The 57,671-nt window shown below is 42.4% G+C and carries 64 protein-coding genes and 1 rRNA gene (1 of these 65 running past the window's edge); 16 read left to right on the top strand and 49 right to left on the bottom strand.

The window, feature by feature from the left end:
- A protein-coding gene (gene secF, locus PJ15_RS07065; protein ID WP_047429292.1) for a protein translocase subunit SecF crosses the window boundary here: on the top strand, positions 1-68 show its 3' portion. The gene continues 901 nt to the left of window position 1, outside the view; the window shows 68 of its 969 coding nt (coding positions 902-969); its start codon lies beyond the left edge, outside the window; its stop codon occupies positions 66-68.
- Positions 69-151: 83 nt separating this feature from the next.
- Here the strand turns inward: secF and PJ15_RS07060 are convergent, their stop codons facing one another.
- From PJ15_RS07060 to PJ15_RS06885, 36 genes are all read right to left on the bottom strand, one after another.
- Positions 152-805: a 4'-phosphopantetheinyl transferase family protein gene (locus tag PJ15_RS07060; protein ID WP_047429290.1), complete on the bottom strand. Its 654-nt coding sequence runs from the start codon at positions 803-805 to the stop codon at positions 152-154.
- 25 nt (positions 806-830) lie between these two features.
- On the bottom strand, positions 831-1,265 hold the full coding sequence (locus tag PJ15_RS07055) for a hypothetical protein (protein WP_004775590.1): 435 nt from the start codon (positions 1,263-1,265) through the stop codon (positions 831-833).
- A 14-nt stretch (positions 1,266-1,279) separates the two neighbouring features.
- Positions 1,280-2,503 (bottom strand): beta-ketoacyl-ACP synthase, encoded by a 1,224-nt coding sequence (locus tag PJ15_RS07050; RefSeq protein WP_047429288.1) that lies wholly within the window; start codon positions 2,501-2,503, stop codon positions 1,280-1,282.
- Complete coding sequence (locus PJ15_RS07045; RefSeq protein WP_047429287.1) at positions 2,503-3,228, bottom strand: 3-ketoacyl-ACP reductase FabG2; 726 nt, start codon at positions 3,226-3,228, stop codon at positions 2,503-2,505. The genes PJ15_RS07050 and PJ15_RS07045 overlap by 1 nt, the downstream gene beginning before the upstream one ends.
- An 8-nt stretch (positions 3,229-3,236) precedes the next feature.
- Positions 3,237-3,674, bottom strand: coding sequence for a 3-hydroxylacyl-ACP dehydratase (locus tag PJ15_RS07040; protein ID WP_047429285.1), 438 nt, complete (start codon positions 3,672-3,674; stop codon positions 3,237-3,239).
- Positions 3,675-4,877, bottom strand: a complete 1,203-nt coding sequence (locus tag PJ15_RS07035; protein WP_047429284.1) for a beta-ketoacyl-[acyl-carrier-protein] synthase family protein — start codon at positions 4,875-4,877, stop codon at positions 3,675-3,677.
- Entirely contained in the window at positions 4,874-5,428 is a 555-nt protein-coding gene (locus PJ15_RS07030; RefSeq protein WP_047429282.1) for a DUF3261 domain-containing protein, read from the bottom strand. The genes PJ15_RS07035 and PJ15_RS07030 overlap by 4 nt, the downstream gene beginning before the upstream one ends.
- A gap of 1 nt (position 5,429) precedes the next feature.
- A complete protein-coding gene (locus PJ15_RS07025; protein ID WP_047429279.1) occupies positions 5,430-6,725 on the bottom strand; it encodes an NAD(P)/FAD-dependent oxidoreductase in 1,296 nt (431 codons plus the stop codon).
- Positions 6,726-6,749: 24 nt separating this feature from the next.
- Complete coding sequence (locus tag PJ15_RS07020; protein WP_047429278.1) at positions 6,750-9,062, bottom strand: MMPL family transporter; 2,313 nt, start codon at positions 9,060-9,062, stop codon at positions 6,750-6,752.
- The gene (locus PJ15_RS07015; RefSeq protein ID WP_047429276.1) at positions 9,037-9,708 is read right to left on the bottom strand and encodes a LolA family protein; all 672 of its coding nucleotides are present in this window, start codon (positions 9,706-9,708) and stop codon (positions 9,037-9,039) included. The genes PJ15_RS07020 and PJ15_RS07015 overlap by 26 nt, the downstream gene beginning before the upstream one ends.
- Positions 9,701-10,129: an acyl-CoA thioesterase gene (locus PJ15_RS07010; RefSeq protein ID WP_004775601.1), complete on the bottom strand. Its 429-nt coding sequence runs from the start codon at positions 10,127-10,129 to the stop codon at positions 9,701-9,703. The genes PJ15_RS07015 and PJ15_RS07010 overlap by 8 nt, the downstream gene beginning before the upstream one ends.
- Positions 10,130-10,138: 9 nt before the next feature.
- A complete protein-coding gene (locus tag PJ15_RS07005; protein ID WP_052138576.1) occupies positions 10,139-11,704 on the bottom strand; it encodes an HAL/PAL/TAL family ammonia-lyase in 1,566 nt (521 codons plus the stop codon).
- A gap of 1 nt (position 11,705) precedes the next feature.
- Positions 11,706-12,635 carry an acyltransferase gene (locus tag PJ15_RS07000; protein ID WP_047429274.1) on the bottom strand — a complete coding sequence of 310 codons (930 nt, stop codon included), beginning with the start codon at positions 12,633-12,635 and terminating at the stop codon, positions 11,706-11,708.
- A 4-nt stretch (positions 12,636-12,639) separates the two neighbouring features.
- Complete coding sequence (locus tag PJ15_RS06995; RefSeq protein WP_047429272.1) at positions 12,640-13,380, bottom strand: glycosyltransferase family 2 protein; 741 nt, start codon at positions 13,378-13,380, stop codon at positions 12,640-12,642.
- A 9-nt stretch (positions 13,381-13,389) separates the two neighbouring features.
- Positions 13,390-15,063, bottom strand: a complete 1,674-nt coding sequence (locus tag PJ15_RS06990; RefSeq protein ID WP_047429270.1) for an AMP-binding protein — start codon at positions 15,061-15,063, stop codon at positions 13,390-13,392.
- Between the two features lie 6 nt (positions 15,064-15,069).
- Positions 15,070-15,621: a septation protein IspZ gene (locus PJ15_RS06985; RefSeq protein ID WP_047429268.1), complete on the bottom strand. Its 552-nt coding sequence runs from the start codon at positions 15,619-15,621 to the stop codon at positions 15,070-15,072.
- Positions 15,618-15,866, bottom strand: a complete 249-nt coding sequence (locus PJ15_RS06980; RefSeq protein WP_005193178.1) for an acyl carrier protein — start codon at positions 15,864-15,866, stop codon at positions 15,618-15,620. The genes PJ15_RS06985 and PJ15_RS06980 overlap by 4 nt, the downstream gene beginning before the upstream one ends.
- An 11-nt stretch (positions 15,867-15,877) precedes the next feature.
- Positions 15,878-16,138, bottom strand: coding sequence for a phosphopantetheine-binding protein (locus PJ15_RS06975; RefSeq protein ID WP_004775609.1), 261 nt, complete (start codon positions 16,136-16,138; stop codon positions 15,878-15,880).
- Complete coding sequence (locus PJ15_RS06970; protein WP_155766452.1) at positions 16,122-16,943, bottom strand: lysophospholipid acyltransferase family protein; 822 nt, start codon at positions 16,941-16,943, stop codon at positions 16,122-16,124. The genes PJ15_RS06975 and PJ15_RS06970 overlap by 17 nt, the downstream gene beginning before the upstream one ends.
- Positions 16,928-17,542 (bottom strand): beta-ketoacyl synthase chain length factor, encoded by a 615-nt coding sequence (locus tag PJ15_RS06965; RefSeq protein ID WP_047429265.1) that lies wholly within the window; start codon positions 17,540-17,542, stop codon positions 16,928-16,930. The genes PJ15_RS06970 and PJ15_RS06965 overlap by 16 nt, the downstream gene beginning before the upstream one ends.
- A gap of 252 nt (positions 17,543-17,794) precedes the next feature.
- On the bottom strand, positions 17,795-19,204 hold the full coding sequence (gene der / locus PJ15_RS06960) for a ribosome biogenesis GTPase Der (RefSeq protein ID WP_004775614.1): 1,410 nt from the start codon (positions 19,202-19,204) through the stop codon (positions 17,795-17,797).
- 176 nt (positions 19,205-19,380) lie between these two features.
- Complete coding sequence (gene bamB, locus PJ15_RS06955; protein WP_047429262.1) at positions 19,381-20,523, bottom strand: outer membrane protein assembly factor BamB; 1,143 nt, start codon at positions 20,521-20,523, stop codon at positions 19,381-19,383.
- Positions 20,523-21,221, bottom strand: coding sequence for a YfgM family protein (locus PJ15_RS06950; protein ID WP_047429260.1), 699 nt, complete (start codon positions 21,219-21,221; stop codon positions 20,523-20,525). Before PJ15_RS06950 ends, bamB begins: the two co-directional genes overlap by 1 nt.
- Before the next feature lie 29 nt (positions 21,222-21,250).
- On the bottom strand, positions 21,251-22,543 hold the full coding sequence (gene hisS / locus PJ15_RS06945; protein WP_047429258.1) for a histidine--tRNA ligase: 1,293 nt from the start codon (positions 22,541-22,543) through the stop codon (positions 21,251-21,253).
- A complete protein-coding gene (gene ispG / locus PJ15_RS06940) occupies positions 22,540-23,655 on the bottom strand; it encodes a flavodoxin-dependent (E)-4-hydroxy-3-methylbut-2-enyl-diphosphate synthase (RefSeq protein ID WP_005259644.1) in 1,116 nt (371 codons plus the stop codon). Before ispG ends, hisS begins: the two co-directional genes overlap by 4 nt.
- Before the next feature lie 22 nt (positions 23,656-23,677).
- Positions 23,678-24,475, bottom strand: a complete 798-nt coding sequence (locus PJ15_RS06935) for a helix-turn-helix domain-containing protein (RefSeq protein WP_004775623.1) — start codon at positions 24,473-24,475, stop codon at positions 23,678-23,680.
- Positions 24,466-25,272 (bottom strand): type IV pilus biogenesis/stability protein PilW, encoded by an 807-nt coding sequence (gene pilW, locus PJ15_RS06930; RefSeq protein ID WP_004775625.1) that lies wholly within the window; start codon positions 25,270-25,272, stop codon positions 24,466-24,468. Before pilW ends, PJ15_RS06935 begins: the two co-directional genes overlap by 10 nt.
- Before the next feature lie 17 nt (positions 25,273-25,289).
- Complete coding sequence (gene rlmN / locus PJ15_RS06925) at positions 25,290-26,525, bottom strand: 23S rRNA (adenine(2503)-C(2))-methyltransferase RlmN (protein ID WP_047429256.1); 1,236 nt, start codon at positions 26,523-26,525, stop codon at positions 25,290-25,292.
- 121 nt (positions 26,526-26,646) lie between these two features.
- Entirely contained in the window at positions 26,647-27,078 is a 432-nt protein-coding gene (ndk, locus tag PJ15_RS06920) for a nucleoside-diphosphate kinase (RefSeq protein ID WP_004775629.1), read from the bottom strand.
- Between the two features lie 108 nt (positions 27,079-27,186).
- Positions 27,187-27,387, bottom strand: coding sequence for a Fe-S cluster assembly protein IscX (iscX, locus tag PJ15_RS06915; RefSeq protein WP_004775630.1), 201 nt, complete (start codon positions 27,385-27,387; stop codon positions 27,187-27,189).
- Positions 27,388-27,494: 107 nt separating this feature from the next.
- Positions 27,495-28,046 (bottom strand): phosphatase PAP2 family protein, encoded by a 552-nt coding sequence (locus PJ15_RS06910; protein ID WP_047429254.1) that lies wholly within the window; start codon positions 28,044-28,046, stop codon positions 27,495-27,497.
- Positions 28,047-28,078: 32 nt separating this feature from the next.
- Positions 28,079-29,350: a glycosyltransferase family 4 protein gene (locus tag PJ15_RS06905; protein ID WP_047429493.1), complete on the bottom strand. Its 1,272-nt coding sequence runs from the start codon at positions 29,348-29,350 to the stop codon at positions 28,079-28,081.
- A gap of 156 nt (positions 29,351-29,506) precedes the next feature.
- Complete coding sequence (locus PJ15_RS06900; RefSeq protein WP_047429252.1) at positions 29,507-30,346, bottom strand: symmetrical bis(5'-nucleosyl)-tetraphosphatase; 840 nt, start codon at positions 30,344-30,346, stop codon at positions 29,507-29,509.
- Positions 30,346-31,158, bottom strand: coding sequence for a 16S rRNA (adenine(1518)-N(6)/adenine(1519)-N(6))-dimethyltransferase RsmA (gene rsmA / locus PJ15_RS06895; RefSeq protein ID WP_004775636.1), 813 nt, complete (start codon positions 31,156-31,158; stop codon positions 30,346-30,348). Before rsmA ends, PJ15_RS06900 begins: the two co-directional genes overlap by 1 nt.
- Before the next feature lie 32 nt (positions 31,159-31,190).
- A complete protein-coding gene (pdxA, locus tag PJ15_RS06890) occupies positions 31,191-32,159 on the bottom strand; it encodes a 4-hydroxythreonine-4-phosphate dehydrogenase PdxA (RefSeq protein WP_047429249.1) in 969 nt (322 codons plus the stop codon).
- 81 nt (positions 32,160-32,240) lie between these two features.
- A complete protein-coding gene (locus tag PJ15_RS06885; RefSeq protein ID WP_047429248.1) occupies positions 32,241-32,876 on the bottom strand; it encodes a hypothetical protein in 636 nt (211 codons plus the stop codon).
- Positions 32,877-33,143: 267 nt separating this feature from the next.
- On the opposite strand from PJ15_RS06885, the gene rplM reads away from it, so the two are divergent.
- Positions 33,144-33,572 carry a 50S ribosomal protein L13 gene (gene rplM, locus PJ15_RS06880; protein ID WP_004775640.1) on the top strand — a complete coding sequence of 143 codons (429 nt, stop codon included), beginning with the start codon at positions 33,144-33,146 and terminating at the stop codon, positions 33,570-33,572.
- Between the two features lie 12 nt (positions 33,573-33,584).
- A complete protein-coding gene (gene rpsI, locus PJ15_RS06875) occupies positions 33,585-33,971 on the top strand; it encodes a 30S ribosomal protein S9 (protein WP_004775642.1) in 387 nt (128 codons plus the stop codon).
- Positions 33,972-34,034: 63 nt separating this feature from the next.
- Here rpsI and PJ15_RS06870 read toward each other — a convergent pair whose 3' ends face one another.
- The gene (locus tag PJ15_RS06870) at positions 34,035-34,433 is read right to left on the bottom strand and encodes a hypothetical protein (protein WP_047429244.1); all 399 of its coding nucleotides are present in this window, start codon (positions 34,431-34,433) and stop codon (positions 34,035-34,037) included.
- 126 nt (positions 34,434-34,559) lie between these two features.
- Here PJ15_RS06870 and PJ15_RS06865 point away from each other — a divergent pair, with 126 nt between their 5' ends.
- From PJ15_RS06865 to PJ15_RS06825, 9 genes are all read left to right on the top strand, one after another.
- The gene (locus PJ15_RS06865) at positions 34,560-35,219 is read left to right on the top strand and encodes a glutathione S-transferase N-terminal domain-containing protein (protein ID WP_004775645.1); all 660 of its coding nucleotides are present in this window, start codon (positions 34,560-34,562) and stop codon (positions 35,217-35,219) included.
- 14 nt (positions 35,220-35,233) lie between these two features.
- Positions 35,234-35,659, top strand: coding sequence for a ClpXP protease specificity-enhancing factor (locus tag PJ15_RS06860; protein ID WP_047429242.1), 426 nt, complete (start codon positions 35,234-35,236; stop codon positions 35,657-35,659).
- A 15-nt stretch (positions 35,660-35,674) separates the two neighbouring features.
- Positions 35,675-36,337, top strand: coding sequence for a hypothetical protein (locus PJ15_RS06855; RefSeq protein ID WP_004775650.1), 663 nt, complete (start codon positions 35,675-35,677; stop codon positions 36,335-36,337).
- Positions 36,338-36,723: 386 nt separating this feature from the next.
- Entirely contained in the window at positions 36,724-37,083 is a 360-nt protein-coding gene (locus PJ15_RS06850) for a hypothetical protein (RefSeq protein WP_004775651.1), read from the top strand.
- 161 nt (positions 37,084-37,244) lie between these two features.
- The gene (locus tag PJ15_RS06845) at positions 37,245-38,213 is read left to right on the top strand and encodes a hypothetical protein (protein ID WP_004775653.1); all 969 of its coding nucleotides are present in this window, start codon (positions 37,245-37,247) and stop codon (positions 38,211-38,213) included.
- A gap of 8 nt (positions 38,214-38,221) precedes the next feature.
- A complete protein-coding gene (locus PJ15_RS06840) occupies positions 38,222-38,764 on the top strand; it encodes a GTP-binding protein (protein WP_047429239.1) in 543 nt (180 codons plus the stop codon).
- A 23-nt stretch (positions 38,765-38,787) separates the two neighbouring features.
- On the top strand, positions 38,788-39,207 hold the full coding sequence (locus PJ15_RS06835; protein WP_004775657.1) for a roadblock/LC7 domain-containing protein: 420 nt from the start codon (positions 38,788-38,790) through the stop codon (positions 39,205-39,207).
- Positions 39,208-39,558: 351 nt separating this feature from the next.
- A complete protein-coding gene (locus PJ15_RS06830) occupies positions 39,559-40,902 on the top strand; it encodes a sphingomyelin phosphodiesterase (protein ID WP_047429237.1) in 1,344 nt (447 codons plus the stop codon).
- Between the two features lie 12 nt (positions 40,903-40,914).
- Entirely contained in the window at positions 40,915-41,841 is a 927-nt protein-coding gene (locus PJ15_RS06825; protein WP_047429234.1) for a lipase secretion chaperone, read from the top strand.
- A 53-nt stretch (positions 41,842-41,894) separates the two neighbouring features.
- Here the strand turns inward: PJ15_RS06825 and PJ15_RS06820 are convergent, their stop codons facing one another.
- The 5 genes from PJ15_RS06820 to PJ15_RS06800 form a co-directional block, all read right to left on the bottom strand.
- Entirely contained in the window at positions 41,895-43,853 is a 1,959-nt protein-coding gene (locus PJ15_RS06820; protein ID WP_047429232.1) for an acetyl/propionyl/methylcrotonyl-CoA carboxylase subunit alpha, read from the bottom strand.
- A 70-nt stretch (positions 43,854-43,923) separates the two neighbouring features.
- Positions 43,924-44,757, bottom strand: a complete 834-nt coding sequence (locus tag PJ15_RS06815) for an enoyl-CoA hydratase/isomerase family protein (RefSeq protein ID WP_047429230.1) — start codon at positions 44,755-44,757, stop codon at positions 43,924-43,926.
- Positions 44,758-44,767: 10 nt separating this feature from the next.
- The gene (locus PJ15_RS06810; RefSeq protein ID WP_047429228.1) at positions 44,768-45,928 is read right to left on the bottom strand and encodes an acyl-CoA dehydrogenase family protein; all 1,161 of its coding nucleotides are present in this window, start codon (positions 45,926-45,928) and stop codon (positions 44,768-44,770) included.
- 109 nt (positions 45,929-46,037) lie between these two features.
- A complete protein-coding gene (locus tag PJ15_RS06805) occupies positions 46,038-47,651 on the bottom strand; it encodes an acyl-CoA carboxylase subunit beta (protein WP_047429225.1) in 1,614 nt (537 codons plus the stop codon).
- Between the two features lie 2 nt (positions 47,652-47,653).
- Positions 47,654-48,535 carry an SDR family oxidoreductase gene (locus tag PJ15_RS06800; protein WP_047429223.1) on the bottom strand — a complete coding sequence of 294 codons (882 nt, stop codon included), beginning with the start codon at positions 48,533-48,535 and terminating at the stop codon, positions 47,654-47,656.
- 180 nt (positions 48,536-48,715) lie between these two features.
- Here PJ15_RS06800 and PJ15_RS06795 point away from each other — a divergent pair, with 180 nt between their 5' ends.
- Positions 48,716-50,683, top strand: coding sequence for a DUF2075 domain-containing protein (locus PJ15_RS06795; protein ID WP_047429221.1), 1,968 nt, complete (start codon positions 48,716-48,718; stop codon positions 50,681-50,683).
- A 63-nt stretch (positions 50,684-50,746) separates the two neighbouring features.
- Here the strand turns inward: PJ15_RS06795 and PJ15_RS06790 are convergent, their stop codons facing one another.
- Entirely contained in the window at positions 50,747-52,549 is a 1,803-nt protein-coding gene (locus tag PJ15_RS06790) for an acyclic terpene utilization AtuA family protein (RefSeq protein WP_047429219.1), read from the bottom strand.
- A gap of 195 nt (positions 52,550-52,744) precedes the next feature.
- On the opposite strand from PJ15_RS06790, the gene PJ15_RS06785 reads away from it, so the two are divergent.
- From PJ15_RS06785 to PJ15_RS06775, 3 genes are all read left to right on the top strand, one after another.
- Entirely contained in the window at positions 52,745-53,344 is a 600-nt protein-coding gene (locus PJ15_RS06785; RefSeq protein WP_005226741.1) for a TetR/AcrR family transcriptional regulator, read from the top strand.
- The gene (locus tag PJ15_RS06780) at positions 53,341-53,850 is read left to right on the top strand and encodes a GNAT family N-acetyltransferase (protein ID WP_047429216.1); all 510 of its coding nucleotides are present in this window, start codon (positions 53,341-53,343) and stop codon (positions 53,848-53,850) included. The genes PJ15_RS06785 and PJ15_RS06780 overlap by 4 nt, the downstream gene beginning before the upstream one ends.
- A gap of 63 nt (positions 53,851-53,913) precedes the next feature.
- Positions 53,914-54,318 carry a hypothetical protein gene (locus PJ15_RS06775; protein ID WP_047429490.1) on the top strand — a complete coding sequence of 135 codons (405 nt, stop codon included), beginning with the start codon at positions 53,914-53,916 and terminating at the stop codon, positions 54,316-54,318.
- 16 nt (positions 54,319-54,334) lie between these two features.
- Here PJ15_RS06775 and PJ15_RS06770 read toward each other — a convergent pair whose 3' ends face one another.
- From PJ15_RS06770 to rrf, 6 genes are all read right to left on the bottom strand, one after another.
- Positions 54,335-55,498 carry an acyl-CoA dehydrogenase family protein gene (locus PJ15_RS06770; protein ID WP_047429214.1) on the bottom strand — a complete coding sequence of 388 codons (1,164 nt, stop codon included), beginning with the start codon at positions 55,496-55,498 and terminating at the stop codon, positions 54,335-54,337.
- 133 nt (positions 55,499-55,631) lie between these two features.
- Positions 55,632-56,195 carry a DUF4256 domain-containing protein gene (locus tag PJ15_RS06765; protein ID WP_047429212.1) on the bottom strand — a complete coding sequence of 188 codons (564 nt, stop codon included), beginning with the start codon at positions 56,193-56,195 and terminating at the stop codon, positions 55,632-55,634.
- Between the two features lie 22 nt (positions 56,196-56,217).
- Positions 56,218-56,565: a GFA family protein gene (locus PJ15_RS06760; RefSeq protein WP_047429210.1), complete on the bottom strand. Its 348-nt coding sequence runs from the start codon at positions 56,563-56,565 to the stop codon at positions 56,218-56,220.
- A gap of 89 nt (positions 56,566-56,654) precedes the next feature.
- The gene (locus tag PJ15_RS06755; protein ID WP_047429207.1) at positions 56,655-57,047 is read right to left on the bottom strand and encodes a DUF2007 domain-containing protein; all 393 of its coding nucleotides are present in this window, start codon (positions 57,045-57,047) and stop codon (positions 56,655-56,657) included.
- Between the two features lie 54 nt (positions 57,048-57,101).
- Positions 57,102-57,443 carry a hypothetical protein gene (locus PJ15_RS06750; RefSeq protein WP_052138574.1) on the bottom strand — a complete coding sequence of 114 codons (342 nt, stop codon included), beginning with the start codon at positions 57,441-57,443 and terminating at the stop codon, positions 57,102-57,104.
- Positions 57,444-57,579: 136 nt separating this feature from the next.
- A 5S ribosomal RNA gene (gene rrf, locus PJ15_RS18200) occupies positions 57,580-57,671 on the bottom strand; the annotation flags it as partial.

Below are 57,671 nucleotides of genomic sequence, written 5' to 3'. Positions count from 1 at the left end.
GTGGTCTGAATCGTCAGGACTTTATTGTTCAAGTTAAACCTGAATTTGAAGAAGAAGAGATTCCTTAAATCCCTCTCCTCTTGGATTCAAATAAAATGCCAGCAATTGCTGGCATTTTTTATCGCGTTAAAATCTGATATACCTATCAGCCTTAATGCTGAACAATTTGAATTTTTGGAAACTGAAAACCTCGGCAAGATTGCTCTGCCCGCCATGCGATAGTCACCACAATTTTCTGGTTCAGGATAAAGTTCTGATACGCAAAAGTTCCAATCAATGGATGTGAGCACATGCCGCCCTGATTTGAGGGATGAACCTGCGTATTCAAGCTATTCAGATCCAGACGAATCCCTAAACCTGAGGCTTTTAAAATCGCTTCTTTGGTGGTCCAGACTTTAAACCAATATTCCAGATCCTGATCTTGCTGTTGCCAAATCTGGTATTCCTCGGGATGAAATGCATGCTGCGCCAAAGCATCGTAACGGACTTTTCGATCTAGCTCCTCAACATCAATACCGATATCTTGAACACGCTCACTCATTGCCAACGCATAATATTGCTGACTATGCGAATGATTAAAATGTAAGGAATGAGAGCTTAAAAAAGGTTTGCCATGCTCGTGTTTGGCAAAAATCAATTTATCTATGCAGCAATCCAGTTGATGGGAAAGCAACTGATTACGTCGGGCCTGAATCTGCTGTTTTTTATAATGATTAAAGCTTCTTAAATCAGCAAAATCTGTTTTATTCTTTTCAAGCAGTTGAGCCAATGCCTGAACATGGATTTCAATTTCACGTGTCGTCATTGGCTTAACCTGATCTTATCAATACTTAAAATTTAACAAGATCGCCTTTGAGCGCAACACTCGCTACCGCCATGCCTTTATAGCATTGATAGGTGGTTGAGCTTTGTGCTTCATTCTTTTTAAAATAGCTCACAATATTCGTCACAGCATTGGCGCCACGTGCTTTCGCAGCTTTGTCTAACTGTATCAATGCAGAACGAAGTACCCAGTCACATGACTTTTCAGCCGACTTGCCAAAACCATTGGTCTTCTGATTGGTCACGATATCTTGTTCTAACACCTTGCCACCAGCTTTATTTCCTTTCAGATAGAACTTTACGCTCCCGTCTAAAGTACCATCAGCAACTGCACGATCCACAGCAGCTTTAAAATCAAAATTATGTACAGTATCGGCAGCTTGAACAGATGCAGCAAAACCTGTGCTTAAAATTGTTGCTAGAAATAATTGTTTCATTGACATTATTATGCCCCTCGTTATGTTACACGTTTAAAAATCAGTGACGTATTAATACCACCAAAAGCAAAGTTATTGCTCATCATTATATTGATATCACTCGTTCTTACCTGCTGAGTAATATAATCCAGATCACCGCATTGTGGATCGATTTCATCCAGATTCAGGGTTGGAATCAATTGTCCGCGCTGCATCATTTCAATTCCTAACCATGCCTCGATTGCACCGCAAGCACCTAAAGTATGTCCAAAATAGCTTTTTAAGGAACTAATCGGTTTACGTCCTAATATTCGTGCAGTGGCCTGACTTTCTGCAATATCACCCTGATCGGTAGAAGTTCCATGTGCATTGACATAATCAATCTGGCTGGCATCCAGCTTGGCATCTTTAAGCGCCATTTGCATGCATTGTCCCATTCTTTCAGTATCAGGTCTGGTGACATGCTGTCCATCGGTATTGCTTGCATAGCCAATAATTTCAGCATAGATCGTGGCACCACGCTGCTTGGCATGTTCATATTCTTCAAGAATCAGGCTACCCGCACCTTCACCAATCACTAAGCCATCACGTTGTGTATCAAATGGACGGGGTGATTTTTCAGGATGATCATTCATTCCACTGGTGGCCAATAGCACATCAAAAACTGCTGCCCCTGCGGCACTCAGTTCCTCTGCGCCGCCTGCAATCATGACAGTCTGTTTGCCATATTTAATCGCTTCATAAGCCTGACCAATGGCCATTGAGCCTGAGGTACATGCGCTTGAAGTCGGTAAAGTTAATCCTTTTAAACCGAAGTAGACCGTCATATTCACGGCGCTGGTATGGGACATCATCCGGATATAAGTGGTGGCATTGATCTTACTCATATCCTGATCAATCAACATATTACCAAACTCGCGAACGGCATCGACGCTACCTGCCGAAGAACCGAAAGCCACCCCAGCATCGCCACTTTTCAGGATCTCGTGATCAATAAGCCCTGCATCCTGTAATGCATTTTCCGCACTGATCACGGACATAAGTGCAACCCGCCCCATACCACGCGTGACCTTGCGGTTAAAATGCTTGGCAACCTGAAAGCTACTAACAGGTCCCGCCAGCTTGGTTCTTAAATCTGGATATTGCTCCCATTCAGGCATATAGCAAATGCCACTTTTACCTGCATGGAATTGCGCAAAAATTTCATCTGCCGTTTCGCCTAATGAGGTAATACCTGCCATGCCGGTAACCACAACACGCTTCATCAGATCAGTCCTCCATTGACCGAAATTACCTGACGGGTAATATACGATGCCTCATCTGAACATAAGAATTTCACCACACCAGCAACTTCATCGACCTGTCCCATGCGTTGCATTGGAATCATTTTTAAGGCGTGCTCTTTAACTTCTTCAGTGACCATTTCAGTTTCAATCAGGCCTGGTGCAACACAATTCACCGTAATTTTGCGCTTGGCTAATTCCAGAGCTAATGCTTTAGTCGCGCCGATCAGCCCTGCTTTTGCTGCACTATAATTCACTTGTCCACGATTACCCATAATCCCAGATACCGAAGAAAGTGTGACAATACGTCCACCTTTACGCAAATGGATCATCGGCATAATCAAAGGCTTAAGCACATTATAAAACCCATCTAACGAGGTCGAAATAACTTCATCCCAGTCCTGATCGGTTAAAGCTGGAAATGCACCATCATGGGTAAGACCCGCATTCAGCACCACGCCATAGAATGCCCCATGTTGCTCAACATCTTGTTCTAATAGGCTTTTTACCAGTTCCCGTTCATTCACATCAAATAATAAATAATGGCTGTTTTGCCCAAGACTTTGAATTTGCTCGATCACTTTCGCGGCTTCTGCTTCACGCGAACGCGCATGAATGGTGACATCAAAACCCGCTCGAGCCAGTTGCAATGCAATTGCTTTACCAATGCCACGACTTGAGCCTGTCACTAATATTCTTCTATTCATTGTTGTTCCTAAAACGATAAAGTCTGTGTCGATGGATCTGTCGGCTCATAAACACTTAACATGGCACTAATCACCTGCGCATTGCAGTGAATTTCACAAGAAAACTGCCCTAAGCCTTCATGCAGATATTGCTGTTCAACCCGAATTTTTAGTGTCTGCCCAAGTGAAAAATAGGCAAAAGGTAATTGAAGTTTTCGTGTGCCCAACAGGAAGCCGACCTTGGGCGCTTGCTGTAATTGCTGTCCCATCCAGCCAGAATAAGCACTAATGGTCTGTGCCATAATTTCAATGCTTGTCCATGTTGGCAGACCTGCTGCTTCACAGAACATTAACTCAGGACGAATGGTCAGTTCAGCAATCGCATAACCGTCATTGACCTCAACCAGATGATCAATAAAGACCATGGGCTGTTCGTGCGGAATATATTGAATTGCATCCAGTTTCATTTATGTTCCCACACCAAATAATAAGCTGATATTACTGCCCCCAAAGGCAAAAGAGTTACTCAACACATAATGAATATTCCCAGTCTGCTGAGAATCAGTGACATAGTGCTGATCCGCCAGATCAGGATCAATTTCTGTGTGCTGATGTAAGGGCAACCAGTTCTGATCTTTTAATAGCTGAGTACAAATAAAAGCCTCTATTGCACCCGCCGCCCCCAAACAATGCCCTGTCTTATGCTTGGTACTGCTTAATGCCACATGCTGAGCGGAGAAGATTTGCCGAACTGCCTTGATTTCCATTGCATCATTTTGCGGTGTAGCAGTCCCATGCAAATTGATATATCCCACCTGTTCAGGTGCAATCGCGGCACTCTCCAAAGCACGCTGCATCGCTGTTGCAGCCCCTAAACCTTCAGGATGAGGTGCGGAAATATGCCATGCATCCATCGACTCACCCACACCGTAGAGCATGATAGGTGCAGATGCCTTGGTTAGTAAAAATAATGCAGCAGCTTCACCAATATTAATTCCATCACGATTGATACCGCAGGGTTGGCAAATATCAGCAGATAAGCTTTCCAGACTATTAAACCCGTTTAAGGTCAATTGACATAAGCTGTCGACACCACCCACCAGTACCGCATCTGCCAATCCAGCCTGAATTAAACGCTGTCCCGCAGCAAATGCTTTGGCACTCGATGAGCAAGCCGTCGAAATGGTATAGGCAGCGCCCTGCCAGTCTAGATAATGTTGCAGTGCTTTTGCCAGACAGCCCATTTCCTGTGGCTGATGTGAAATTTCAAGCGTTTCATCGCCATTAAAATACTGCTTGAGTAATTTCTCACTGTCAGAAATGCCTGAGGTTGAAGTTCCCATCACAATACTGAGACGTTTTGGATCAATCCCCGCAATCTGCTGTTGGAGCTCAACCTCAATTTTTTGCAGCGCAGTCAAGGCAAAACGTAGATTCCGCGAATCAAATATCTTTAAAGATTCTGGCACGGTTTCAATTAATGCATCTGCATAACGCCCTACCCAAACTGGGCGATCGGCTAAAAATCCTGTTTCCAGTGTCAGGGTATTGTCAGGCGTCGTTAAACGTTCGCGAATGTGCTGAATATCCTGACCTAATGCGGATAACCCGACACTGATAGGGATACCAACCGCTTGCAACGGTGCTTGCTGAGATAAAGAGTGACTCATGGCTGCATCCCTTGCTCAGGTTGATCACTATTTAAGGTATTTTCAATCGGACTTAAAGTCATTCGATAAGGGACTTGCACATTATCCAGCTCAATTGAACTGCCATTTTTCTGGATCTGCAAAATGACTTTCTGCTGAATTAGCACCTGCTGCTGATGCTCGCCATTTTTAACAGTGACACCCGGCTGTCCCAAGGTTGCAAATTCAGGATAAGTTGCAAATAAAATATCCCGAACCACAAACTCAAAAGGAAGTAAGCGCATCTGGTCAATGCGTTGCTGCACCTTGACTTGCTGTCCATCAAACTGGAGCTGAAACAAGGCTTGTCCTGTCAACCCCAAACCCACCAGACTAAGCTGTTGTCCCTGCTGCTGCTGATATAGCAAAAAACTAAAGCTCTTGTCTTTCCACTGCACTTCAACTTGATCTTGTCGTTGATATTGCTGCGCAGGCCAATGACTGCTTTGCAGCCCTTGCGCATGCGGTGTCAGCTGACAGCCCGTAAATAAGAATACACTACAGCACAATAGGCTGACCCAAATCCGTTGCATATTAAACCTCAAAGGCTTTCTCTTGCGCCACGCCATCACGGCAGTACTCAGCCAGAGTACTTAAACGGCGCTTGGCATTTTTATGAATTGGATTATGATCATCCCATGCATATCCAGCCAAAAGTGAGGAAATCATACGGCGAATTCCTTCATTTTGATGCGTGGCAAATACCACATCCTGAAATTCACCTTCATACCACGACTCCACATAAGCACGGAACACCTGAATGCCTTTACGTAAAGGCATTTCATATTCCTGCATCCAGTCCACTGCTTCACCTTGCAACATCCGATCAAGCAAAGGAATCGCCAGACTGGAAGATTTCAGTGCGATGGTTACACCCGAGGAAAATACCGGATCAAGAAACTCTCCCGCATTGCCGAGTAAAGCGTAATTACGCCCTGCCAAATGTTTTACATTGGCGGAGTAACCGACCAAAGTACGCACTGGTGTATCAAATTTTGCTTGCTGCAACACCGCAGATAAAGCGGGATCATCTGCCAGAATGCGTTTCAATAATGCTTCTAGCTCATTTTGTGTCGCATCTTCCACATGATAATGGTCAAAGAAATCCTGTTCTGCCACCACACCAAATGATGCGCGACCATCCGCAAAAGGAATCAGCCAGTACCATGCACGGCGATCTTTTTCATGAACCGTGATCAGAATTTTCTCACGATCGAAATCGGCACGGTCACCAATACCATCTTCAATATGGGTAAATAAGGCACGACGGACAGGAAAATTTGACGGACTTTCTAATTCTAGAAACTTCGGTAAGATGCGCCCGAATCCACTGGCATCCAATAAAAATCTGGCCTGAATTTGATAGTGTTGTTGTGCTTCATCCATCACTGTCAAAACTGGATGTTCGGCCTCAACATCAACTGCAATCACTTCGTGCCCAAAGCGTATATCAGCACCATAATGCTGTGCCTGCTGAGCCAGTAAATGGTCAAAATCAGCACGGCGAACTTGCCACGTTGTACCTGGACCTTCGCTAAATTTCTCAGTGAAATCATAGTAACTTCGTTTCTCACCACATAGAAATGCAGCACCATTTTTAAACTGGAAAGCATGCTCTTCAACATGCGCACGCACCGTTTCCAATAGTCCCGCTTCTTCCAGAAACACCATACATTGTGGCAATAGCGATTCGCCAATTGAAAAGCGTGGAAAATATTGCTTCTCAATCACCGTCACGGCATAGCCTTTTTGACGAAGCAAGGCTGCGGCTGAACTGCCCGAAGGCCCAGCGCCTATAATCACCACATCTGTGTGTTGTAAAGTACTCATCTCATCCCCTAAAACTTAAATCTTCTAATGCTCTTGTAAGTTCACAATATGTTTTTGATCTGCTGGTGTAAGCAATGTCGCATAAATAAATGAAAAAATGACGCCCAATAAAACAGTTAAACCGAAACAATGAATTGCATAGGTATGACTTAATGATAATAAACCAAAGCCCAATAAGGTCGACATCATACACAAAAACAGGGCCATGCCAACGATCTGAGGATGATCATGTCCATGTCGATAGAAAATCGCATAATCCACGCCAATCCCGATAATCAGGAAAGTTCCCATGATACTAAACAGGTTAATTTCCACACCCAACCATGCTTGAATCGCAAACGTCGTCAATAACGCCAAACTGACCGGTAGAACCAGCGGCAGGATTGAACGCTTGCCATAGATGATACCCAACCCGATAGCCAAGCTCAGCAAAGCATAAATCAGTAAGTGCTGGGCTTGCTGGCGATGCTGCGCAAAAGCATGCGAAAGCGTACTGACCGGTTGCTGAAAATCAATATGGGAAGATTCGAGTTGCTGCAATATATCGACCTGTTTCACTCCACTGACCATGACCAGACGTTCAGTTGGATTAGGCTGCAAAAATGCCAATGGATGCTGCTGAAAAACCTGTTGTGTTAATAACGGTTGCTGCTGCAATTGCTGTTGCCACTGCTGTATATCTGCAAACTTTAAACCCATGCTTTCTGCGTAGTTTTTCAGTGCTGTTGCTGGAATTTGCTGCAGCAATTTCACATTTTGCTGTTGCTGAGCGAAGGGTGGAATCCATTGTCCCAAGGCCTGAAAGCTTTCAATCTGGCCTTGCGCCTGCAAGTGTTGCAGTTGCTGGACTAATTTTAACTCCTGCTGTTCAAGCTCCGCAGTTGAGTTAGCCCATACCACAAAATAGTCGCTACTTTGCTGTTGCCCAAATAGAGAACGAATATACTGATCTTCCTGCTTCAGCTTGCTGTCCATGCTTTGCAAATTACGAATATCATCATTCGCTTGCAAAGCAAATAGACTAACGCCACCGATCACCAAAATAGTTAAAATAAAACCATAACGAACTTTTTGATGCTGCTGAAACCATTGTCTTACCTGCCCGATCCAGGCCAGACGGCGAATTGCGGGCTGTGCATTTAAAGGCGGTAAGCGTGGCAATAGCAAGACACTGGTGATCCAGGCCGCAACCAGACCGACAATCGAAAAGACCGCAATTTGTCTAAAGGCAGGAAATGGTGTGAAGCTTAGAAAAATATAAGCCACCACCGTTGTCATTAAGCCCATAAATAAGCTGGGTAACAACGGTGTTAGAATTTTAAAGCCATCCAGCTGACGGTGCTGGGATTGCATCGCCATAAAATAGAAAGAAAAATCGACACAGACCCCGATTAAACTTGCCCCAAACACCAGCGTCATCAGGTGAATTTCCCCAAACACCAAATGGGTCACTGCAAATGCCAGCAAGCTGCCTGTTGATACAGCGATAAATTCAGTGATGAGTGGACGAAATGAACGGAAACCGAACCAGACCAATAAAATTAATCCAAACGTCGAGCCTAACCCAATGGTTGAAATTTCCTGTTTCGCCGACTGCGTGCCGAAATTAGAAAATAAAATGGTTCCAGTCCAATGTGACTTTACCTTGAGCTGTGTAAGCTGCGGTTTGAGCTGTTCAATCCAGCCTGTGACCTGTTCCTGATAATCGATGTTATAAGGACTGTTCTTTAATTCCAACACCAATAAACGGGCTGTTTTCTGCTCATCATGAATCGTGGCGAATCCGTCTTCCAACTCGATATGACTTCCCGCCTGATTTACCACATTTAGCATATAACGTGGAAATAACAGGAATGGATCCTGCTGTAATGAGGTCGCGGTAATCGGCATTCCGACACTCATGAGTTGCATCAAGCTTTGCTCAGTCAGTGCTTCATAATCCTGTTGCTGTAAGACCTGCCGATCTTGCTGACTCAGTAAGCCTGCTCGATGCTGATATAACTGTTTGGAAAATTGTTCTAAATCGAGTTGTGGCTTAAGCGGCTGCCATAAATCACTTTGTTGCAGTTTCTGCTGGAACAGTTGAGTCGCTTGCGCTAAGGCCTGTTGATCCGAGCTCTCTAAAACGACAAAAACTTTCTCATTCAGTTGATCGCTTATATATTTCTGAGTTTGCGCGAGTTCAGGATTTTGCTGTGTTTCAGGCAACAAAGCAAAAATATTGGTCTGGATATGAATATCCTTTTTCAACCATGCCACTGCAAGCGCAAGTCCAACAATGGTTAAAAGAACTAACCAGATGGCAGTAAATTTATTTTGCCAATTGGAAAAGCGCATCTTCAGCAGCCGTGAGTTGGTTCGGTTGAGTATTTTGATTACGGAATAAAATCGTGGTGCTGTTATTGCCCTGTTCCTGAATCACAATTTTATTCACATATTGCTGACCTTGTGCATCTATTCGCACAAACAGCTTTTTAAATAATCCTGATTTAGGTGTTAGAGCAACGTTCCAGCCTGTTGGTCGATAATCTGCTGAAACGACATTAAAATTCTTTGCCAGTGCCTTTTCATCACCCGACATCAACTGTAAAAATAAAGTCGCAACCGAACTATAAGGTGACTGATCAATCTGAATCTGGCTATAGGTTCTCTGTGTTTTCTGGACGAGTTTCTTTTGCGTAACGATCAGATCTGCCTGAACAGGACGCTTAATTTGCCACAGCACGCCATTAGCTTTGGCAAAGGTCAAGGAACCATTAGAAGTAAAGGTTTTATTCAAACTGGCGAGTTTCTTTTGCTGCTCAAAATCAGCACGTACGATGTCACTTTTAGACAGCTGCTTAAAAATCGAAGATACCTGTTCGGTATTAGCAGAAGCAGCCACACTGAAACTGAGCAACAAACTCCAAACAACACTGTGCATTGCTAACCAGTGACGTTTTTGCAGCAGGCGCTGTAAGATATTCGAGAGCAGATTAATCATGATGATGCTCCTTAAATGCATCCCAAGCATTCAAACAGTCCAGTAAAACTTGCGGAGACTGAAAACACATTTCACGATTGGCAATGTTTACCGCAACTTGTGTGGTATAACCCTTGGTTAAGCGGCGTCCAGTTTCTGCATCCAGAATCAAATACTCGATTTTTAAACGATTCTCCCACTCTTTTAAAATGGCACGGACTTTGATTTTCTGTTCAAACTCAATGCCCTGTACATAACGCACATGACTTTCAATCACTGGCCATGCATAGCCTGATGCTCTCATCTGGTTGTAGTTATAATTAAACTGTTCCAGCAACTTACAACGGGCGATTTCAAAATACTTTAAATAATGTCCATGCCAGACCACATTCATGGTATCGACATCATGAAAAGGAATCTCAATGATTACATCTGCCTGCATTGTGTGCTCCTATACCTTTTCCTGAAACTGATTGAACAATTCAAAGTTGTCGAAACGATCAATGATTTGTTGTAATTCAGTTTGTAATGGACGGTCTTCTTCAAGTAATGCAAAACTTTGTAAGGTCCATTCGACAAAGGCTTTTAAACTTGGACTGAGTTGTGAGACCACACCTTTTAAATACACCGCCTGTACGCTGGCACAACATAAAGCCGCCAAAACCTGCTGAGTCAAGGTAATCACACGAGTTGCATCCCGTGCTGCAATGGTGCCCATACTCACTTTATCCTGATTATGGCATTCGGTAGAACGAGAAAAAATAGAGGCCGCTAAAGTATGCTTCAATGCTTCAGCAGTCCAGGCTGACACCCCGATTTGTACGGCTTTAAAACCATGATTTAGTGGCAAGCGGTCTGCAGCAGAGCCTGTCAGATTACGCGGCAATCCATGATTCATTTTATGATCAACCAGTTGTGCAATTTGGCGATCCATTAGATCTGCAATATTGGCAATCATGATCTTTAAACTGTCCATGGCCTGTGCAATATGCCCACCATAGAAGTGTCCACCATGCAGTACCCGTAAGTTCACAGGATCAATCAACGGGTTATCGTTACTTGAATTTAATTCATTTTCAATAAACTGGCGCAACCATGTTTTTGAATCTTCAAACACCCCAATAATATGCGGTGCACAACGTAAGGAATAACGATCCTGCAAACGTGGACTTTGATGTGCTGTTTGTACTTCACTATTCAGCCATTCACGTAGTTGCTGTGCAATCAGCTGCTGCCCCGGATGAGGCTTTTGTGCAAATAGAACTTCATCAAAATGACTTGGATTCCCTTCAAGTGCCAGTACATTTAAGGCCGTAATCAAGGTACTTGCCAATGCCACCTGTTCAGCCTTTTTATAGTTTAAGCAAGCAATCGCCGTCATCACAGCGGTACCATTCATCAGTGCCAACCCTTCTTTCGGGCGCAAGATGAGTGGCTGAATTCCTTTCTCAGCATAGACTTGAGCAATCGGCACAACCTTAGCTTGCGCATAGACATCCCGCTCGCCGACCAAAGCACCAGCAATATAAGATAAAGGGGTCAAATCACCACTTGCGCCGACAGAGCCTTCTGATGGAATCACAGGAATAATATTTTCATTGAGCATCCAGACTAGACGCTCCAGCAAGGCCAAAGAGACACCTGAATAACCACGTGCCAATGAGCAAAGACGTGTGATCACAACCGCACGTGCAGTGATCAAGTCCAGATTTTCACCCAAACCACAGCCATGAAAACGAGACAAATGCAAAGGCAGTTCATTGACTTGATGCATGGGAATTTCAACCAGACAGGAATCGCCATAACCCGTGGTTACACCATAAATCACGCCTTCATCAAGCAAGAGTTGATCTAAAAAGTCAGCCCCGCGCTGAATCAATTCACGCCAAGCCGTTGACGTAGGTAAAGCCACTTGCATCTCTTGGCGGGCAACAGCCACCACATCTTCGATACTCAGCGCTTGTTCCCCTACAATCAGAACAGGCTTGACCCTTGCTTCAATTTGACTTGCATTCACGTTATTTTGTCCAAAACTGATAAAAATTAAACCATTGATACGGTGCACGTAAGCAATGCTGTTCTAATACGGTGACATAGGATTGTGTGATGTGTTGCATGCTGCTTAAACGGGTTTTACGCGGTAAATCGACCTGTTCAGCAATCAAATGAATATGCACCTGAAAGTTTTGCTGGGCACGATAACAAAACACAGCCAGCACAGGCACTTTAAGTAAATTTGCCAGAATCCATGCACCTTGAGGTAAAGCTGCCGCTTGCCCTAGAAATTGTACAGTTTGCACACGATCTGATTGCACAGGGACACGATCTGCGGCCACGATCACCCACTCACCTTGCTGCATTTTTTCCTGCAACAATATGGCAGTTTCAATTCCCAATTCATCGACAGAAATTAAATTCACATCGGCTTTATCATTAATTTTTTTTAAAAACTGGTTAAATTGAGACGCGTGTTTTTGATAGACCAGCACGTTAATTTTTTGTGGATGTTCAGACTTTATCGCACGCAACAATTCAATATTGCCAAAATGCGACACCACAATAATCGTACCTTTCTGATAATGCTGCTGAAAATGCTCATGCCCAAATAACTGTAATTTTTGTTCAGGAATATGACCTAACCAGCCTTCAATTTTATCTAAAATGCATTCGCCGAATTGCATAAAATGCGTATAGCTGTTGGTCCAGTTCGGGATCGCTTCAAACGGTGATTGTGTGCCTGCAAACTGGTGCAAACGTTGTAAATATTGCAGCGATGCCTTGCGCGCAGTCACGGCAAATAGCCAATACCACATGATAATAAAGTACAGCACGACACGGCATAACCAGCGCCCGCCACAACGATAAAAACCAAGCATCAGCATCAAGGGTAAAAGCCCGCCACGCTCTTTAATATCGTGCCAAGTGCGATCTGTTCTGTGCTGTACCATAGAATCAGTCAGCCTTGATCTTATGCCAGACTAATTTAGGCAAACGAATCAGCATGCCAGCAAATAGCCTTGCATGGGCTTTGCTTAAACCGAGATTATCCCGCCACACATTAAAATGAGAAATGCCATGTTCAGGATAAATCACCTTGGTCGGCACATTTACAAACTGGATATTTTCCCACTTTAACCGTACCAGAATCTCACTATCAAAGCCCATTCGCGGCTGGAATCGAGCTGTGTTCAGGACTGGTATTGTTTGCGCCAATGGATAGATGCGGAAACCGCACATACTGTCTTTAATCTCAAAAGACAGGCTATTCAACCAGACCCAAAAGTGTGTGACATAACGACCATAGAGGCGCTTTTTAGGTACAGAAGCATCAAAAAAAGGTTGCCCAATTACCATCGCCTGTGGATGCTGTTGCGATAACGCAATAAATTTCGCCACATCGTCCCAACAATGCTGACCATCTGCATCGATCTGCAATACATGGCTCATGCCCTGTTGTGCTGCATGTTGCAGGCCCGTGATCACGGCTTGGCCTTTGCCTAAATTTTCTGGATGCTCAACCAAATCGACCAAAGCATTGTGTTGTGCCAGTTGATGCAGAATCGCTGTACAAGCAGCATCACTGCCATCATTGACCAAGATGATCGGATACTGGAATTGGGATAAATGCTGCACCAGATCAGCCAGATAATGCGGATGATTATAAACAGGAATCACAATGCTATATGTCAACATAACCAGCCCCTACACCTCATCAACGGCAAACGAAAGACGGCCAGAAGCTAGAGTCTGTTCTGCGGCAGTCATTTCAAAGCTAATTTTATGCTGTTTTCGCGTTAATTTTAATTGTATCACCGCATAAGGACGTATCAGATTCTGGAACTTAATCTGCTCCAAGCCCTGACACTCATTTAAGTCAGACCAGCTATTCTTGGCAAACTGTTGAATAAAACTGATCTGCCCAACGCCAGGATAAATCGGTTGATTCGGAAAATGTCCTTTAAAGCATTCCAGTTCAGGAGGAAACTCGAGTAAAAGATATTGCTCATCCTGCACCTGCCACTGTGATAAAACCACGGGTTGTAGCATTGGTGCAAAGAGCGCTTTTAAATAGTTTTTATCCCGTTTTGACTGCGCATTTTGTGGAATCTGACTGAGGAAACGCCATTGTCTTGGAATCGCAATGGTTTCAAGCTGAAACTGGAGCTGCTGCTTTAGCTTCTTCACAAATGTAGCTTTACCCAGTTCAATCAGTTGCTGCTGAGCCGCTGATGTAAGCACCACAATGCACGCCAGAATTTGGCGATTCTGATGTTCCGTCACCAAGGCATGGCTTTGTTCAACCTCAACCAAAGTATTGATCTGCTGTTCAATGGCATCCAGACTTAAACGCTTTTCTTCGAGCTTGATAATCCGATCGAGTCGTCCCAATAGTTTAAATTGCTTCAGATTGATATCGATCCATTCAGCAGCATCCCCAGTGATGATCCAGCCAGACTCACCCGCATGGTTACTTTGCACCATAAGCTGCGTAGTTGCTGAAATCTGAATCTCAACATTATCAAATGCTGTCCAAGCGGCCTCATCCTGATGACGGTGTGCGATGCCCCCCGTTTCAGAGCTACCCAGAACTTCCACAATCGGTACATTCAGATGCGGACGAATACCTGCATCCAGTTTTCCACCTGAACTAAAGGTCATTTCACAATGTTTTAAGGCTAAATCCTGACTCCAACGTTTTAATAGCGCAGGACTTGAGATCACATAATTCGTCCAACCCGCTTGAGCTAAACGCTGTTGTGCTTGAATAACATCTTCTGGGAAAGCCAGTTGTGTATTGAAAAAAGGACGACCCATTGCCAACGGTAAAAGCAACTTAAACAATAATCCATAGATATGCTGGTGGCTAACCGTCGCAATCGCAGCACTTTTTTCATTGAGCTGGAAACTGCTGGCCAAGCCTGAAACTTCATTTAAAAGCTGCTTTAAGGTCCGTTCAATCTTTTTCGGTTCCCCTGTTGAGCCAGAGGTAAAAAACATTACTTCCGCCTGATCGAGGAATTCATCCTGTTGCAATCTGATCAGGTTCGCTTCATGTTCACTGCGCTTTAAAGATGCATGAACAGGTTGACGTTCAAGAAAATGGATACCTTGCTGTAAAAATTGTTGCTCTAAATCACGCACTCGATGCGGCGGTAAAATAATTTTTTTGTTCGCGAGCAAGCCTGCAAAAAACAAGACACTAAATTGATAACTGTCCTGCTCCCATAACGCCCAGATCTGTTGAGGTAAATTTTGAATAGCCGCTGTCTGTTCAGCAACATCTTGCCAAAAGTCCGCATAAGAAATGGTTTTAAATTCAGCGCTAATACAAAACGTTTTTGCTGAATCGGTATCGTTATAAAAGAAGATAGGCATAGTATTTTAAGATGTTGTTTGATTTAAACGTTGATGTCTTTTGCGCAAGATAAACTCACCCAATAATAAAATTCCCATCAAAACGTAAGAGATAAAACCATTATAGATTACCCAAAACTTCATTGGCGCAAAGCATGTTGCCAATGCAATCAGGGCATTGATACTGAAAAATATACACCAGACCACAGTCACTTTACGTGTCCACTGTACCCCCGATGCAGGTAAATCAGGTTCCATCAGACGGGCAAAACGCTCAATCATGGAAGGTGGCTTATATAATGTCAGGGCAAAGATAAGTAAAGCGCCCAAACTCATTCCAACAGGATAAAGCTTAAGCCAGGCATGATCTTTTAAAATCAGACTCAAACTACCACAAATAATGGCCAGTCCAGTCAAAGGTAACATCAAGTCTTTTTTCGCACTGACTAAACGAAGTATACCCAGAACGACAAGTAAACCGCTGACCCAGAGAAACTGACCATGCGATAGACTCCATCCGACAATAAAGGGGTATAACACAAAAAATGTGATCACGCCCCCTCTGAACAGATGTTTCATTCAGCCGTCATATTCTGAATGACAACAACCACATCTTGTACTGTTCTAACGGCTTTAAAGTCTTCTGGCTTCACCTGCTTGCCAGTCAGTTCTTTAATTTTCACCACTAAATCCACAGCATCAATACTGTCGACGTCGAGATCTTCATATAAATTTGAATCAAGCTGAATATCGTCAGGCTCAATTTCAAATAAATCCTGCATCCATTCTCTTAATTTTGCCAGCACCTGTTCTTGAGTTAACATCGATCTACTCCTTAAACTGCTTGCTGTGCTTCAACCAAAGCCACCAGACTTTGAACTGATTTAAAATGTTGTTTGGTCTCATCAGACTCGGCATTCAAATGAATGTTGTAACGCTTTTTCAATGCCAAGCCCAATTCTAGAGCATCAATTGAGTCTAAACCTAACCCCTCACCAAAAAGTGGAGCGTCGGTTTCAATATCACTGATGCTAATATCCTCAAGTGCGAGAACATCAATAATCATTTGCTTTAATTCATCAGCAAGATTGCTCATTTTTAGATAACTCATCATTAAAAATTTGATAAAACTGTTGATTCAACTGACGTACCTGCTTAGGGCTAACGTCTGAATCCGCTAATAGGTCTTTGACCTCAATTGCATCGAGCACCTTAATCTCAATATGAAAAGGTTGCGCAGGCACATGATACCATTTTTCATTTTTGGTTAAGGTCGATGGTGTACAACGTATCAACACTGGACGCACTGGCACATTGGCACGGATGGCAATATTTGCAGCACCACGTTGAAACTCATTCAGAGATTCGCCTTTTTCTGTGCGGGTTCCTTCAGGAAAGATCAACAATGAAGCCGCGCCCTGCTCTTTTAAACGCACCACGCAATCCTCAATAAACTGCTGTGAACCTGCATTTAAAATATAACCTGCGCTACGAACTGGCCCACGCGTAAAGGGATTTGACCATAATGATTGCTTAACCACACAATTGGCTTGTTGCATCAGACCAATCATCACCACCACATCAATCAAGGTGGGATGATTGGCAATCACCAGTTCTTGGCGGCTATTTTGTAATTTTTCCAGCCCTTCTACCGAATAGGTCATGACGCCTAACTTGACCATCATTTCGGTAAAGCCTTTAAAGCTATAACGAATCACTTGCTGCGCACGTTGCTGGCGGATTTGTGGATCACGGCTGGTCAAATGAACCAGAGGCGCAACCAATGTTGCAATGCCGATACCGCCTGCACCAAAACTTGCAAAGCTAAATCCTGTAGCGGCAACACGCCAAAAATAATTGGTTTTTTGTTTAATCTGCTTGAGCTTTAACATTTTTTCCATCTCACTACAGACGGTTTTTCTTCTACAGATTGCCAAAATTGGTAAAAAGCCAAACTTTCCATGTGCTCTGAACCAGATAATGCCAGAATCTCTAAATTAGGCTCTTCCAGACTCACAACCGTTGCCAACGAAAATGCTGGAAAATCAGATGCATCACTGTAGAGATCAGGTAAAGCTTGATCATAAGCCACCACCAAAACACGCTTTACTGTGGTGCTGGATTTTAAAATGGCATAGGCTTCGATCAAGGCTTCGGTCCATTCACAACTCAGGCTTGTAGAAGGTGTATCGTCCTGACACAAAATCGAATATAAGCCTGCAATCGCATTATGGACAGAGGTTGAAAATTGTGTAGGTGATGGTGTTTGTTCTTGTAATACATCTTTTAGAATATCTAAAGTTTTTTGCTCATCCCCGTATTTTGAAACCCAGACGATATAATCTGCATGCTTGCCTGCCAAAGCGGTTAATGCGCCATGGAGAGCCATTTTTGCCAATGGAGATAAACGGCGACGTTGCATTGCAGGAATAGCCTCTAGCGCAGCATAGTTTTGCTGTGCATAGGTAAGCTGAGGCTGCGTTAGATGTAATTTAAACATGCAATGCACAATCCAATCTGGTTTAAAAAATAGACAATTTAAGGAAATTTTGCGGTGGCATTATAGCACTAGCACGAAATTTAACAAAAAATTTATTTTCATTATATTTCAACAGCTTACACTAAAATACTTATTGTCAATTTTCTCTAAAGTCTAGCTAAACAAAAAACTAGATTATTAATATTTATTAATAAAACAAGACAATCAAAAAAGCCCAAAGCAAACTTTGGGCTTTTGAGCATTAAGTACGGCTTAACGCTTGAATTTCTTTTCTGCTTTTTTAAATTTCTGAACATAACGACGTTTACGTGCTGCAACGCGTTCATCCACTTGCGACTTACGTCCTTCAAATGGGTTTTCAGAAGTTTTAAAGTCAATACGAACGGGTGTACCTTCAAGCTTATACACTCTACGGAATACATTTTCCAGATAACGACGATAATCCGCTGGTGTCTTATCCACCTTATTACCATGAATGACGATCGTTGGTGGATTTTGTCCGCCCATATGCGCATAACGCATTTTAATACGACGACCACTGATCATTGGCGGCTGATGTGCCTCAGTTGCATCACTTAAAATCTGAGTCAATTTTGCAGGTGAAACTTTTAAGTTTGCTGACTCATAAGCACGGTGAATCGAAGGATAAAGCTCGCCTACACCAGTACCATGTAAAGCTGAAATCAAATGGATTTTTGCCCATGGAATAAAGTCAAAACGGCGTTCAACATCAAGTTTACATTGCTTACGATCATATTCGGTCATGTTGTCCCATTTGTTGATCGCAATGACCATGGCACGGCCCGCTTCGAGCGCATAACCAATCAAATGTAAGTCTTGTTCAACAATCCCTTCACGTGCATCGACAACCACAACAACAACATGCGCGTCTTTCATGGCTTGCAAAGTTTTAACGATTGAGAATTTCTCAATCATCTCATCAACCTTACCTTTACGGCGTACACCCGCAGTATCAATCAAGGTATATTGACGACCATCACGCTCATAAGGAATATAAATCGAGTCACGCGTTGTACCCGGCTGGTCAAACGCAACAACACGCTCTTCGCCCAGTAAACGGTTTACCAAAGTCGATTTACCAACGTTTGGACGACCAATAATCGCTAAACGTAAACCTGTATTTTTGTTGTGCTCGTCTGGATTTTCATCTTCTGGGACTTCAGCCAACACTTCTTCAAGCATTTGCTGCACACCACGACCATGACTGGCCGCAACCTGCATCGGTTCGCCCATACCGAGCTTATAGAATTCAACTAATGCAGCTTCTGCATGTACACCATCGACCTTGTTGGCAACCAAATGTACTTTCTTGCCCAATGTACGTAGCTCACGAGCAATTTGCTCATCCGAAGCCAATAAGCCAGCACGTGCATCAACGACAAAAACAATGATGTCTGCTTCATGGATTGCAGTTTTTGACTGCTCGGCCATGTAGGAGTCAATGCCACCTTCATTCTCACCAATACCGCCCGTATCTACGACAATGAATGATTTATTTTGATAAACCGCATCGCCATATTTGCGGTCACGAGTTAAACCAGCGAAGTCAGCAACCAAAGCATCACGACTTTTGGTGATTTGGTTAAATAGCGTTGATTTTCCGACGTTTGGACGACCAATGAGCGCAATAACGGGTTTCATAAATTAACCTTAATTCAGACGAGCCATCGTTGATGACATCGTATCAGAAACAGTATGGAAGATTTTGGTGATCAAGTAATCACAATAAAAATTCGGGGTTTTGTTTAAACAAATACCCCGATCATTCTTTTATTAGCAATAGCTAATTGAGCATTTTACCACAAGCTAAGGCAAAATTATCGATTCTGCCAAATGGTTAATGCACCTTTTCGAGTGGCAACATAAAGCTGATTGTCAATCACACGTAATGAACGGACTTCACCGCTGGTTTTCGCACGACCGATCAACTTGCCTGATGCTGGATTAATCAGATGAAGTACTCCATCCAAGTCACCAACAACAAGGTTTTGTCCCAACATCACAGGGTTGCTCAACTGACGATTTAACAATTCTTCATTCTGCCAAACCAACTCGCCAGTCGCCAAGCTATACGCGTTTAACTTACCATCGGTTGTGGTCACAAATACTTTATCTTCGGCAACTTCAGCACTGTTGGTACTGCTTGCATCTTCACTCCACACCACACGTTGTGAAGCAAGATCTGTCACGGTTACCTGACCCTGGAAGCTGGTCGTTACAAGGAATTGACCCGCAACCACTGGATCGCCAACCACATCAATCAAACGTTGAATGTCTGAACGACCATCGCTAATCGCAACACGGCGCTGGAAGCGAGGTACACCACTAATAATGTCTAGCGCATACACATACGCATTTGCAGAGCCAATCAATACAGTACGATCATCTAAGCGAACTGGGGCTGGCTGACCACGTAAGCTAAACTGTACGTTTGGCAGTTTATAAGCCCAGACTTGCTGACCCGTTACCGTATCATGTGCAAACACAGTACCATCATTGGCAATGGTAATCACACGACCAGACTGGATCAACGATGGCGACAGAATTGCACCAGACAATTTTGCCGTCCACTTTTGTTCACCTGTGGCCTGATCTAAACCAAATAACTGTCCTTTGCGATTACCGATTACAACAATCCCTTCCCCTGCTTCTACACCCGCAGTCAGTTCTTGTTTGGTAATCTTGCTTTTCCAAAGGCGTTCTTTACCTTTGTAAGCAGAAACCTGACCATCAGGGTCAATCGCAAAAATCACACCATTGTCTGTATCCAGTTGCAAGCGCAATGCTTCAGCAGCTTTTGTAGACGAAACACTTTGTGAAAAAACAAGGTTTAAACTTTGTTCTTGCGTGATTTTTGGCAATGGGTTTGGTTTTGCCTCTTTTACTTTATTGCTCGAACATCCAACAAGTAAAGCTGAAGCAATTGCAATTGCCAAAGGAAGTTTTAGTTTATTCTGCATTAAGACTCATCCACTTTGGTATCTAAGATCGGGCGCTCAAACTCAGGATCATCTACTAAAACGCCAACACTTTCGAGTTTAATTTGTAAAAGCTGACGCTCTTGTTTACGCTCGAGCAAGTTATCCCATGCACTTTGATACGCTTTACGAGCAGATTCGTTATCTTTTTTCGCAACAAAAATGTCACCGCGAAGCTCATCAGCAGTGGCCTTGAACGCAGGCTCTGTCACAGCAGATAAAGTTTTTAACGCATCATCAAACTTGTTTTGTGCCAACTGAGCATCAGCCAAACGTAATTTAACAACTTGTAGCAAACCCTCATCTTTCACTTTTGAGTTTTCAACTTTCTTCAAAGCTTTCTCAGCAGCAGCATAGTCTTGCTTTTCATACGCAAGCTTCGCCATGATAAATTGCGTCTGAATCGCTTGAGCAGAATCAGCATCTTCTTTCACAATTTTATCTGCTGCTTCAGATAAGGTTGCAAAGGCATTTGGCTGACCTGTGGCAGCTTTTGCCTCATCCATCAACTTCTGTACCTTCGCTGTCTGGTTCTGAGCTTCAGCAAGGGTCTTTTTTTGCCAGTATTCCCATCCGAAAAAGGCAATCAAGGCAATGAGAATTCCGCTAATGATTGCAGAACCATATTTTTTGGCAAACGACTTTAAACTGTCGAGCTGTTCATCATCACTTAAACTCATGTGATTGTCCTTTTCCTAAATTTTTCAACTTATTGTTTAAATTTTTCGATCAAAAATGGCGTCAGTTCAGTTAAAGCAACTTGTGACTGTTCTGCTGTCGCAAGTTCTTTAATGAGAAGCTGCTGTGATTCCCACTCCCGCTCACCCAAGATCATCGCAAAGATCGCACCAGACTGATCGGCCTTTTTCATTTGGCTTTTCATGCTGCCTTGTGAACCTGTTTTTAAACGAATCGGGCTATTTGCCGCTTCCAACTGATCACGAATCTGTTCAGCCAATACCAAAGCTTTAGCTTGATAAGCAGGCTCAGCCAATAAGAAGATTTCGCAATCACGTACAGCTTTGGCTTGTTCAACTTGCTCGAGTAACAGTAGCAAACGCTCCATTCCCATCGCAAAACCAACCGCAGGGACAGACTGATCTGCTTTACCTTTTAGCTGTCCAACCAAGCCGTCATAGCGACCACCTGCACATACCGTACCTTGTGAACCCAACATGGTGGTGGTCCATTCAAATACGGTTTTGTTGTAGTAGTCCAACCCACGCACTAACTTCTGGTTAATCACAAACTCAATACCAGCATCGGTTAAATATTGCTGTAATTGCTGGAAGTGATTGATTGAATCTTCTTTGAGGAAATCATGCAACTTTGGCGCATTTTCCAGAATCTTTTGCGTTGATTCAACTTTAGAATCCAGAATACGCAATGGATTGGTGGTCAAACGACGTTGAGAGTCTTCATCCAAAGCATCTTTGTGCTGATTTAAAAACTCAACCAATGCTGCACGGTATTCTGCACGCTCGTCGGTTTCACCTAAAGTATTCAACTCAAGTTGAACCTTGTCAGCAACCCCCATACGCTTCCACAGACGTGCTGTGAGTAAAATTAACTCTGCATCGATATCTGGCGTTGCCACACCAAACGTTTCCACACCAAACTGGTGGAACTGACGGTAACGGCCCTTTTGTGGTTTTTCATAACGGAACATTGGTCCCATATACCACACGCGCGGTGTCGCGCCACGCAATAAATTATGTTCAAGCAACGCACGTACACAGCCCGCAGTCCCTTCTGGACGTAAGGTCAGTGATTCAGGCGGATTACCTTTGTCGAAAAAGGTATACATTTCTTTTTCAACGATATCGGTCGCATCGCCAATAGCACGTTTGAATAAACCGGTTTGCTCAACGATCGGTAAGCGGATCTGTTGATAACCATAAGCATCCATTAAAGATGCAAGTTGTTGTTCCAGACTTCTCCAAGCCGCTGTTTGCGTTGGAAGGATGTCATTAAAACCTTTGATAGCGACGATTGAACTCATGATGAACTACGAATAATTTCTTTAGATTTTGCTTCTTCAAGCTCTTGAACACGTTGACGAACCATTGTTTCAATTTCATCAACCAACTGATTTGTGTCAATTAAATGGCTCTTTTCGCCATTACGGTAGACCAGTGAACGAGGAGATGCTCCCACGATCCCGATATCTGCTTCTTTAGCTTCACCTGGACCATTCACTTTACACCCGATGACAGACAAGTCCATCGGAGTACGAATATCTTCTAAACGCTCTTCCAGTGCCTGCATCACCTGAATCACATTGAATTCTTGGCGTGAGCAACTTGGGCAAGCAATAAAGTTAATGCCGTTTGAGCGCAAGCCCAACGATTTTAAAATATCAAAACCGATTTTAATTTCATCTTCTGGCTCGGCCGCAAGCGAAATACGCATGGTATCGCCAATGCCTTCCATCAATAATCCACCAAGCGCAATCGCCGATTTCACCGTACCTGTACGATAAATTCCAGCCTCTGTAACACCGAGGTGCAACGGATTATCAATCTGTTGTGACAATAAGCGGTAAGCATCCATGGTCAAAAACACATTCGACGCTTTTACGCTGACTTTGAACTCATGAAAATCTAAACGGTCTAGAATATCGATATGACGCATTGCAGACTCAAGTAAGGCCTGCCCTGTTGGCTCACCATATTTTGCTTGTAAGTCTTTTTCCAATGAACCCGCATTTACACCGATACGGATCGAAATACCATGATGTTTTGCCGCAGCAACTACTTCACGTACTTTCTGATCTGAACCGATATTGCCGGGGTTAATACGCAAACAGTCCGCGCCATAATCCGCGACAGCCAAAGCAATACGATGATCAAAATGAATATCCGCAACCAACGGCACGCTCACACGTTTACGGATTGCACCAAATGCCTCTGCCGCTTCCATTGAAGGAACAGAAACACGCATGATGTCTGCACCAGCATCTGCACAGCGCTGGATTTGCGCCACGGTCGCATCGACATCACAAGTTTCAGTATTCGTCATACTTTGAACACTAATCGGGGCATCACCACCGACATACACTGAACCAACACGGATTTTACGTGTTGGACGGCGTTTAATTGGGTTCACAATCATCGTATAGCTCTACTCTTTGTCATTAACGAGACAAACGGAATTCTGCTTTTCCATTGACGGTATATGGAGACAACGAAATTTGTTCCTGATTTAGCACCAGAGATACAGCGGTCGCATCATCCAAACGAATCTGGAATGGAGACTGACCACTCAAATTCAATGTCGATGCCTGACGACCTGTTGCCAATACTTTACCTGTTGCGTCCACAATATGCACAGAGGTTGGACGGTTAAAGTTCAGGACTAATTGGTCACCAGATGTTGCTGCTGTTGTATTTCCGCTCATTGGCAGAATTTCAACTTCAGAGTTTTTAATCTTTGGTACATCCGCATCATCCTTATGGCTTGATGTCCAATTCTGTACAGCCACGACTGCTAACCATGCCAATAATGCAACCGCCGCCACAATCGCAATGCGTTTTAACCATTTGCGGTTACGTACGCTTTTCGAACCTGACAATTTCCCCATGATTTTAATCGGAGAATTATTCAAGGCATGGCTGGCTTTAAGACCTGTATCATTAACATAGATTTCATCAAAACGCTGAATAATCGCACTTGCATCCGCATTTAAATGCTTTGCATAAGCACGATAATAACCTTTGATAAAAGTCGCTTCTGGCAATGACTTATAATCATCTTGCTCTAATGCCGTCAAGGTTTTGACAGGCATGTTCAATACGTTTGCAATCTCTTCAATTTCTTTCTTTTGTGCAATACGAATTTGACGCAAATACTCACCAGGTCGTTGAATATTTCCTAACGCAGACGATGGCGAGGTTGAGCCAGTTGGCTGATGTGAATTTGGATTTATTTCCATACGGCCTCAGTACTGTACTGTAATTGCAAATAACGTTGATATTCTGGACTATCAGGAAATAAAGCGCGTAACTGATTGACTAACACTTGCATTCCTAACTGATCCGCATTTGCGCGAGCAATGCGTAAACCAATCCAAAGCGCACGAGCACCCTGGTTTTTCTGACCTACATTACGAACATATTGTTCGTATAGTTGCGATGCATCTCTATTATTTTGTTGCAAATAGAAAATTTCCGCCAACTCTAACATTGAAATTGTTGCGTTTCGATTCGCTTGTAGCGCTTGTTTGAATGATTTTTCAGCATTCGCAACATCGCCAAGTTTTAAATAGATTCGCCCCAAGTTTTCTAGCGACTGAAAACGCTGATCATAACCTAGGGTTGCGCCCGCACGGGTAAATTGCTCAATGGCTTCATTATAGCGTTGCTGCTGGTACAAATATGTACCGTAATTATTACGAGCCTGAGCGTTATCTGGTTCGGTAGAAATAGCGCGCTTAAAATAAGACTCCGCTTTTTCCATATTTGCTGCACTACCTTCTTGTTGCAGCAAGATGCCCATCATCATATTGGCGTTGGCATCTCGGGAATTCAGTTTTAACGCCTGATCAAGCGAACGCTTGGCTGAATCCAGATCACGTGTACGAATATATTCTGCCGCAAGTTGTGTACGAACCTGCACCGCTTTTTCCGGATCTTTTTTTAATGTTGTAGATGGCGTCTGGCAAGCTGTTAAGCCCAGTAAAGTAAACACAACAGCTGTCGCTATAATCGTTTTTGATCGAGTTGTATTCAACGCTTTTTCCCCAAGTTTTATCCTTGTGTGCGCAATATTTCTTGTCGTTGCGCCACTTTCTTTTTCCACTGTTCAGCACGACGAGTACGGTCAGCAACCTGTCCTACCAATTGTCCACACGCCGCATCGATATCATCACCACGTGTCTGACGAATCGTACACACAAATCCGGCATCCGACAAAGTTTTTTGGAACGAAATAATACGGTTACGGCTCGAACGGCCATATGGTGCGTGCGGGAACGGATTAAATGGAATCAGGTTGATTTTACTTGGTAAGTTTTTCAATAATTTTAACAATTGCTGTGCATGCTCAGGTTGGTCATTGACCCCTTCAAGCATCACATATTCAATCGTGACATGGCGACGAGAGCTTTCATTACCATCTTTGCCCAAATAACGTTGGCAAGCCGCAATCAGTTGCTGTAACGGATATTTTTTATTGATCGGCACCAATTCATTACGCAGTTCGTCATTAGGTGCATGCAGTGAAATTGCCAATGCAACATCAATATCCTGAGCTAGTTGATCAATCTTCGGAACAACACCAGAAGTCGATAAGGTCACACGGCGCTTAGACATGCCATAAGCAAAATCATCAAGCATCAACTGCATAGAACTGAGCACAGCATCATAATTGAGTAAAGGTTCGCCCATACCCATCATAACTACATTGGTCACGGTACGTTCACGCTCTGCAACAGGAACATCTTCCATGTAGGAGTAGTTCGCCATCCACAACTGACCAATAATTTCCGCTGGAGTTAAGTCACGCTGGAAACCTTGCTTACCGGTAGAACAGAATGAGCAATCCAGTGCACAACCCACTTGTGAAGAAATACACAAGGTTTTACGCGCGCCAGTTTTATCATCTGCTGGAATCAATACGGTTTCAACCAGCGAACCATCACCATCACCGACACGGAATACCCACTTACGAGTACCATCTTTGGAATAGTTACGATGCACCACCTCAGGCGCTTTAATTTCACAAATTTTTTCTAATTTTTCACGTAATTTTCCCGAGATATTGGTCATCTCGGCAAAATCTGTCACAAAATATTGATGAATCCACTTCATGACCTGACCCGCGCGAAACTTTTTTTCGCCCAGATCTTCAAAGAATTTTTCCAGTTCAAGTCGAGACATGCCAAGTAAATTTACTTTATTATCGGCAGCTTGAACGACAGGCGTAGGAACAGACTGTTGTTTTTCATCTAAATTTTCTGATGAAACGACCACTGCAGAACTCATGTATATTTACCTAAACAATATCAGCGCTAAAAAATACTGTGCATTATTTACACAATACAATCTATAAAAAATAAAAAACCAGATAAGTAGTATACCACTTATCTGGCTCGAATACTTTGGATTAACGAGTGCGTGGGCAAATCTCGTTATCAGCAAAGAAGTAAGCGATTTCGCGCTCAGCAGAAGCAACTGAGTCAGAACCGTGAGCAGCGTTTTCGTCGATGCTTACAGCGAAATCAGCGCGGATTGTGCCTGGAGCCGCTTCTTTAGGGTTAGTTGCGCCCAAGATATCACGGTGAGCAAGAACTGCGTTTTCGCCTTCAAGAACTGAAACAACAACTGGACCAGAAGTCATGAATGCAACGAGGTCAGCAAAGAAACCACGTTCTTTGTGCTCTGCATAGAAACCTTCAGCATCAGCTTGAGAAAGGTGTTTCATTTTAGTTGCAACGATTTTCAAACCTGATTTTTCGAAACGAGCAAAGATGTCGCCGATGTGGTTTTTAGAAACTGCATCTGGTTTTACGATAGATAAAGTACGTTCAATCGCCATGATTGACTCCTATTATGGTTTAAACTAAAAAAATTTGCCGCATTATACCGATGTCATCGCTAATAATCAGCTTGAATATGCAAAAGTTCAGCGATTTCTGACGAATTTCTAACGAACTTCATCCAGCCAAGCCATTTGAATGGCTTCAAGCAAACCTTCCGTTGATTTAGTAGGGTCATCACTAAAGTCTGGTAAAGCACACACCCATGCATGTAGATCCGTAAATCGAATCCACTGTGGATCGACTTCTGGATGCGCTTCAGTGAGTTCAATCGCAATATCAATCGTATCTGTCCAGCGTAAGCCCATATAACAACCTGAATAAAAGTATGTGATTGAGCGTACTTTAACAAAACACCAGATTTAAGAGATAGTGTTGAAGTGCTAAATTGTCGCTAAAACACTTATATAATGCGTTACAAAATGAGATTAAAGCTCGGTGCCAGCAAAATGATTGCACTTGCAACCGATGCCCCAATCATTGCACCGACAATGACATCGCTTGGATAGTGTAGTCCCAGAATCATGCGGGACAATGCGACCAAGATCGTAAACGGTAACATCAGGATCAATAACAATGGCTCAATATAGCCCAATGTGATGGTCACCATGACAGCATGTAAGGTATGACCAGAGGGAAAGCTAAAATGATCCAGTGGTCGCTCTCCCAAGATGATCACCTGATGTACCTGATAAGGTCTTGGACGCGTGGTTTTATTTTTTAAAAATTTATAAATCAAGGTTCCCACTGACCCTGCCCCAATCAGATACAAGATCTGCACACCGTACGCCAAACCGTGCATCCCCCATACCGACAACAACATGACATACCAAAATGGCCCATCGCCCAAACGACTGATCGTCTTAAAAAATAAAGCGACACGCTGCGACTGTGAAAGATGATTCAGGTAGACACACCCTTTTAAATCGAGATCCAGCATTTTTATTTTTGCATTTTGAAATTTCATACTTTTTCTCCTCTTCAGGATTTAGGTCGTCGTCATGGGAGACTCCTCACGACCTGATAAAATGCGTGTTCTAATTGTTGTACCGGAAACTGCCAACTGCTTTGTTGTACGCTTTCGCTGGCAAGCAACCCCATTTGTCTCAACTGTGGCAGCGCAGGTAAATGACAAATCGATTGAATAAAATCAGTCGTCTCTCCAAGCTGACTCAGCCAGCCTGTCACTTCATGTCTCACATGTTGATGCGCACAGACATAGTCATAGGCAACCACAGGTAGTCCACTGGCAATGGCTTCTAAAACGACGTTCCCAAACGTATCGGCCTGACTAGCAAAGGTAAACACATCGGCACTGGCATAAGCCGCCGAAAGTTCCTTTCCACTCAAGCTCCCCATAAAGATTACATCACTGGATTGCGCCATCTTGCTCAGACGTGTCTGATCTGGTCCTTCTCCAACAATCACGAATTTAATATTTTTGCCTTGTCGTGCCTGTAAAGCATGGAAGCTTTTCACCAACACATCTACTTCTTTTTCAGGTGATAAGCGTCCGACATATAGCATGACACGGGTGTCAGCATCAGCGCCCCATTGTTGGCGCAGCTGCTCTGAACGATGTTTCGGTGAAAACTTTTCCGTATCCACACCACGACCCACCACCACCAAAGGACACGTTACGCCAAAACCGCGTAAGGCCTGCTCTGTATATTGGCTTGGTACGCAGGTCACATCGGTACTGTTATGAAACCATGTTAAGTAACGCTGAATCGGCTTGACCAGAAAAGCCAGATCAAAGAAACGGCTAAAATCATGAAAGGCTGAATGGAAGCCACTAGAAACTGCAACCTTTCGCGATTTTGCGGCCTGCAAAGCGGTTAGACCCAATGGCCCTTCTGTGACGATATGCACTACATCAGGCATAAATTTTTCAAAGGCTTTTGAAACCTTGAGGTATTGCGGCCATCCGAATTGTACACTTGGATATTTAGGAATCGGCTGTGACATCACCAGACATTCCTGATCTGGGTGGAATTCGGTACATACTGCTTTTTGTGTTGGTCGTACCAGTAAAATTTTATGTCCAAGTCGCTGTAAACCCTGACACAATTGCATCATTGATAAAGCCACACCATTAATTTCTGGGGGCCAGGTTTCAGTCACAATTGCAATTCTGAGACGAGGACGAACTAAATCTTGAAGTTCAGACAATTCATCTTGTTTATTTTTGAGTTGTTTCCTTTTAAAGTAAAATTTAAAATTTTCAGGAAACTCTTGCTTTAATAGAGATGTCGCGTATGTACTCTGCATATCGCCATCCATTTGTGTCGTTATTTTCATGCTTCCAGCTTAAAAGCATTTTTTGACACTTTAATGATCAGTGTATGACAGTTTTTTGACAATCTAAAAATAAAAAATGCCCAATTTCAACATAAAAATGGGCATTCTAAAGAAGTAGACAATTCATCAAGCCAACGGATTATCTACTGCAAAAATCTGCTGATCTTCCAAGCGGAACGCCACCAGTTGCTGTCCCCAAACACAGCCTCCATCTACATTCTGAATTTGAGCATTAATGGTCTTGCCCTGCAAAGCAGCCCAATGTCCAAAAATCAGCTGATGTGTTTGTGCTGCCTGACTTTCAAACTCAAACCACGGTTGAAAACCCGCTGGCATCGGCGCATCTAGTGCATCTTTAAATTCGAATTCCAAACGCCCTTCTGCATCGGTTAAGCGCATACGGGTCAGATAATTGGTGATGCAACGCAACCGTGCCATGCCTGTCAGCTCATCTGACCAAAGATCAGGTTGAGAACCATACATTTCTGCCAGAAATCCATCTAGTACAGAGAGATCTTCATGCGCAACAACCTGTTGCACTTCTTGCGCCAGTGCAATTGTTTTTTCAGCGCTCCAGATACAGGGCACACCCGCATGCGTAATTAAGGTCTGTTCATTTGGAGATAAACTTAAAGGCTGTTTACGCAACCAGTCAATCAGCTCATCGCCATCAATCGCATCAATCACTTCTTGCGTATGATCTTTTTCTTTAGCCTTTTTAAAGCCACGCGCACAGGCAATCAAGGTCAGATCATGATTACCCAATACGGTTGCGGCTGCCCCACGGTCGGCCAGCTTTTTAATAAAGCGTAATGCACCCACTGAGTTTTCACCGCGAGCCACAAGATCCCCAGCAAACCATAAAAAGTCTTGGTCTGGATCAAAGCGAATTTCTTTCAGCAAAGCTTTCAGCGCCTCGAAACAGCCTTGCACATCACCAATGACGTAGTTATAGCGCTTAGACATCAAGCCACCATCTGATCAGAAAGAGCCACAAAATCTGCCAGACTTAAGGTTTCTGGACGCGCCATTGGATCAACACCCGCTTTTTCAAAGCCATCTTCCACCAACATGCCTTTTAAGCTATTGCGCAAAGTTTTACGGCGTTGAGTAAATACATGTCCCACCAAACGCGCTAACGCTTTCTCATTTTTTGCCACAATAGGTTTGGTTTCGTATGGCTCTAAACGGAAAACTGCTGACGTCACTTTTGGCGGTGGGTTAAATGATCCCGGCGGTACTTCAAATAAGAAAGTTGGTTTGCAGTAATATTGAATCATGACCGACAGACGACCATACTCTTTAGTATTTGGCGTTGCGGTAATACGGTCCACCACTTCTTTTTGCAGCATGAAGTGCATGTCTTTCACTTTGTCACCAAACTCCAAGAGATGGAACAACAGTGGTGTTGAAATGTTATAAGGTAAATTCCCCACTACACGTAGTGGACGGCCTTCCTGAAACAATTGGGTAAAGTCATATTTCAAAGCATCAGCTTCAACAATGGTCAAACGCTCAGGATGTGGCACGCGGCCAGGCAAGCCTGCTGCTAGGTCACGGTCGAGCTCCACCACCGTCAACGCATCACATTCACCGATCAAAGGCGAAGTCAATGCAGCCAAACCCGGGCCGATTTCAACAATGTTTTCGCCCGCACGTGGATTCACTGAGCGTACAATTTTGGCAATCACACGTTGATCATGTAAAAAGTTTTGACCAAAACGTTTTCGAGCCTGATGCCCTTCATCTTTAGGGTTTAGGGCATTAATTTGATACATAATAATTCCAACGTGAATAATTTACTCGTTAATCACTGACGAGCTAAATCAAGTGCTAAATCCACTGCGACATGCAAGCTCGATGCTTTTGCCTGTCCAGTGCCTGCAAGAGAGAGTGCTGTACCATGATCGACAGAGGTTCGAATAAATGGCAAGCCTAATGTAATGTTAACTGCTTCACCAAAGCCCTGTGATTTTAACACAGGTAAGCCCTGATCGTGATACATCGCTAAAACGGCATCTGCATCTTTCAGATTTTCAGGGGTAAATAAGGTATCTGCGGGCAAACTTAAACTCATCCCAATACCTTGCGCTCGATAGGTTTCCAACACAGGGTTGATCACTTCAATTTCTTCGCGTCCTAAATATCCGTCTTCGCCAGCATGTGGATTTAAACCACACACCAGAATACGCGGAGCCGCAATTTTAAATTTTGTTCTTAAATCATGGATCAGAATATCAATCACCTGATGCAAACGTTCGGTGGTAATGGCAGCGGGAACATCGCGTAGGGGTAAATGTGTCGTTGCTAAAGCCACCCGTAGCGTTTTCGTTGCCAGCATCATCACCACACGGTCAACACCAGCAAACTCTTGGTAGTATTCTGTATGTCCGCTAAACGCGATGCCTGCCTCATTGATAATGGATTTTTGTACAGGCGCTGTTGCTACCCCTACACTTTGTCCAGACATTGCATAATCGGCTGAACGGCGTAATTGTTCTAGTACATAAGCCGCATTGGCAGGATCTAACTGCCCTAAAGCCACTGGGTTTGCCAATGGTACATGTTCAACAAAGAGTTGCCCTTTCAAACTGGATTCTGCTTGTCCCTGATAAGCAATCAACTCAACATCCATACCCAACACGTTAGCGCGCTGCTGTAACATCGGTAGATCAGCAAGGATAACAATCGGCCGCTCATCTACACGTTCTGCCAGACTGAGACAAATATCAGGACCAATGCCTGCAGGTTCACCTGAAGTGACATATAAAGGAAGCATACATACCGCCAATCTTTTGATTCTGTTCTAGTGTAACGAAAATCTAAAAGCAGTATAGCCCTACATTTTTATAATTTAAGTTTAAGGTGCCGAAGCTTTGGTTAAATTCTGTGGTACTAGATTCGATGGGACAAACTCAACCTTACGCGTCCAAGGATTCACTTTGGGTTGTACTTTCTTCTCGGGCTGCACCAAAGCCACTTCATCTTTTTTCTCACTCACGACGACTGGACTCACAGCCTTCTCAATCGAAGGATTGCTTACACTCTCTTTCTTTTCTAAAGCTTGCACATTTTGCTGAAGCTGAGGTTCTTTTTTCTCTGTCCCTGTAGTTGTAGCAGCGGCATTCACAGGTCGGGGATAAGGCGCAGCAATTGCACCTTGTTTCACGATCGTTTGAGTGGTGGGTTGTTGTAATTGAGCCGTTGGAGTTGAACCCACAACACTTGAAACGCCTTGCAAATTCATTTGATCAACAGGAATTTCAATCGCTTTCATTTCCGCAGTAACCGCCATTGCAGGATCGACATGGTCATTGCCACGACTTTCCAGAACTTCAAGTTTACGACTAGTGCCTTCTTTCGGCTGGAATTCGGAGTAATTGGTGACACTGGTTTGGTCTACCCATTTATATAGTCGTCGTGCATTGGTTTGTGTAGAACAAACGCCCACTAATAATGTAACTACAACAATTTTTGTAGAAAGCGACAACTTCATCAAATTCCCCGAGAGAAGAGGTAAATACTTCTATTTATTTCAAATGATTGGTATAAAAATAATAGGTTAAATTCCACCCGCTCTCAAGATAAATAATAGGCAATTCAACTCAGCGCTGATTAGTTCTCAATTCAGTCACATTACAGCAATTTGTGCCTTCTCAGACTAATTTTTCTTGTGTGCATTTATAAACTCATGTAGAATTCGGTCTCCTTTTGTTTGGACAGATTCCACCGTCCAAACCAACTATAATAGGTAGTGGTTTAAATGAAAACTCTCAGCGCTAAGCCAGCTGAAGTTCAACACGACTGGTATGTTGTTGATGCTTCTGGCAAAACTTTAGGTCGCCTTGCGACTGAAATCGCTCGTCGTTTACGCGGTAAGCACAAAACTTCTTATACTCCTCACGTTGACACTGGTGACTACATCGTTGTGATCAATGCTGAACACGTTCAAGTGACTGGTAAAAAAGCGCTTGATAAGAAATACTATCGCCATACTGGTTTCCCTGGTGGTATCCGTGAGACTAACTTCGAGAAGTTAATTGCTCACAAACCTGAAGCTGTTTTAGAAAAAGCTGTTAAAGGTATGTTGCCAAAAGGTCCTCTTGGTTATGCAATGATCAAAAAAATGAAAGTGTACGCTGGTAGCGAGCATCCTCATACTGCTCAACAGCCACAAGTTTTGGACATCTAAGGGATACAGCACATGGCTACTAATTATGGTACAGGTCGCCGTAAGACCGCAACTGCACGTGTTTTCTTATCAGCTGGTACAGGCAAACTCGTAATCAACAATCGTACTTTAGAGCAATATTTCGGTCGTGAAACTGCTCGTATGGTTGTACGTCAGCCTTTAGAGCTTTTAGAAGTTACTGAAAAATTTGACCTTTATATCACTGTTAAAGGTGGTGGTATCGGTGGTCAAGCTGGCGCTATCCGTCACGGTATTACTCGTGCATTGATCGCTGCTGACGAAAACTTAAAACCTGCTCTTCGTCAAGCTGGTTTCGTTACTCGTGATGCTCGTGAAGTTGAACGTAAGAAACTCGGTTTACGTAAAGCTCGTAAACGTCCTCAATTCTCTAAACGTTAATCGTTTTACGAATTGGACAAAAAAACCTCGGATTTTCCGAGGTTTTTTTATTGCCCTAATTTATTACTTCTTTTTAGAACAATCCATGACTGCATCACCTGTGCCATCGGCAGAAGAGAATTCCGTGATCGTACAGCCATTTTCCTGATAGCTTCGAGTGCTTTTGGAAAATTGATGATCTTTCGGAATCGGTGCATTACAAGGTTGCCCCGTTTTTTCATGCACCATCTGGATCGGCCCATCATTATAAATAGTCACCTGACAAGCTTTGACCACATACTGTTTTTTGATGCCACCATATTGTTGACCACTATCATCATCAGCTCCAGCAGCAATCACCGCATCGGCCGCTGCCTCACTCTCTACTGAAGAGATATTGTTCTGTACCACTCCCTGAGGTGAACCCGCACAACCACCTAGTAACAACACACCACACAATACAATCAGGTAATCTCGCTTCATTCTATTTTCTCTCATTGAACTTATTGAATAATAAATCTATTCTGTAAGGCTCATATTATTAATGTTTAAGTGCTTTCCAACGTTAATTTTAGTATTCTAAACAGTCAATCAGAATTTTTTGGATTTATGTCTTTAGAAAATCCCCCAAGCCCTGTCCAAGGCATTACGCTTTATAGTCATGCAGATGATTTCCGCTCACACTGGATTCGTTTTTTGCTTGCTGAAAAACAAATCAAATATCAGCTCATTATCACAGACCATGAAGATGAGGATTTAGCAGACCTCAATCCCTACAATCAGCTCCCAATGTTGATTGAACAAAATCTGAAGCTATTTTCAGCCAATGTCATTGCCGAATATCTGGATGATCGTTATCGCCAGAATAAACTCTATGCCGATGCACCGATGGCCAGAGCAGAACAACGTCAATATATCTGGCGCTTTGAGCAGGACTGGTTCAAACTGGCAGATCACATGCTTAGACATGCCGACAGCCTAGATCTGAAACAAAAACAAAAAGCACAAAAAGAACTCAGAGATACTTTGATTTCACTGACGCCCCTATTTCAACATTTTCCATTTTTTATGTCGGAAACCTTTTCAATTCTGGACTGTATGCTGGCCCCAATCTTCTTGCGCCTGAAAAGTATGGGGATCGAATTACCAGCACAGCATTGCCGACCAATTTTCTTGTATTGTCATCGTATCTTTAGCCGTCCATCTTTCATTAAATCAATGACAGCTCAAGAAAAAAACAGCTACAATGAATTGATTTCTACGATTTAATAAGTTTTTCAATTATGTCAGAGCAAATAACTTTTACGCCTACACGCCCATATCTTGCTCGTGCCATTTATGAATGGATTTGCGATAACCAACTGACGCCTTATTTGTTAGTTGATGCTACACAACCGCATACCGATGTTCCCTTACAATTTGTAAAAGATGGGCAAATTGTTTTGAACCTTGCACCACACGCAGTTCACCAATTACACATGAGTAATGATGCAATTACCTTCTCAGCCCGTTTTGGCGGTGTTGCAAAAGAAATTTATGTGCCCATTCATGCCGTGCTTGGAATTTATGCCAGAGAAAATGGACAAGGTTTATTCTTTGATCCTTCTGAATATGAAGAGATAGAAGAAACTGCTGTGCCAGAAACAGAAGAAACAAAGCAAGAAGCAGAACCAGCGAAAAAGAAACCTTCACTAAGAATTTTAGATTAAGCGAGGATATATACAATGGCATTTGACTTGGTTCAGTATTTTGCTGAACAGATTAAAATTCAAAAACCGCAGCTTTTTAGCCAATATTCTCCAAAAGAAAAGCAGTCTTATATTGATGAAGTCAATGTTTTAGCGCTTGGTCAATTGATCAGTCTGTGGAAACAGAATCCCCAGAAACTTTATCAGGAAGTTCAAACCGCTGATCCACTTTATATACAAGAGATTGCTCGTCACCTGACGACTTCACCTCATAATCAGTCTGAGCTGAAAGCCACAGAACTCGAAAATAGTCTTTCAGAAGTACTCGCCTTACAATTGGCAGAATTGAAGCAACTCGACCAGACTGGTAGCTTCGGACAGACAGGACTTACTGAGCTATTAATGGGTCAAATCGAGCATTTATCTGGTCAAGCGGAAGATTGGGTATGGTCAACCAACCAACTTACTGAATTACTTGGCTCGAAGCCTGTTGTACAAGAAGAAGTCTCTCTTGAAGCCACCATGCAAGAATTTAATCAGATGGTGAATCAGGCACAACCCGTTGCTCATGATCATCATGACGTCGCAGAGGTTGCGCCACCGGTAACACCAACTTGGGCGTATATCGTTTCTCCTTTAGTGGCATTGGTCATTCTTATATTTTTGTATTGTTCATATTGCCAATTAATTTCGGCTTGATTTTAAACACCTAGATAAAGAAAGAATTAAATTCTTTCTTTATCATCAACTTAATAAAAAATTAATTAAAATTAAAACAATAATTTAATCAACCTAATTAATAAATTTACATTTATTTACAATGAAAACCACATATTAAATCCAAATATTAATGTGAATAAAATCACACTAAAAACCAATTCCCCACCTTAATTAATATTTTTATTTGTTTATCTGACAAAAAATGTCAATTATTAGCATTACTTAAATTTCAATTCATTTAAAGCATGATTGATTTAATAAAAGAGTTTCCTATAATAAGTTTATCTACTTTTGAAAACCAATCAGAAACAAAAGTAGTGAATATATAAATTCATAAACAAAGATGTATTAGTAGAGATAAAATCATGGCTAAAATTTCATTAGAAAGCTTAACAAATATTGATGGGTTCGTTGCAGCAGCTTTAGTTGATACAGAAAGCGGGTTGGCGCTAGCAACACAAGGTGGGGGGTCACTTGATTTAGAATTAGCAGCTGCAGGTAATACTGAAGTTATCCGTGCGAAACGTCGTGTAGCTAACTCACTGAAACTTAACGATGATATTGAAGACATTCTCATCACATTAGGTAAGGCATATCACTTAATCCGTCCACTAGAAAGCAATGGCAATTTGTTCCTTTATCTTGTTTTAGATCGTACTAAATCAAATCTTGCAATGGCGCGTCACGAACTTAAAACGTTCGAAAAAGAATTAGATTTCGCTTAATTCTTAATTTAAAAATATTTAATATATTAGGTTTCTTGTATATATTTCCGTTTTACTTATTCAAAATAATAAAATAGAAATAATACAAGCCCCTAATATTAGCCTTTAGTATAATGGCTATTTTTTGCAGTCCAATATTTTAAAAACATTAAAGTGATACTATGAATGGACATTGCATTAATATCGCAATTTCAGGTATAAGTTTAAAAGTTTCAGATGAATTAAAAATAGAACTTAGAAAAACCATACCGCACGAGTTTGGCATTAACTGGATCAATATTGCAGATCCCAATATCGACTTATTATTAATAAATGAAAATTTCTTTGAAACCGAAGGCATTCAACGCATTTTAGAACAAAAACAACTTCCCTGCTTAAAAGTTGCTAAAGGAGAAGGCTCACATCATATCGAACAACACAATACTTTATATTTACCTTTTCAGCATACAGATGCATTAAAAAACTGGATTCAGCTTCGATTGCTCAGCTATCTATCGCACCAACAATCTCAACAGCCAAAGACAGAAACCGTTTCAACACACAATGCAATAAATGCAAAGTATTTGACGGATATGCTCAATCCAGAAAATGCCAGACTTCACCTTTTCGATGATCATGGTACCTTGGCCATTATTGATACACGCAGTCAAATTGCATGGCTAGAACCAACACGGATTCATACAAAAACCAATCACAGCTTTAAATACGAATTTGCAACCACTTCCAATTTCACTAAAGTCTCTCGTAAAGTGGAATATAACTTACAGGACTGGGTCTGGAATCTGTTCTGGCACTCTATGGAGTTCCAGCGTCTCGCACCCAATGAAAATGAATATTATAAAATCGAATACTGGCCTCAGCCTGCTCAAAGCGAAGGTCGTAAAACCGCCCTTCTGCTTTCAGCCTGTTTTATACAAGGCGCCCAGCTTTATCAAGTTGCAACACAGTTAAAACTTCCAATTCAAACGGTTCAACAATTTATCGCTGCCTGCATGATATCTAACAATGGCGGCATTATTCCAGCTTCAGAAAGTCATTACCTAAAAACAGAAGCAGACGAACAAACGATTGAACAAAAAGGTTTTTTAAATAAATTTTTCGGCAAAATCAGACGCCGCTTTGGGCTTTAAGGAATGCTATGATTCTCCAACAATATAAAATTGTCTTTGCAGGAAGCATGGGCGCAGGAAAAACAGAAGCCATTAAATCGCTTTCAGAAATTCCTGTGCTTGCGACTGAAGCATTAAACACAGACAGCCAGGCCCACAATAAGATGCAAACCACGGTGGGTATTGATTACGGTGAAATCACGCTGGATGACGGCGTCAAAATCGGCTTGTATGGTACGCCTGGTCAATCACGTTTTGATTTTATCTGGCCTATGATCTGCCAAGGTGCCTTGGGCGTTATTCTACTGGTCGACCATAACAGTAAAGTGCCGATTGAAGAACTTGAAGCGTATCTGGAAACATTTAAGGATTACACCCAGAATATTTCGATTGGCATTACACACATCGATGAAAACAAAGAGCAATCGACCAGCATCTACCGAGATTGGTTAATTCAGAATGACTATCAATATCCCCTATTTTTTATCGATGCGCGTAAACAAGAGCATATCTTGCTCATGATTGAATCTCTCATTGCAGCATTAGAAGTCAATTTAAAAGCAACAAATTAATTACTTTATAAAAGAGAAGAATTATGTTCAGTATTCCCAGTCAGCAACGTACCGCACCGAAAGAGCTGATCCAGTTTGCCAAGGCACAAGCCAATGATATTCTCATGAATATTCGAGGCGTAGATTATATTATGCTGTGCTCAACGGATGGTTTTGAGTTAGCCGCAATTTATAAGAAGAATCCGTATAACAGTACAAAACTGGCTGCTGTCAGCAGTTCAATTCTGGCGATGGTCACGGCTTTTCTCAATGAAATTCAGCTAACAGGATGCCAAAGTATTACGCTGGATGCTGAAAATGGTAAAGCGATTCTCACCTCTATCCCAGCGCAACATCATCCAATGGTGATGGTGACCTTGAGTAATAAAGATGTACTATTGGGACAACTGCTCTATAGTTTAAAGCAAGCAAGCACAGCCATTTCCGAAGCTGATCAAGCTTAAACGGCTTACCGAAAAAATAATCTGGCATGGTGCAGTCCTTGTCAGATTTTTTTCATCTATACATCTTATAATTTAAAACTCCTTTCTTATTTTCGTTTATGAACACTTGTATATTTTAATAACACTACAGCATTTCATACCGATTCCTAATTCTTTCCAGAAATCTTCATAACTATAAATAAGATATGATTTTTCAAACATCAGATGAATGGTCATGAATTTAAATGATTTAGCAATATTTTTTCATTATTATAAATTTCGAACAAATAACGATCATAAATTTTTCATAAATGAATAATTTTAATAATACATCCCGTATTTGTTCAAACAATTAGCACTATGGAGAGAAAAATGAAGCTGAAAAGCTTAAAAATCGGCGCAGGGGTTGCGTTGTTTATCTGTGGTTTTTCAAGTCAGCAGGCGATGGCCGATTCCTATGTTTTTGTGACCAATACCACGCCACAAACGGTATCGATACAAGTCAACCAAACTGGAGACTCATTACAACAAGGCAATGAATGGGCACAGGAAGCCACACAAATTGCGCCTTACGAAACCAAACGTATTTTACGAATGAACCGTTATAGCGGGATCAAATCAGGTAAAACCTATAACTTTGATACCCTAGTGACCAGCGGCAATTCACAAGTGACCTTAAAACAAACCATGACTGGCACTTGGTCTGGCAGCAACATTCAGCACGGGATTCAAACGGCGACCACAACATCCCCTTGGTATTCAGATCGTAATGTTCATCGTATCAATACCACTTATGCAGGCTTATCCGCTCAGGCGGCAGTAAAAGCTGAATATACAGGAGGTTATGATGACTTCCACTACACTATTCATCAAAACACGGTACAAGAGCCTGTTTCAGCCAGTGCCGATGAACTCAAAGTCCTGACCTATAATATTTATGCCCTGCCAATGGTGGCGAGTAAAATCAGTGAACGTTTGGCTGAACTGCCGAAGCATCTGGATGGTTACGATGTGATTATGATGCAAGAAGCATTTGCCTCCTCGCGTACAGACATGTTGAACCAACTGGCACAACAATATCCGTATCAAACCCATATTCCTGTCGGTTCTGGTTATAACCTGTTTGACAGTGGTCTGGTGATTGTCAGCCGTTATCCGATCGCGAAAACGGCACAATTCATTTATCCAGATTGTACTGGAACCGATTGCTTCGCCGATAAAGGTGTGCTGTATGCTGAAATCATTAAAAATGGTAAGGCTTATCATGTGACTTCAACTCATACCGCCTCATTTGATACCGATGAAGCACGTGCCCTACGCCAAGTTCAGTTCAAACAAATCCGCCAATTGGTCAATCAACAAAATATTCCAAGTTTTGATGCCGTATTGATGGGTGGCGATTTTAATGTGAATAAATTACTTTGGCCGCAAGACTATCAAGACATGTTGAGCAATCTGAATGCCACCGCAGCAACCAGCACAGGCTATACCGCATCGACCTTTGATCCGCGTGTGAATAAATTGGCAGGTGCAGCAGGTTCAGGTGGTTCAACTGTTGAATATCTGGACTATATCGTGGCATCGAATAATCATCGCCAACCCACTCAGTCCCGTAATGATGTTCGTATTTTGCGTACTACGGCTGACCCGCTGTACATGACATGGGATCTCTCAGACCATTTCCCTGTGATGGGCCAATTTAATTACAAGCCATAAACGGAAGAGGGTATGAATAAAAGACTATTGCTGACAATAATAATTGTTGTCGTGGTCTTGGTTGGGATTGTTGTCTGGAAGAGCACCGCCTCTTCCGCTGCAATCCAGCACACCAGATCCACAGTATCTCAGGATTCATCGACACAGATGCGTGATGACAGCATGCCAAATAAAAGCAAGGATGAAATTTTTCAGGACTCGCTCTTAACACAACTCAAAAAATTACAGCAGCAACCTGGCAATATCACTCAGTTTCTCAATGACTTTAAGGCCAACTGCCCTGTATCTGACTGTAATGCTGCTTTGGCAAAAGCCTTGGTGTATTATCCTGATCAAAAGTTTGCACAACTGGTCGCGAATCTACTCAAACGTTTGCCTGAGTATGAGCAGCAGATGCAAAGTACGGTGCTATCCACCTCTTTATCACCGAAAGAGCGTTTTGATCGCTTATGGAAACTGAGAGAGCAGACTTTGGGAAAAGCAGAAACGATGCTTGGTTTTGGGCAAGAGCGCAAGTATGCGGGTTATCGTTTTGCCTATAATGACTTGGCTCAAAATCAAAAACTCAGCGCTGAACAACGTTTAAAAGCCTTTGAACAATTGCAGGAACAATATCCTGATGCAACTCGGCAGGAAAGCAAGATCGGGCAATATCAACAAGCGGTGAATCTGATCAAACAAGGACAATACAATCCTGCTGAAACGGACCGCTTAAAGCAGCAATTACAACAGCAATATTTAACAGAGCAGGAACGCCAAGAAGTTCAGCAAAGAGAACGACGCGAAGCTCAGCAACAGCAGCAAGTCGATCAATACCAGCAAGCCTTGCAGCAGCTACAACAAGAGATGGAACCATTAAAAACACAACTCTCAGACACAGAATGGCAAAAGCAGTATCAAAGCCGTTTAGAGAGTCTACGCTTAAAAATGTTCCCTTAAATCGATCGAACCCAAGCGATCGCTCATTGCGAGGGTTCAATCAACTGATTCAATTAAAGTAATGAAACATTTAATAATTGCTGACGTTTTTTCACCTGCTGCCCAACCTGACCAATCAGTTCCTCGACTACACCATCAACATCGGATTTGATCTGTTGTTGAATTTTCATGGCTTCGAGCACCAATAGAGTTTGTCCTTTCACTACCTGATCGCCGACATTGACCAACAGATTCACAATCGCCCCATCCATCGGTGCTCGGATTTTTCCATCCCCTACAACCTCTGCGGCTTCTGGAGCTGCATAGGTAATATTCTCAATCACCACATTGCCATTGCCTACATCTAAATACAGCTGATCTTGATCAAATACATAGGCCAGCTTACGGCGAACGCCATCACAGCAATAAACAATCTCTTCACCATTGATGCTTATAATTTTGATCGTTGCCTGTTGGTCACATAATTCAACTTTGACCTGCTGCTGATCATTTTGTACATATAGCAATAACTGTTGATCTGCATATTTCAGTTTCAACGGAAATGGCAACGCGATACCTGTTTGCCAAGCCACTTGCTGCTGATTTTGTTGGGTAAATAGTGCGGCTGCTACCGCAAGTGTTTCAATTTTTAAGCTTTGTTGATGCAGACTCACATCATCCTGAAAATATTGCTGAATAAATGCGGTGTTGGTATCTCCAGCAACAATAATCGGATGTCGTAATAAATTGCTCAGGAATTGTTTATTACTATCCACACCCAACAAGACACAATCATCAACGGCGCGAGCGAGCAATCGAATCGCATCCTGACGGGTCTTGCCATAAGCAATGACCTTAGCCACCATCGGATCATAGAATGGACTAATTTCACCTTGTTCTAACATGCCGTGGTCAATACGGACATTCGACAACATACCATCAGCACCCGCAGGTTGCCAACGAAGCACTTTACCCGTTTGTGGCAAGAAATCCTGTCGTGGATCTTCTGCATATAAACGGACTTCAATCGCATGCCCATTCAGGGTCAGTTCATGTTGCTGCAAAGCTAAAGTTTCACCATTAGCAACACGAAGCTGCCATTCTACCAAATCCAGCCCTGTGATCATTTCCGTGACAGGATGCTCGACCTGCAAACGAGTATTCATTTCCAAGAAGTAGAACTCGCCCGATTGATCCAGCAAGAACTCCACTGTACCTGCCCCGACATAATCACAAGCTTTGGCCGCTGCAACAGCTGCCTCACCCATTTTCTGACGAAGTTCAGCAGTCATCACAGGACAAGGGGCTTCTTCGACCACCTTTTGGTGACGACGCTGAATTGAACAATCACGTTCAAACAAATACACATAATTGCCATGCGTATCACCAAAGATCTGGATCTCGACATGGCGTGGGGCAATCACGGCTTTCTCTAAAATCAGCTCACCTGAACCAAAGGCATTTTCTGCCTCTGAACGTGCTGTTTTTAAGGCATTCAATACATCCGAAGCCTGATGGACCAAGCGCATGCCACGTCCACCACCGCCTGCCGAAGCCTTGACCATCAAAGGATAACCAATCTTCTCTGCCTGTTCAGCTAGATAATCAATATCCTGTTGATCCCCTTCATAACCGGGCACACAAGGCACGCCTGCCTGAATCATGGCAATTTTAGACAGGCGCTTGCTGCCCATTAATTCAATGGCAGCAGCGGTTGGTCCAATAAAGGTAATACCATGATCAAGACAAGCCTGAGCAAAGCCAGTATTTTCAGATAGGAAACCATAACCGGGATGTACCGCATCCGCACCTGTCTTTTGGCAGGCTTCAATAATCTTGGCAATGGATAAATAGGATTCTGAAACTTTAGATGCACCGATATAAACCGCCTCATCTGCCAGCTGGACATGGCGTGCATTGGCATCGGCATCTGAATACACGGCAACCGTTTGATAGCCCATCGCTTTGGCCGTTTGCATGACACGAACGGCGATTTCACCACGGTTTGCCACTAATACTTTTGAAAATTTCATTATTTAATCCCTCAAAGCACCGTATGTATAGTTTTGACCGATACGGTGCGCAAAGACATACTTTGCTCTTTTACTGCTCAGTCCAGTTTGGCAAACGTTTTTGAATAAAAGCCATCGTTCCTTCTTGCCCTTCTGCGCCACCGACTGCTTGTGCAAATTGTTGTGCTGCATCATCCAGCAGAGAAGTTAAAGGTTCATTCAGCGTTCGATGTAATAAAGCTTTGGTGGCACGAGAAGCCAAAGGTGCAGCACGCTTAATCTGTTGAGTCGTATCAGCCAGCTGATGCTCCAGTTCAGCGTCATTCTGTGCCAATTGATGAATCACACCTAAATTCAAAGCAGTGTGACCATCAAAACGTAAACCTAATAAAGCCAAACGACGCGTTTGAGTCAGACCAATCCGCTTTACCACGAAAGGCGCAATTTGCGCGGGTAAGATGCCCAAGCCTGTTTCTGGCAAACCAAACTGGGCACTGTCACGACTGATAGCAATATCCGAGACACAGGCTAAACCAAAACCGCCACCAAGTACGGCCCCTTCCAGTACAACAACAACGGTTTGGGGTGCTTGGTCAACCTGCTCAATCATGGCACCAAAACGGCGATTAAAATCGACATAAGGTTGCAAACTGCCACTATTTGCAGCTTCAACACGTAAGCTCGCCATATCCTTAATGTCACCGCCCGCACAGAAATGCCCGCCCTTACCTCTGAGAATGACAGCGCGAATTGATGAATCATCAGCAATCTGGCTAAACACCTGTTGAATGGCAGTGACCATATTCAAGCTCATGGCATTACGGCTTTCAGGACGATTCAGCCATAAGGTCAAAATGCTGCCCTGTTGCTCTAGTTCAATGCTGTCATCAATATTCAAGTCTGCAAGAGAAGTTGAAAACACCATATTCCGTCTCCTAGTTTTTCTGCTTTTTAGGCAGAATATCCATGAGCTTACAAATAATCCCCAACATAATCTCATCTGCACCGCCGCCAATTGAACCTAGACGACCATCACGGAATAGTTGCGACGCTGGGTTATCCCACATAAAACCATTACCGCCCCAATATTGCAGACAGCTATCCGCCACTTCACGGCTTAAACGACCTGCTTTTAGCTTCGCCATTGAGGCCATCATGGTGACATTTTCACCTGCAATATGCTGTTCACATGCTTGATAAGTTAATGCCCGTAAAGCTTCTACTTCGGTCATCAACTCAGCAAAACGGAAATGCACATATTGATTGTTAATTAAGGGCTGACCAAAGGTGGTGCGCTCTTTGGCATAATCAATGGTTTGCTGAATGACTTTTTCCATGCCACCCACCGCATTGGCGCAAGCCCACATCCGTTCTTCTTGGAACTGCATCATTTGCATCATAAAGCCCATGCCTTCTGCACCCACAAGGTTGCGTTGCGGTACACGAACATTATCGAAATAGACCTGTGCAGTGGTGGTTGAACGCATGCCTAATTTATTCAAGGGTTCTGAAAAGCTAATCCCTGCCGTTTTTGCTGGCACAATAATCATGGATTTATTGACGTGTGGCTTATCATCAGAGGTATTGGCAAGTAAACAGAAGAAATCTGCTTGTAATGAGTTGGTGATCCACATCTTGCTGCCGTTAATCACATAGTCGTCGCCATCTTTTTTTGCAGTCGTTTTAATGGCTGCCACATCAGAACCCGCATGCACTTCGGATACCGCAATCGATGCGACATATTCACCACGAATTGCAGGATTTAAGAACTCATCTCGTAGTTCTTTGCTACCAAAACGAGCAAGCGCTGGCGTTGCCATATCGGTTTGCACGCCAATCGCGAGAGGTACACCACCACAAGCAGCGCGGCCTAATTCTTCTGCTACGACAAGGTTATAAGAATAATCGAGCCCTAAACCACCATTTTCCTCTGGCTTGCAAATCCCCAATAAGCCCAAATCCCCCATTTTCTTAAATACATCATGAATCGGAAAACGACCCGCTTCTTCCCACTCAGGAATAAAAGGATTCAATTCATTTTCAACAAACTGACGTGTGGTACGGCGTAAAGCATCATGTTCTGCGGTAAATTTCATTGTTTTTGTTCCTTAAAAATTGTTTTCCCCCTCTCCCTAACCCTCTCCCCAAAAGGGCGAGGGAATCCCTTCTCCCTCAGGGAGAAGGCTAGGATGAGGGTGTTAAAAATTAAAATCTCGACACACCAAATCGTGTTGGATTTAACTCACGTTGTTGTGCTTCAAAAATGGTTTGTAATAAGAAAATCAGTACTTTTCGGGTATCTCTCGGATCGATAATTCCATCGTCATGGAGCATTGCGGTATTGAATAAAGCCGTCGACTGCTGTTCCAGTTTCATTGCTGTACTTTGTTCCAGGAAATCCAGCATCTGCGGATTCGGTTCCATCCCTGATGCTTTCTGTTTACCCTCAGCCACGATACGCAATACCTTACCTGCTTGTGCCGCACCCATTACTGCCACATGCGAATTTGGCCATGCAAAGATAAATTGTGGCGACAAACTGCGTCCACACATCGCATAGTTGCCTGCCCCATAAGAACCCGCAACCACAATCGAGATTTTTGGCACCGTCGCATTAGCGACTGCCTGAATCAGTTTAGAACCATGCTTGATAATACCGTTCTGCTCTGCATCCGTTCCGACCATAAAACCTGTGGTATTGTGCAGGAATAAAAGCGGTCTCTGAGTCTGTTCACACAGATGAATAAATTGCGCCGTTTTAGCCGCACCCTGCGGGGTAATGGGACCATTATTGGTAATGATGCCAATATGCAAACCACCTATTTTTGCCCAACCGCAAACAGTTAAAGCATCATATTCCTGTTTAAATTCCAGAAAGTCTGAATCATCGATAATCCGTGCAATGATTTCCTTCATATCAAAAGGTTGCTTCGGATCTTGAGGAATAATGCCTAACAATTCCTCCGCAGCATAACGTGGTTCTTTATAATTCTGATTCGATTGCGCAGTTTGTTCCTTCCAGTTTAGATGTTCAAAAATCTCACGCGCCAAACGAATACCATCCGCATCATTCTCGGCCAGATATTCAGCCACGCCTGAAACTTGAGTATGCATTTCTGCACCACCCAGCTCTTCAGCCGTTGCAACCTCACCTGTTGCTGCCAATAACAGTGGTGGTCCAGCCAATAACATTTCTGTCTGTTTGCGTACGGCAATCACATAATCAGATAAACCTGGCTGATAAGCACCACCCGCGGTGGCATTACCATGCACTACCGCAACTTGTGGAATTCCCGCAGCAGACAATCGTGCCTGATTGGCAAAGGTCATACCGCCATAGGTAAACACTTCCGCAGCATAGTTCAGGTTAGCCCCACCACTTTCAGTCAAGGTGACCATTGGCAGCTTTTGCTCTAATGCGATCTTTTGCAGGCGGAGGGTTTTATGTACTCCCATCGGTGACATGGTGCCACCTTTGATCGCACTATTACTGGCAGAAACCAGCGCACGTACACCACTGACAAAACCAATCCCAGCGATAACGCCACCACCAGCCTCGGAGCCATCTTTATCATCATGCATGTTGTAGCCAACCAAACCACACAGCTCGACAAAAGGTGAATCCGCATCTAATAACAGGCGAATACGCTCATGGGGCAAAATTTTGCCTTTCTTATCAAACTTGGGTTTTGCCGCATAAGATTTATCGATGCTTTTTTGCTGCACCGCACGCACTTCAGCCAACTGCGTTAATAACGCCTCTCGATTTTGTTCATATTGCTCACTACCCACGGCAATTTCAGATTGGAGAATACTCATCTTTATTCTCCATCAGCGCTATTTTTGAAAATGTCAGGAATAAACGCACGATGGAAGCCATTAAAGGCTTCATTGTTGGTTGCATCTGCCAATGGATACATGCGTGTGCCTTGTGAAGCAGCCCCATCAATACGGAGTGTTACTCCCGAGATAAAAGCAGCGGCATCGGAAAGTAGATAACAAATCGCAGAAGAAATTTCTGACTCTGTCCCCATACGTTTTAACGGGACATTGCTCGCCAGACTTGGAATAATCACTTTGGCAAAATCACCACTATAGTTATCCATGCCCGAAGAAATAATCCAGCCGGGTGCGACTGCATTGACACGAACCCCCGATTTACCCCATTCAACCGAAGCTGTTTTAGTCAGGTTATCGACACCTGAGCGTGCTGCACCTGAATGGCCCATACCCGGCATACCACCCCACATATCTGCGGTCATGTTGACAATGCTGCCACCATGCTTTGCCATCCATTGATTATAAGCTTCACGCATCAGATAGAAGGTTGAATGCAGGTTATTACGGACCACCGCATCAAAACCATTGGCAGAAATATTTTCAAGCGCAGAAGGAAATTGTCCACCTGCATTATTGACTAAACCATCCAGCTTGCCGAATTTTTCAATAACTTCAGCAATCATGTTTTTAACTTGTTCTTCATCACGGTTATCACAGACGATGAAATGAACTTTGCCGCCATCTTCCAGAATTTCCTGACTGACCTTCTCTAGTTTTTCAACTTTACGTCCCGTGATCACGACTTGCGCACCTAAGGATGCCAACTCATGTGTCGTACAACGGCCAATCCCAGAACCACCGCCTGTCACGATAATTACTTTGTCAGCAAATGCATCTGCCCTGAAAATTGATTGATAACCCATGTTTTATGATCCATTCATCTATTATTTTTAACTGATCACACACTACCAAGCAAGTGCTTGGTTTGTAAAGTGCAAAGATGCCTTAATCGTCCGAATTTAAATGTCATTTTTTGCTAAAATATTATTTCTAGTGCTAACATATTGTTCAATTTAAGATTTTTAAACCTTTAAAAACTCACAATGAATACAAGTTATTATCAAAGTTCTATAGATTTATTTTTAAACGAAAATAAAAATGCAATTTTTGGACAACTTGCACGTTACCATCCGCATGATTTAGAAGATTTACAGAAAAATGCTTGGCTTGAACAAATTGATTTTCTAAAAAGAGAGCTTAAAGATTTTTGTGGGCATTTATATTTTGAGTTCTCTATTCCTAGAATGGGGAAACGAGTAGATAACATATTAATTATAAGTAATTTAATTTTTCTAATAGAGTTCAAAATTGGTGACAAAAGTTATTCAAAACATGCTCAAAATCAGACCATTGACTATTGTTTGGATTTAAAAAATTTTCATGAAGGAAGTCACAATAAAACGATTATCCCTATCTTGATTGCGACGAATGCCCCAAGTGTTAACTCAAAGATTGATAGTGCTGTAGGCTTAACCAGTTGCATCCTATGTAATAAAGAAAACTTTAGATCAACATTGATTCAAATTCTAGACCAAGTAAAAACTGAAAAAAGTTTAAATATTCTTTCTTGGGAAAATAGTGCTTACAAACCAACACCCACTATTATTGAGGCCGCTCAAGCCTTATACAAAGGGCATAGCGTTAAAGAAATTTCACGAAGTGATGCCGGTGCAATTAACCTATCAAATACCTCTATTCTAATAAACAAAATTATCGAAAACTCTAAAGTCCAACATAGAAAATCAATCTGCTTTTTAACAGGTGTTCCTGGTGCAGGAAAAACGCTTGCAGGTCTAAACATTGCGAATGAGCGACTAAAAGCAGATGAATCAGAACACTCAGTATTTCTATCGGGTAATGGTCCATTAGTTGATGTCTTGAGAGAAGCATTGACTAGAGATTCAGTAGAATCTGCTAAAAGGAGTGGCCAGAAAATTTTACGTACAGAAGCTGAAAGGAAAGCAAAAGCTTTTATCCAAAATATTCATCATTTTAGAGATGACAATTTAAGGACGCCTCATGCCCCGATTGAAAAAGTTGTCGTTTTCGATGAAGCACAAAGAGCTTGGCAAAAAGAACAAGTCTCTAAGTTCATGCAACAGAAAAAGGGAATCCAAAACTTTGATATGTCTGAACCCGAATATCTAATTAGTGTAATGGATCGACATAAAGATTGGTGTGCAATTATATGTTTAATTGGTGGCGGACAAGAAATCAATACAGGTGAAGCTGGCGTTTCAGAATGGATTGAGTCGCTAAAAACAAAATACCAATCTTGGGATATTTATTATTCGGATAAGATTTTGGCTGAACCTAATACCTATCTAAATAATTTAGATTTATCAAACTGGTTAGAACAACATGGACATCAAAAAACTGATCTTCATTTATCCACCTCAGTTCGCTCATTTCGAAGTGAAAAAGTTGCATCCTTGATCCAAGCCATTTTAGACAATAAAAATGATCAAGCCACTAAAATTTATCAAGAAATTAAACACAATTATCCCATTAAAATCACTAGGGACTTAGCCAAGGCAAAAATCTGGTTAAGAAATCAAGCTAGAGGTACTGAAAGAATTGGGTTGATTGCAAGTTCAGGTGCTAAAAGACTAAAAGCAGAAGGCATCTATGTTAAGAATGATATATCTCCAACTGATTGGTTTTTAAATACTCAAGATGACATACGATCTTCTTATTACTTAGAGGATATCGCGACTGAGTTTGATATCCAAGGACTTGAAATCGACTATACATGTATAAGCTGGGATATAAATCTCTATTACGAGAATGGTTGGCAATTCCAAAGTTTTAAAGGTTCTAAGTGGCAAAATATTAAGAAAGACGCAACCAAAAACTATCTTCTAAATGCTTATAGAGTGTTACTGACTCGAGCAAGGCAAGGTATGGTTATTTTTATTCCGGCTGTAGATGGTACAGATCCAACAAGACCTCAAAAATACTATGACTCAATCCATAACTATCTTCTCTCTTGTGGGTTAGATATATTGTAAAAGACATAGGAGTTTCGCTTGTACTGCATTACTCAAACGCCCCCTATATCAGGTAAATATAGCTCAAAATATCAGTTTTCTAGGCACTTTCACCGGCATATCCAATAATTGCTGTGCAAAGGCTTTACCTTGTGGATCGATTCTCAAGCTGGCAATCCCACCACCACCCAAAGCATTTTCCAACATGAAATTCAGCGCATTCATCTCTGGCAATTCATAACGAATCACTTTTGATTTTTCAGGATCTAAAACATGCTGCATATACGCGGCAACATTGGCCTCAGTCAGTGCTGCACGAATCCAAGGTAAATATTCCGCTTGGCGTGCAATCACCCCGATATTGCTATGATTGCCCTTATCGCCACTGCGTGCATGTGCCACCTCAATCAAAGGCACTTCGATCTCATCGCCTTGATAGGTTGCCACTTCACCGACGGGATGTAGCTCGACAGTTGATCCCTTTTGCCCCGTAGGAATCTGTACAGTGTAACGTTGTCCAGCAAAATCGACTTCTATGTTTAATTGATCTTTATCAATCAAAAATGAAAATAATTTCACCACTGCCGATGCTTTAGGACGACCTCCGACAATCCCTGCCAATGCAGGTGCCATTCCCGTTGAAGCTTGGGCAATTTCAGAAGCAAAGAACATACAAGCTTCTTTAAACAGATGTTTGACCGCGATTTTGACCACGACTTCACGGCTGTCTTTGATTCGGGCATGTGTGCCATAGGTACTTTCAATCCCAAGGATCTCGACTGATTTTTCGCTAAACGGTGGGACTGATCGTAACGCCAATACGCGTTCACATTTATTCAGAATAGCATCAGCAATCACTTGAGCTTTTTCTGGTGCTTCACGGCCTGCAATCAAGAAACTGACCAAGACACGATAACCATCTGTATAAGTGGCACTGACTTTATATTGCTGGGTGGGCGCACAACCTGTTGCACCAGTCACCTTGACTCGATGTTCGCCCACCTGTTCTAAATGGACTTGACTAAAATCAGCAATCACATCAGGTAAAAGATAGGCTTGCGGATTGCCAATCTCATAGACAATTTGCTCTGCTACAGTCGCAGTTGAAACAAGCCCACCTGTCCCTTTCGGCTTGGTCACGATGAATGAAGCATCAGCACTGACCTCTACGATTGGAAAGCCCATATTGTCAAAGCCTTGAACCAGACGCCAATCGGTAAAATTTCCACCTGTACATTGCGCGCCGCATTCAATCACATGCCCTGCCAATGAGCCTTGTGCTAACTTGTCATAATCCTCAAGTGACCATTTATACTCATGCAATAATGGTGCAAGCACAACCGCTGAATCGACCACACGACCTGTAATCACAATATCTGCTCCTAAGTCGAGCGCATCGCGAATCGCAACAGCGCCGAGATAAGCATTACTACTGGCAACATGTGCAGGTAAAGTATTGCCATTAAACATTTCTTGAATATCTTGTTTTAATAATTCGGCATGCTTGGGTAATACGTCATCCCCTAACACCACTGCAACTTTTAAATTTAAGCCCTTTTCATCAATGATTTTTTGTAATGCATCACGGCAAGCCAGTGGATTTACCCCACCCGCATTACTGATCACTTTTATTTTTTTCTCAGCAATTTTATTGATCAGTGGTGACATGACACGACTGACAAAATCCAGTGCATAACCATGACTTGGGTCCATCATCATCGCCTTCGCCATAATCGACATGGTAATTTCAGACAGATAATCAAAGACCAAATAATCAATATTACTCAAATGCACCAACTGAAATGCAGCGGTGTTGGTATCGCCCCAGAATCCTGATGCACACCCGATTTTGACTACCCTCTGGTCATCCTGTTTGACACTTGTCATGCGCTTTCTCATTGTTATTGCTAAAAACGCATTAACATTACCAAGCAAGTGCTTGGTTTGTAAAGTGCATAATGCTATGCTGTATTGGCAAAAACAGTCAAGCGCAAGCAACTGCTTGTTATAAAAAGATAAGACAATGCATCAGATGAATTTTGTTACAATGTACCTCAGCTTAAATAGGATAGACGGATAGGCATGATCGCAACTTCAATTGAACAAATCCCCAAAATTGTTTGTTTTGATGACAGTCCCCGTGGCCGTTTATTGCAAGGTGCAGCCTATCTTTTTTATAAACAGGGTTATGACAAAACCACGGTTCGTCAACTCGGTGAGTTTATTGGAATTCAATCTGGCAGCTTATTTCACCACTTTAAAAGTAAAGATGAAATTCTGGCGACAGTGATGGAACAAACCATCATTTATAACTTTGCCCGCTTAAAAGAAGCGGCTGAACGCTCAAGCGATCCTGAACAGCAATTACGCCACCTCATCAAAGCTGAATTATTATCAATTGCTGGTGATACAGGTGCGGCTATGGCAGTACTAGTACATGAATGGTTTGCGCTATCAAAGGAAAAACAAGATTACCTTCTGAAAATGCGTAATGAATATGAGCAAGTTTGGCTGGATGTGATTGAAAAATTACGTGCTCAAGGCAAAGTGAAACACGATGCTTTTATTTGGCGTCGTCTGCTCGGTGGCTCGATTTCTTGGACGGTGACATGGTACAAACCCGAAGGTAAAGTCAAAATTGATGAGTTGACTGAAATGGTTTGGGAAATGGCTGTGAAATGAGTCCAGTCTATTTACGTAAACCTCAACTCAGCGATTTAGCTGAAATCAAACATGCCTACCAAAATAGTGTTCAACTACACCAGCCGTGGACCTATCCGCCAACTGATTTTGAGCACTACCTCGCTCAAGAATATCGTTATTTCGTCTGCTTGAAGGAAAATCATGCCATTGTTGGCACCTTTAATATCTCGAATATTATTCGTGGTTACTTTCATTCTGCTTATTTAGGCTATGAAGCCTTTTCTCCTTATGCAGGACAAGGCTATATGCGACAAGGGCTACAACTGGTTTTAAAAGAAGCATTTCAAACACTGAATCTTCATCGACTAGAAGCCAATATTCAACCAGACAATCTACCCTCTATTCGCCTTGTCGCAAATGCTGGTTTTATAAAAGAAGGCTTCTCCCGCCAGTATCTACGAGTCGGCGGAAAAGAATGGAAAGATCATGAACGTTGGGCAATTTTAAATTCGGATTGGACAGATCAGAAATATCAAGCCTTTTAATCGTTGAGATATATGATGTATTAAGATAGAAATAAACTGATGCCAATTCTTCAGGCGAAATATATGCAACGCATAATCATGATTTTACTTTCCAGCCTAATACTGGGTTGTACAGATGATATTGTTACAACCAAGTTTACAGATTTGCAGCATGCGAAAGCTGAACATGCGTTTGAACGTGGTTGGTTACCTCCCATTTTACCACCGAGTACAAAAAATATTATTGAAATAAATGATTTAGATCTAAGCAGAGGTGATGGCTCTTTTAACTTTTCACCTACAGATCTCAACTATTTTAGTGTTCAAGGTGCTATTCCAATTAAAATAAATAATGCGACCCGAGGTAAAAAGAAAGAAATGCAGGATCAGGGATTCCAGTTTTTAGTCTACGCTCAGGGTTCATCGATTTGGTATATCGCAGTTCATCCTGAGGGAAAAGGAGCTTATTGGGTTGAACCCATACGGTAAGCCCCTAGCGATCAGTTTAATAACCCAATTGTTTACTAATTAAATCTTTCATAATTTCTTCTGCACCACCACCAATCATATTCACCTTTACTTCACGATAAATACGTTCGGATTTAGTACCGCGCATAAAGCCCATTCCACCTAGCGTCTGTACCGCAGCATCTGCACAGAATTGCATGGTTTGAGTAGCAACATTCTTCAGCATACAAATCTGGGCAATCAGTTCACTACCTTGCAGTTCAGGCTTGCCCAAGCGATAAGCGGTATCCTCGAGTAAAGAACGGGTTGCAGTCAGACGAGTGGCCATATCTACCAGCTTATGACGCATCACCTGATGATCAACCAGACGCTTGCCAAAGGTTTGACGTTGCTGTGCCCAATCCAGTGCCTCTTCATAGCAAGTCAAAGCAAAGCCATAACTACTTGCAGCAAGGAAAAAACGCTCCATATTGAAGTTATTCATAATCACTAGAAAGCCCATGTTTTCAGGACCCAATAAATTGCTGGCTGGCACTTTAACGTTATCAAAATGCAAATGCGCGGTATCTGATGCCCACCACCCCATTTTGTCCAGTTTCGTTTTGCTGATCCCTTCACTATGGGCATCAATCAACAGCATGGATATACCATTTGCACCTTTGGCATTTGGATCAGTACGAACCGCAACAGAATAATAATCTGCTCGCATCCCTGAGGTGATAAACGTTTTTTCTCCACTTACCAGAAAATAATCGCCGTCTCGGACAGCTTTGGTTTTAAGTGCTGCCACATCCGACCCACCACCAGGCTCCGTAATCGCCAATGCCGAGATCTTTTCACCTGATAAAATCTGTGGAAGTACGTAAGCTTTTACCTCTTCATTTGCAAAATGCTGGATCGGTGGCGCGCCAATCGTATGTGAAAGTAAAGAAGCGGCCAAACCACCCGATGCACATTTAGCCAGCTCAATAGAAGCTAACAAGGTATAAAATGCATCTGTTCCCGCAACCCCACCATATTGCTCTTCAAACCCGAGTCCCAACAAACCAATATCTGCGGCTTTCTTATAAAGCTCTCTGGGAAAGGTCTCACTTTCATCCCATTCATTGATAAAAGGTGAAATCTCTTTTTCTACGAAACGTCGAATACTCTTGGAAAATTCAAGATGCTGCTCGTTATAGTACAAAGGATTAAGGTGCATATCTGCTTCCTAGCAATTATTCATCATTGTTTATTGAATGAGCACTAAAGTAGCAAAACCAGAAAAACCAAGCAAGCGCTTGGCAAAATTAAAAGTTAAAAAATACTTAGAAAAGCCCGTGAAGATGAGAAAACTATATTTTTAATCGTCCACGAAAGCCACGAGTCGCATAGTAAGATTGCGCCCCATTGTGATAAGTAAAGACTCGACCATAACGGCTATCACAAAAAATTGCACCGCCCAATTTACGCACATCTTCTGGCGTTTTGACCCAACTTGAGGTTTTTAAGTCAAAATGCTCAACAGACTGTAACTGTCTATATTCTTCTTCTGTTAGCAACTCAATTCCGATGGCCACTGCCACCTCAACCGCATTATTTTCTGGTTTATGTTCCTTACGCGCATCTAAAGCGGCACGATCATAACAAAGGCTTCTACGCCCTTTTGGTGTTTCCACGGCACAATCATAAAAGATAATTTCAGATGATTTTGAATCCAATGAAACTACATCTGGCTCTCCACCCGTATCTTCCATTTGATTAAGAGACCATAATTTTTCTGGCTGCTGGTGCAATCGATCTTCGATATCAGCCCAATTCAAACTCTTATGTCGATGCATATTTTTTTCAAAACGCATCTTTAATATCTCTAATAGTGCTGCAACTTCTGCGGGATCTAACTTTTTATTCTTGGTCATTTTTATACTCTAAATTTTATAACTACACCGAACGGCCATCAAAATGATTGATCTTGATACTTTCTAAATCCAGATCATCAATACAACGCACATTGATCGCACATATCGAAATCCCTTTTGGATCAGTGCCTATCGCATAGGAATGAATACCACAGTCCTTGCAGAAATGATGCTCAATCACATGCTTATTAAATTGATAAGTCGCCTGAGCGTCCTCTTCAACAGTAATTTCGACTTCGCTTTTCGGTAAAAACCAGAGCAAAGAGCCTTTTTTCTGGCAAATTGAACAATTACAAGATAATGCTTCAGTCAGCTCACCCTGAGCAATGAAGGTGATTTTTCCGCAATGACAACTTCCTTTGTATTCCATCTTTTTTTCCTTTTTGATTTTCTATCTATTTTTACAGCACAGCATGGATAAATTCAAATCTGGTTCTGTTAATCAGTGCTTATACAAACTTAACTCCAGAAATGTTGGCATTGTTGGCACTTGGTCCCATGTTTATAAGAAAATAATGGAAAACCCAGCACTAAGAAAACAAAATATGCAGGCCGCTTCCCTTCTGTATAAGGCTTTATATCTGTGCTTCCGCAATTAGGACAGCATTCACTTAAACCAAACTCTTGTTCTAATTCCTGACTAAAATCTTGAGCCAGTAATGCTTGCGCCTCTTCCAAATAATTTTCGGGAACTAACAAGCGAACACCACCCAATGCATTGGAATAAAGCCAATCCATATTAATGGTATGTTCATTTTCGATACGGGCAGGAATTTCAGCAGCTTCCAATTGTGTTTTAGCAATTTGTGCTTCGTAGGGAAAAGAATATGTTTCAGCAACAACCCATTGCATAAGAATGCCTAAAAGGAATAAAAATGAATTTTAAACTCTCTCAACTATACATTGTTATGTATTTTCGCTATGAAATTTTTCCCATGCTATCGATTCTATATTGCCAGTCAGTTCATTTGATTCCTCATCAAATAGCCTATACATGATTTGATGCCGACCAATTGATGCACAGCCATCAAGACCGAGTAAGATGGTATACAACGCATCAGTTAAAGCTTCTGAAACAATTTTTTTCGTTAAGTTAATTTGCTCACTATTCATTCCGGACTTTTCTAATAGACTGATTCGTGATATTTCAGAATCAACAGTAAAGTAACTCTGGATCAGATCATCTCTTAAAAGTCTAAATTCCTCTACGAATTCTTCTGAAGTCATGGCAAGGTTATTATTGATCATTTAAATTTCATCCTTTTATTATTTTGATTCAACCTATAAAACAATAACATATTCCTCAAGAGATGCTATTCAATGTAGTTTCCCCACGCAATAAAAAACACCCCCAACCGTTAGGTTGGGGGTGTTTAGATTTAAAAGCTGGCGATGACTTACTCTCACATGGCAAGTGCCACACTACCATCAGCGCTAAGAGGTTTCACTTCTGAGTTCGGGAAGGGATCAGGTGGT

Origin of the sequence: Acinetobacter sp. neg1 (genome assembly GCF_000788125.1) — a bacterium.
Lineage (GTDB): Bacteria > Pseudomonadota > Gammaproteobacteria > Pseudomonadales > Moraxellaceae > Acinetobacter > Acinetobacter vivianii.
This window is presented reverse-complemented; position numbering and strand designations above follow the sequence as displayed.

Coding starts and splice junctions, on each gene's coding strand:
- PJ15_RS06815 (WP_047429230.1), bottom strand. CDS start 44,757: ATGGTGTTTTCAACTTCTCTTGCAGACTTGAATATTGATGACAGCATT.
- PJ15_RS06790 (WP_047429219.1), bottom strand. CDS start 52,549: ATGACAAGTGTCAAACAGGATGACCAGAGGGTAGTCAAAATCGGGTGT.
- iscX (WP_004775630.1), bottom strand. CDS start 27,387: ATGGGCTTACGCTGGACAGATACGATTGATATTGCGATTGAACTCACT.
- bamB (WP_047429262.1), bottom strand. CDS start 20,523: ATGCAGAATAAACTAAAACTTCCTTTGGCAATTGCAATTGCTTCAGCT.
- PJ15_RS06865 (WP_004775645.1), top strand. CDS start 34,560: ATGTCTTTAGAAAATCCCCCAAGCCCTGTCCAAGGCATTACGCTTTAT.
- PJ15_RS06935 (WP_004775623.1), bottom strand. CDS start 24,475: ATGGAAATAAATCCAAATTCACATCAGCCAACTGGCTCAACCTCGCCA.
- ndk (WP_004775629.1), bottom strand. CDS start 27,078: ATGGCGATTGAACGTACTTTATCTATCGTAAAACCAGATGCAGTTTCT.
- PJ15_RS06990 (WP_047429270.1), bottom strand. CDS start 15,063: ATGCCTATCTTCTTTTATAACGATACCGATTCAGCAAAAACGTTTTGT.
- PJ15_RS06995 (WP_047429272.1), bottom strand. CDS start 13,380: ATGTTGACATATAGCATTGTGATTCCTGTTTATAATCATCCGCATTAT.
- PJ15_RS07015 (WP_047429276.1), bottom strand. CDS start 9,708: ATGATTAATCTGCTCTCGAATATCTTACAGCGCCTGCTGCAAAAACGT.
- PJ15_RS06805 (WP_047429225.1), bottom strand. CDS start 47,651: ATGAGTATTCTCCAATCTGAAATTGCCGTGGGTAGTGAGCAATATGAA.
- PJ15_RS06770 (WP_047429214.1), bottom strand. CDS start 55,498: ATGCACCTTAATCCTTTGTACTATAACGAGCAGCATCTTGAATTTTCC.
- PJ15_RS06905 (WP_047429493.1), bottom strand. CDS start 29,350: ATGCAGAGTACATACGCGACATCTCTATTAAAGCAAGAGTTTCCTGAA.
- der (WP_004775614.1), bottom strand. CDS start 19,204: ATGAAACCCGTTATTGCGCTCATTGGTCGTCCAAACGTCGGAAAATCA.
- PJ15_RS06985 (WP_047429268.1), bottom strand. CDS start 15,621: ATGAAACATCTGTTCAGAGGGGGCGTGATCACATTTTTTGTGTTATAC.
- rlmN (WP_047429256.1), bottom strand. CDS start 26,525: ATGAGTTCTGCAGTGGTCGTTTCATCAGAAAATTTAGATGAAAAACAA.
- PJ15_RS06775 (WP_047429490.1), top strand. CDS start 53,914: ATGCAACGCATAATCATGATTTTACTTTCCAGCCTAATACTGGGTTGT.
- rsmA (WP_004775636.1), bottom strand. CDS start 31,158: ATGTATCAAATTAATGCCCTAAACCCTAAAGATGAAGGGCATCAGGCT.
- PJ15_RS07000 (WP_047429274.1), bottom strand. CDS start 12,635: ATGGTACAGCACAGAACAGATCGCACTTGGCACGATATTAAAGAGCGT.
- PJ15_RS07030 (WP_047429282.1), bottom strand. CDS start 5,428: ATGCAACGGATTTGGGTCAGCCTATTGTGCTGTAGTGTATTCTTATTT.
- PJ15_RS06900 (WP_047429252.1), bottom strand. CDS start 30,346: ATGTCTAAGCGCTATAACTACGTCATTGGTGATGTGCAAGGCTGTTTC.
- hisS (WP_047429258.1), bottom strand. CDS start 22,543: ATGAGTTCAATCGTCGCTATCAAAGGTTTTAATGACATCCTTCCAACG.
- PJ15_RS07010 (WP_004775601.1), bottom strand. CDS start 10,129: ATGCAGGCAGATGTAATCATTGAGATTCCTTTTCATGATGTCGATACC.
- PJ15_RS06810 (WP_047429228.1), bottom strand. CDS start 45,928: ATGAAATTTACCGCAGAACATGATGCTTTACGCCGTACCACACGTCAG.
- PJ15_RS06780 (WP_047429216.1), top strand. CDS start 53,341: ATGAGTCCAGTCTATTTACGTAAACCTCAACTCAGCGATTTAGCTGAA.
- PJ15_RS06800 (WP_047429223.1), bottom strand. CDS start 48,535: ATGGGTTATCAATCAATTTTCAGGGCAGATGCATTTGCTGACAAAGTA.
- PJ15_RS07050 (WP_047429288.1), bottom strand. CDS start 2,503: ATGAAGCGTGTTGTGGTTACCGGCATGGCAGGTATTACCTCATTAGGC.
- PJ15_RS06835 (WP_004775657.1), top strand. CDS start 38,788: ATGTTCAGTATTCCCAGTCAGCAACGTACCGCACCGAAAGAGCTGATC.
- PJ15_RS06760 (WP_047429210.1), bottom strand. CDS start 56,565: ATGGAATACAAAGGAAGTTGTCATTGCGGAAAAATCACCTTCATTGCT.
- PJ15_RS06785 (WP_005226741.1), top strand. CDS start 52,745: ATGATCGCAACTTCAATTGAACAAATCCCCAAAATTGTTTGTTTTGAT.
- PJ15_RS06820 (WP_047429232.1), bottom strand. CDS start 43,853: ATGAAATTTTCAAAAGTATTAGTGGCAAACCGTGGTGAAATCGCCGTT.
- PJ15_RS07045 (WP_047429287.1), bottom strand. CDS start 3,228: ATGAATAGAAGAATATTAGTGACAGGCTCAAGTCGTGGCATTGGTAAA.
- PJ15_RS07040 (WP_047429285.1), bottom strand. CDS start 3,674: ATGAAACTGGATGCAATTCAATATATTCCGCACGAACAGCCCATGGTC.
- PJ15_RS06910 (WP_047429254.1), bottom strand. CDS start 28,046: ATGAAATTTCAAAATGCAAAAATAAAAATGCTGGATCTCGATTTAAAA.
- PJ15_RS07055 (WP_004775590.1), bottom strand. CDS start 1,265: ATGTCAATGAAACAATTATTTCTAGCAACAATTTTAAGCACAGGTTTT.
- PJ15_RS06750 (WP_052138574.1), bottom strand. CDS start 57,443: ATGATCAATAATAACCTTGCCATGACTTCAGAAGAATTCGTAGAGGAA.
- PJ15_RS06830 (WP_047429237.1), top strand. CDS start 39,559: ATGAAGCTGAAAAGCTTAAAAATCGGCGCAGGGGTTGCGTTGTTTATC.
- PJ15_RS06825 (WP_047429234.1), top strand. CDS start 40,915: ATGAATAAAAGACTATTGCTGACAATAATAATTGTTGTCGTGGTCTTG.
- PJ15_RS06840 (WP_047429239.1), top strand. CDS start 38,222: ATGATTCTCCAACAATATAAAATTGTCTTTGCAGGAAGCATGGGCGCA.
- PJ15_RS06975 (WP_004775609.1), bottom strand. CDS start 16,138: ATGAGCAATCTTGCTGATGAATTAAAGCAAATGATTATTGATGTTCTC.
- PJ15_RS07020 (WP_047429278.1), bottom strand. CDS start 9,062: ATGCGCTTTTCCAATTGGCAAAATAAATTTACTGCCATCTGGTTAGTT.
- rpsI (WP_004775642.1), top strand. CDS start 33,585: ATGGCTACTAATTATGGTACAGGTCGCCGTAAGACCGCAACTGCACGT.
- PJ15_RS06980 (WP_005193178.1), bottom strand. CDS start 15,866: ATGTTAACTCAAGAACAGGTGCTGGCAAAATTAAGAGAATGGATGCAG.
- PJ15_RS06885 (WP_047429248.1), bottom strand. CDS start 32,876: ATGAAGTTGTCGCTTTCTACAAAAATTGTTGTAGTTACATTATTAGTG.
- PJ15_RS06765 (WP_047429212.1), bottom strand. CDS start 56,195: ATGACCAAGAATAAAAAGTTAGATCCCGCAGAAGTTGCAGCACTATTA.
- PJ15_RS06755 (WP_047429207.1), bottom strand. CDS start 57,047: ATGCAATGGGTTGTTGCTGAAACATATTCTTTTCCCTACGAAGCACAA.
- PJ15_RS06795 (WP_047429221.1), top strand. CDS start 48,716: ATGAATACAAGTTATTATCAAAGTTCTATAGATTTATTTTTAAACGAA.
- rplM (WP_004775640.1), top strand. CDS start 33,144: ATGAAAACTCTCAGCGCTAAGCCAGCTGAAGTTCAACACGACTGGTAT.
- PJ15_RS06860 (WP_047429242.1), top strand. CDS start 35,234: ATGTCAGAGCAAATAACTTTTACGCCTACACGCCCATATCTTGCTCGT.
- PJ15_RS07025 (WP_047429279.1), bottom strand. CDS start 6,725: ATGAGTACTTTACAACACACAGATGTGGTGATTATAGGCGCTGGGCCT.
- PJ15_RS06965 (WP_047429265.1), bottom strand. CDS start 17,542: ATGTTTAAATTACATCTAACGCAGCCTCAGCTTACCTATGCACAGCAA.
- PJ15_RS07060 (WP_047429290.1), bottom strand. CDS start 805: ATGACGACACGTGAAATTGAAATCCATGTTCAGGCATTGGCTCAACTG.
- PJ15_RS06850 (WP_004775651.1), top strand. CDS start 36,724: ATGGCTAAAATTTCATTAGAAAGCTTAACAAATATTGATGGGTTCGTT.
- PJ15_RS06855 (WP_004775650.1), top strand. CDS start 35,675: ATGGCATTTGACTTGGTTCAGTATTTTGCTGAACAGATTAAAATTCAA.
- pdxA (WP_047429249.1), bottom strand. CDS start 32,159: ATGCTTCCTTTATATGTCACTTCAGGTGAACCTGCAGGCATTGGTCCT.
- PJ15_RS07035 (WP_047429284.1), bottom strand. CDS start 4,877: ATGAGTCACTCTTTATCTCAGCAAGCACCGTTGCAAGCGGTTGGTATC.
- PJ15_RS06870 (WP_047429244.1), bottom strand. CDS start 34,433: ATGAAGCGAGATTACCTGATTGTATTGTGTGGTGTGTTGTTACTAGGT.
- PJ15_RS06970 (WP_155766452.1), bottom strand. CDS start 16,943: ATGGAAAAAATGTTAAAGCTCAAGCAGATTAAACAAAAAACCAATTAT.
- PJ15_RS06845 (WP_004775653.1), top strand. CDS start 37,245: ATGAATGGACATTGCATTAATATCGCAATTTCAGGTATAAGTTTAAAA.
- ispG (WP_005259644.1), bottom strand. CDS start 23,655: ATGATTGTGAACCCAATTAAACGCCGTCCAACACGTAAAATCCGTGTT.
- PJ15_RS06950 (WP_047429260.1), bottom strand. CDS start 21,221: ATGAGTTTAAGTGATGATGAACAGCTCGACAGTTTAAAGTCGTTTGCC.